Genomic DNA, 57671 nt, shown 5'->3' on the forward strand with positions numbered 1-57671 from the left:
CTTGTGCGCATTGAGATACTCTTGATTGAGCAGTAAATCATTGAGCATCCCTAAGTGATCAGCACTCACCAGTAAAAATTTGGCTTTGAGAAACAAGCCCAGATCGACAATCTTGTTTTTAGCGTCCAAAGGGGCCAGCAACCCACCCACCCCTTCTACCATGAGTAAATCGCACCGCTCTTGCAGGGCATCTAGCTTTTTTTTAATCTCTTTAAAATCTATCACAATATGGGGTTCAAAGCGCGTGGCTACAAAAGGGCTTGCCCCCAAGACAAAGCGGTAAAAACTGATGTCTTCCAACTTCAAATTGGATTCTACGCTCAAATTTTCCTCTAAAAACAATTGTGCATCGCTAGATTCTTGCGCGTTAATGCCCGTTTCAATGGGCTTGGCTAATAGTGTTTTGATCCCGCGCGCTTTGCATAGCCTAGCGATTTCTAAGGAAAGAGTAGTTTTGCCCACACCCGTATTGGTCGCGCTTACAAAAATGGGGGTATACATCCAAAGTCCTTTGCCTATTTTAGGCAATAGCTTAAGCTTATTTCTCTTATAATGGCTTTAACAATCTAGTATACGCATAAAGGTAGCGCATGTTGAGGGTGCTTTTTGGAATTAGCGACACACAGGAGTGTAGGAGTGGGCTGGATGCGACTCTTAAACTCTTCACTAAGCTTAAAGAGGTGCATTTTACTTTAGTGCATGTGAGTCCAGAGGTGCTGATCTATCCAGAGAGTGGGATTATGAATTACAGCCAAGCCGAAGTGATCGCGCACGAACAATCCAACCAACTCTTAGAAGAATTCACCCAGCTATTCACCCAAGAGGGGATCGCCTGCGAGGGCTTACTCAAGGTGGGTAATCCGGTGGATGTGATCTTAGAAATGGCACCCGGTTTTGATCTCTTGGTGATTGGGGCGAGCGAGTCCTCAGCTTTTTATAAAATCTTTGGATCGCACCAAAATAGTTTTATTGACAATTCCCCCATCCCCGTGTTGGTCGCCAAATGAATTTGCCAAAAAGGTAACTAATGCCCTCTATCACCATCCGCTTGCATCGTATCCTCAACGCCTCTGTCGCGCTCGCCTCTAAATTATCCCACCGCTTCACCACCGTAGAGCATGTTTTTCTAGTGATGCTCAACGACAAGGAAGTCCAAAGTTTCTTGCGCCAATTGGATGTGGATATTCTGGACGCTAGACAGATCATCCAAAGTTATCTAGTAGAGAGCGTGCCCATTTTTGCCAGCACCGAAGAGCACAAACGCCCCAAACATGATCAAGAGTTGTTAGACTTGTTCCAAGCCCTAGAAGATTATGTCAAAGACACGCACCACCGCGTCATTGATGTCCAAGATTTTCTCTTTATCATGCTACAAGAGAACAAGAGTTACAGCGCGCGGGTTTTGCACTCTTTCCATGTAGATAGCCTCAAAATCCTAGAACACCCCCCCCTCTCTTTTTCCAAAGAAAAAGTTTCAGCCCTGCAGAAATTCGCCAAGAATCTCAACGAATTAGCCAAACAGAATGCCATTGATCCGGTTTCGCACCGCGATGAAGAGTTAAAAAAGGTGATAGAAGTGTTGGGGCGGCGCAAGAAGAATAACCCTCTATTAGTGGGCGAGCCGGGAGTGGGTAAAACGGCGATCGCTGAGGGGTTAGCCCTAAAGATCGTGCGTCAAGAGGTTCCGGCGTTTTTACTCCAGCGCACGATTTACGCCCTAGACTTAAGCGCGATGGTGGCTGGGAGCAAATACCGGGGTGAGTTTGAAAAACGCCTGAAGAAAACCCTCAAGGAGTTGCAAAAGGACAAGGGGAGCATTCTTTTCATTGATGAAATCCACACGGTGCTAGGGGCAGGAGCTTCTAGCACGGGCGCGCTCGATGGTGCCAATATCTTAAAACCCATGCTCGCTGATGGATCTTTGAGTTGCATTGGGGCGACCACTTTTGAGGAGTTTCGATTGGTGCTAGAGAAAGACAAGGCGTTTTGCCGGCGTTTTAGCAAGATCGACATTTTAGAGCCCTCCAAGCAGGATTGCTACGCCATTTTAGACGATCTATCCGGACACTATGAACGCCACCACCATGTTAAATACAGCAAGGAAGCCCTCAAGGCATGCGTGGATCTCTCGATTCACTACCTCCATGAGAATTTTCTTCCCGATAAGGCGATCGATCTGATGGATTTAGCTGGATCGTTTAAAAAAATCTACTCCCCCCCCAAAGCCACCCCTCCTCTCATCTCTACCCACGACATTGAAAATGTGCTTTCTTCTAAAATTGACATTCCCAAGTCCCATATTAGTCTAGAGAAACAAAACCGCCTCAAGGGCTTAGAAGCCCAGCTTAAAAAAGAAGTGGTTGCTCAAGATGGTGCGATTCAACGCTTGGTAGAGGCGATCAAAATCCATGCCTCTGGACTTGTGGGCGCACAAAAGCCTATTGCCAGCTTTTTATTTGTGGGACCTAGTGGGGTGGGCAAGACAGAGTTAGCCAAAGCTCTAGCCAAGCACCTACACTTGCATTTAGAACGCTTTGACATGAGCGAATACAAAGAACCCCATAGCATTTCTAAACTCATTGGCGCGCCCTCTGGTTATATCGGTTTTGAGCAGGGCGGGCTGTTGGTGAACGCCATGCGCAAACACCCTCATTGTGTGCTTTTGCTCGATGAGATTGAAAAAGCCCACCCCGATGTTTACGATCTCTTATTGCAAATCATGGATAACGCTACACTCACGGACAACAATGGCAGAAAAGGCGACTTCAAGCATGCCATTTTGATTCTGACTTCTAATGCCGGGAGTGGGGCGTTGGGGCAAGTGGGCTTTTTGGATCACCACGCGCATAAATACCACCAAGCCCTCAAAGACTTACTGAGCACCGAATTGCGATCTAGATTAGACGCGGTTTTGACTTTCAACCCCTTGAGCTTGGAGCATTTAGAGCGCATCGCGCATAAGGAGTGCCAAAAACTTGAAGAACTCTTAGCTCCCAAAAATATTAGCCTGAGCTTAGATAAGAATGTGGGCGCGCACTTAGCCAGCCTTTGTTTCAAAGACCCCCTAGGGGCGCGCGTGATGGCTAAGTTGGTGCATGATCACATCAAGGTTAAACTCAGTGATGCGATTCTGTTTGGGGGGCTTAAAGAGGGGGGGAGTGTGCGCGTGGGGCTTAAAGATCAAGAAATCAAGGTGGTGTGTAAGCAAAAAGCGCGCCCCAAGTCCAAGAAGATGAGAAACCCTTAAGGATAGCCATGCCTGCTATACCCGTGCTTTATTCTAAGATTCACCGCGCGGTGGTTACGGATGCCAATTTGCATTATCAGGGTTCAATCACCATTGGCAAGACCCTAATGCAAGCGGCTAAATTACACCCGTGGATGCAAGTAGATGTGGTGAATATCCACAATGGAGCGCGCTTTAGCACCTATGCGATTGCCGGGGAGGATGAGCATGAAATCTGTGTCAATGGCGCGGCTAGTCGTTTGGTGCAAGTGGGGGATTTGTTGATTATCTTGGCTTACATGCACCTAGAACTAGCGCACATCCCCACCCACCAGCCTCATATTCTTTTGCTAGGGGATCATAACGCGATCTTAGAACAAGGAAATCCATGCTAGATTTGGGACAATTAGGCGGGTTATTATCCCAGCTCCAAGAGCAATTCAAGGACATAGAAGCCAAGCAAAAAGCCACTAAGTTTAGCGCTAAAAGTGGGGGGGGGCTGGTGCAAGTGTCCATCAATGGTGCGGGGGAACTCTTGGATATACAAATCGATGATAGCTTGCTAGAAGACAAAGAAGCCCTACAAATTTACTTGATGAGCGCGCTCAATGAAGCCTACAAAAGCGTAGAAGAAGGGCGCAAGAACTCCGCTTTTGGCATGTTGGGCGGTTTGAATCCCTTTGGTAAATAGGGCTTGTGTTGGTTTGGATCGGGCTGTTGCTAGCATTAGCTACCCCCCTTATAGCCTATGATTTTTCCCAATGTGCCCAATACCACCGCTTAGCTAGTCATGAGCATGGCGTGTCGCTATTTTGGGATCACAAACAAGTTAGCTTTTTGCACTCTAGAATCCCCCCTAAGGGGGTGAAAATTCTCAAAGCCGATCCCTTCATCGGGTTTTATCTTATCCAAGCCCCCAAAACCCGTTTTGCTTACCACCTGCTAGATATTGATGCGCAAGCCACCAAACGCCCCCTAGCCAGTGTCAGCGCGCAAGCTAGAGCAGGTTCTATTTTGCATCGCCAAACGGGGTTTTTACACTTTGCGCGCTTTTCTAAACCCATGCCCATTAATGCGGTGGTGAGCAATATCTGTTATCAAATCTATGGGGTGGGAGTGGGTGGGCATGATTTCATAGAAAGTAGGTATCTCAAACGCTTCTTAAAACAAAAAAGCCCTTATTATGGCGACATTGGGGTGCGCGTGCGCGCAGGGGCGGTCGTGCAGAGTGTGGACCCCTTTTTTAAGCACAACCCTTTTTTAGAGCGCGATGTGATCACCCGTATCAATAACCAACCCATCCGCAATGCCCAAGATTTTGAGTGGGTGGTGAGCAATTTAGCCTACCAAAGCCGCGCGCGCATCACCATCAAGAGGGGCAATGCTTTGAAAACCTTTGTGGTGCGCGTGGATAAAAGGCATGGGGGATTTTTATTGCCAGACACTTTTTTAGAACGCTTTGGGATTACTCTTAACCACAAACTCATCATCACCAAAGCCACCCACCTAGCTCCCCCCTTAAACCAGCTCCAAGTGGGGGATCAATTAGTGTGGATCAACAAGCACCCCATTGTCAAACCCGGGCAATCCCCACGCGTGGCTTTACAAAGGGCGTTGAGCGAGGCGTTTATGCAGGGGCGTATTGAAATGCTGATTCTAAGAAACGGGTTTGAATTCTATGTGCGCCTCTAAACTAGATTTTTACACAAATGTCTGTGAAGACTTCAACGCTTACATTCCCCAAGCCAAGCCAAAGATAGAAACTTTTCACCCCTTTTTTGAAGACGCTTTTTGGGAGATGCTCTTAAATGGGGGCAAACGCTTTAGACCTAAGCTCTTTTTGGCGGTGCTGTGCGCCTTTGAAAAGAATGTAGAAGTGGTGCGCGCAAGTTTTCCTGTCGCTCTAGCCTTAGAAGTCTTGCACACCTATTCGCTCATCCATGACGATTTGCCATGCATGGATAATGCCGATGAGCGCCGCCACCACCCCACCTTGCATAAAACCTATGATGTAACTACCGCCACTCTGGTGGGCGATGGGCTCAACACTTACGCCTTTTATTGCATTGCCCAAGCCCCCCTAAAAAGCGCTTTAAAAGTGCAACTCATCGCGTTATTAGCCCAATGTGGGGGCATTGAGGGCATGCTCTTAGGACAGGCACTAGATTGTTATTTTGAAGGTCAAGCCCTAAAAAGAGCGCAATTAGAGGAGTTGCACACCTTAAAGACGGCAAAACTCATCGCCGCTAGCCTAAAAATGGGTGCTCTCATCGCCCAGGTCTATGGGCACACACCTGAAGGGCTACCGGACACGCTTTTTAGTTGGGGGCTCAAACTGGGGTTGTTTTTTCAGGTGCGAGACGACATCATCGATCGCACCCAAAGCCCTCAAGAATCGGGCAAAAGCACCCAACTAGACACCCTAAAAAATAACTATGTCAATCTCTTAGGTCTCTCCCAAGCCCAAGCCTATTTACAAGAGCTTAAAGCGCATTTGTTAAAAACGCTCGCGGCATTCCCTCCGACTCTAGGGCTTTATCTGCAGACTTTGCTAAAGGAACTTGCATGAAACCGCATATCTTGCTCACCAATGACGATGGTTATGAAGCCAGAGGGTTATTAGCACTAAGAGATACGCTAAAGAGTGTCGCCGATGTGATGGTGGTTGCGCCCAAGAACGAACGATCAGCCTGCGGGCATGGAATCACCATTAGGGTGCCCCTACGCCTAGAGGAGATTGAGGCGGGGTATTTCCGTGTGGACGATGGCACACCTAGCGACTGCGTGTCTTTAGCTATCTCGATAAGCCAAAGACCTTTTGATTTGATGATCTCTGGGATTAACCATGGCTCTAATATGGGTGAAGATGTGCTTTATTCAGGCACGGTGGCTGGAGCCATTGAGGGCACTTTGCAAAAAATCCCCTCCATTGCGATCTCACAAAGTATCCAAGATCGCGCCAAATTTGCCCAACACGATTTTAGCCTAGCCACCCAAATCGCCTTGCGCCTTGTGCAACAATGCCTCAAACATGGCTTCCCTTTTACCCCCAGTGCGCGCAAGTTTTTAAATGTCAATATCCCCCAACGCGCCCCCAAAGGCATTAAGATCACCCAACAAGGGGTGCGTCTTTATGCTAACAATATCCATTTGAAAACCGATCCCAAGGGCAAGCAATATTGCTGGCTAGGACTCAACCCGCTAAAGTGGGAGGAGCGTCCCGGGGGGTTGAATGATTTTGAAGCCATCGCGCATGGCTATGTGTCTATCACACCCATCACTCTCAACATGACCAGTTACACAGATTTGCAAATTCTGCAAGAGTGGGTCTAAATGCCTCAACTTTGTAGTAAAATGCGGAGATGGAAAGGAACGCGAGAATGCGCCGTGCTATTTTGGGCTTGTTAGTGCCATTGGTGTTTGTGCTGGGTGGTTGCCATCGCTTGAACATGGGATATTTCTCTGAGGTGCGCGGGGATTATGCCTTCAACTACAACGCGCCCATTGTGGTGGTGCATGACAAAGAGGACATGGTGAGCTCTTATTATCTACAATTCATCATCTACCAATTGCAACAGCTAGGCTTTTACAATGTCTTTAAGCCCCAAGATTACCCCATCTCTCAAGCCAAGAACACCATTTATGTCCAGGTTGTGCGCAATATCATGGCTCAGCCGGTTTATACTTATGACTACACCTTGATCGAGCGCACCAAAAGGCATCGTTGCTATTGGCATGAGGGGCAGTTTTACTGCGCCAAAGTGCCCACGAATTATTATGCCATTAGCGGGTTTTCTGCCTCTAGCCAAATGTTAGCCGGTTCGCACTTTATCATGGACTGGTGGGACAATGTGCGCAATAAACGCGTGCTTTACATTGATGGGAGTGTGAGTGGCAAGACTTGTGGGTATAATAGACTCTATGAAGATCTAATTGGGGACACCATTAAACGCATTGATTTCACTAGGTCTGAACACTACCGTTATTACCAACGACTCCCCGTTTACATGCCATGTTACAAGCGTTAGATCATGCAAATTAGAAGAACTTTCCACTTTTGCGCTAGCCATGTTGTGCGCAACTGCACCTCTAAACGGTGCGCTACCAGTATCCATGGGCATAATTACACCCTAGAGGTGTTTGTAGAGGCACATAAATTAGATCGAGCCGGGATGCTCTTGGATTTTGGGCTGTTTAAAAATGAGATCGCCAGCTTTATTGACGCTTTTGATCATGCGCACCACTTTTGGGATCGCGAAGAGGCGCATTTTCAGGAGTGTATCACTAGCACTTGTGCGCGCTATGTCAAGTTGGGCTTTAACCCTAGTGCAGAGGGGTATGCGCTGATGTTCCATCTCTTCTTAGACGCGATTATGGGCGCTACACAGTTTCACAATGGTGAAGCCCCCTTGAGTGTGTGTTCTGTGCGTGTGCATGAAACTGATTATGGCTACGCGCAAAGTTTTAAAGAGGATTTGCAAAATCCGGATTTGATGGAGCATATCTCTTTACACAGTGTGGATTTTTCCCCGGGCATTCTAGAAGAGATGCGCGATCCCGCCCTTGTAGATAAACTCAGGGCTTATTACGCCATGTTAGCCTGCGCGCTTTTGCCCCCCAAAAAGCCCTTTATAAGCCCCTTACCCCTGATACGCGTATGAAACTGCCCTTAGTAGAGGCTTTTTATAGCCTACAAGGGGAGGGGGCGCATGTGGGCACGCCTAGCATTTTTGTGCGCTTGGGGGGGTGTAATCTACGCTGTCGGGGTTTTGGGGTGGTAAGTTTCAAGCAGGGGCGCAAGATTGTAGGCTGTGATAGCGCGTATGCTGTGCACCCTATGTATGCTAGGCAGTGGCGCGCTTTGCAAACCTCCCAAGCGTTATTAGACACCATCGATGCCCTAACACCTCCCACCCCCAACCTCCCCCATATTGTGCTCACCGGGGGCGAGCCTACCTTGCATTTTAATAACCCCTTGCTCTTGGACGCGCTAGAAAAACTCTTAGCACGGGGGTATTTTATCAGTGTGGAGAGCAATGGGAGTGTGGATTTTGAGTTTTACCCCTGTTTGCAGGCTTTGCATTTTAGCCTAAGCGTCAAGCTCAGTTTTAGTTTGGAGAGCGCGTCCAAACGACTCAATTACCCAATTTTACGCGCCATTTTAAGCCATGCGCGCGCGGTGTTTAAGTTCGTGGTGCGCCCTGAGGCTTTGGATCAAGACTTGGCTGAGATCGACTCTATTTTAGAAGATCTAGCCTGTGCGCCCCCACCAATCTATCTTATGCCCTTAGGCACGCATGGCATAGAAATGCATGCCAAAGCTCTAGCTCCAGTGTGTTTGCAAAGAGGGTATCGCTTAAGCGATCGTCTGCATATCCGCCTTTGGGGCGATGTGCGGGGGCGTTGATGTTAGAGGCGTTTGCTACCTATATTGAAAACATCGCTAAAGACGATGGGAAGCATAAATTCAGCCTAGATAGTGTGTTAGAAATGGGCGCGGTTTGCCAAGCCTTAAGCCTCTTGCACGAAGCTATCAAAGCCCAACGCCCCATCATCATCGGGGGGGATTACGATTGCGATGGGATGAGCGGGACGGCGTTAGCATGTTTCTTTCTCAAAGAGGTCTTAGCTTACCCCTTTGTCAATTACATTATCCCGCGCCGCAACACCGACAGCTATGGCATGAGTGTAGAACTCTTACAAGCTTATGCCACCAAAGAGCGTCTAGTGCAAGAAACCTACACCCCACAAGGGATTATCCACGCCAAACCCCTAGATTTACACAATGCCCTATTTCTCACCATTGACAATGGCGCAACCATTCCTGATGAGGTGTATGCCTTTCTACGCGCCTGCAACACGCCTTTAATCTTGAGTGATCACCACGAATTTTTAGAGGGGCGTATCCCCGCTTGCGATGCTTTTGTGCACCCCCTTTTAAGCGATAACCACCCTTTTAAGGGCATTAGTGGGGCGTGTGTGGGCTATTTACTCATGTTAGCCTACGCCAAGCGCTACCACATCAAAATGCGCCCTCAAGATTGGACTTACATGCAAGTTTTAGCCGGTCTTAGCACCATTGGGGATATGATGGACTTAAGCCAGCCCTATAACCGCCACCTAGTCAAGCGCATGGATCAAACCTTACAAACCTCCATGCCCGCCAATCTAGCCCAAATTTACCAGCTTAAAAACCGCCTTTATCCCCAAACTTACAAACTTGGCATGCTCAGTTGGGACATCATCGCTCCGATCAACGCTGTAGGGCGTATGGACGGCATTGAAGGGTGTGTGCATTGTAGCGTGGTGGTGGATTTGCTCTCTAAACCCACGGCTAATCCCTATTACGCACATCTCTTACTCCAAGCCCACCAACAACGCAAAAACCTGATCGCCCAAGCCAAAGAGAATTTAGAAGTGGTGGTGTGCGGGGTGGTGGTGCATGCAGGTGGGGCGATCGCGCGCGGGCTCATGGGTTTGATTGCTAACCAACTCTTAGAACAACACGCTAGTAGCTTGAGTTTGTGCTGGCGTTACCAACAAGAGAGCATCGAAGCTTCCTTGCGCTCCAAAGAGATCGATCTCATCGCCCTCTTGGGGCATTTACAAAATAATGGGATTGGTGTAGTGGGGGGCGGGCACAAGCGCGCTTGTGGCATGGTGTTTGAAAGCCAGCAGGATTTCCAAAACGCCCTGCTCTATCTAGAAAGACACCATGCTTTTTGAAGTGGATCGCATCGCCACTTTGCACTCCAGTGTGTTTTTAGCCTTACTCAAACAAGGCGAGCCCTATGGAGTGGGCAACCCAACACCCCAATTTGCTGTGTGTGCGCGTTTGAAAAACTATAATTTCATGGGGCGCAATCGAGCGCACGCGCGTTTGGAGTTGGAGGATGGGAGCGGATCGCTTAAAGTCCTGTGGTGGTTTCACAAGCTCCCTGCCTTGCAAGAGGGGGATTTAGTGCGCGTGGTGGGCACTTACGATTATGTGGATCGCGAGTTGCTCTGTATGGATTTTGCGCTCCTGTAACAGGCGCGCATGGGGGGATTAGTTGGACTTGGCGTGCTTGAAGTTTTCCACTAAGTGTTTGAAGGGCTTGAGGTTTTGGGGCATGAGGTCTTGGGAGAGTTTAGCCATGCTTCTAGCATACACCTTAGATAAGACTTGATCGATGTGTTTGTCAAAGTTTTTATCGCGCACGGACACGCTTTGGCTAACGGGCATGAATCCCCCTGAGCTGGTGCGTTGCCTGCGGATCACCGTGTGGGTTTTAACCTTGAAACTAGGAAGCTCTATGCTAGCCATGTGGAAAGCGTTGTTGCTCTTGGGTTCTACCAATTTGAGGCGCAAAAAGCCCGCAGAGATGTCTGTGAAGTCTTCTTCAATGCCCTGGTTGTTTTGGGTGAGTTTCATGTCCGTGTCTTCTAAAATATTGATAAAAGCACTCACATGCACCACGGCAAAGGTTTCATCTTGCTGTTGAGGGCTGAGTTTGACAGAGGTCAGCACAGAAAAACCCCGATTTTTTAGCATTTGGACTAATTGCTCCTGCAGGGATTTTGTGAACTTATCTTGCAGGGCTGTAGACACATTCTTGCTAAAATCCAAGGACAAGGGAGCTAGTGCCAAAGTGTAGTGGTTTTGCGGTTGGGTTTTTTCATGCAATTCGTAGACATACTTTTCCGTGCTTGCATGGTGTTCTGTAGCGTAGGCTAGCCCCGCCATTCCTAAAAAAGCGCATAAAACTACCTTCTTATACATACCAATCCTTTTTTTAAAAAATTTTTGCCATGCTAGCTTAAAATGGTTAATAAGCTTAGCGTTTTTTTAAAAAGCGCATGGCTAATTTTAACATGCGCACCATTAGGTTGAACTTCTTGGCACTATCCCAAAAAGACGCGCCCCTTCTGCGCCTAGCCATTAGCACGAGTAGGTGGTTTCAAACTCAAAAGGATGAGGCTTGCTCTCCCAAGGAAACACCTCGGATTTGAATTTGAAACTCTGGTAAGCTTGGATAAACTCTTCGGTAAAAACCTCGCCCTTTTTTAAGTAGTCCTTATGGGCTAACATCTCTTCTAAAGCACTACGCAGGGTGTGGGGCAATTGTTTGATGCCTTGATCCCTAATTTCATCTAAAGTGAGCTTGAAGAGATTTATGTCCATGGGTGCGCCCGGATCGCTCTTAGTGTGAATCCCATCTAAACCGGCCATCAAGATCGCCGCAAAGGCTAAGTAGGGGTTAGAAGAGTTATCTGGAAAACGCAACTCAAAGCGGGTTGCCTTGCCACTCACTCCATAGGGGATACGCACACTCGCGCTGCGATTTTGCGCTGAATAGGTCAGAATAGAGGGAGCTTCATACCCGGGGATCAAGCGTTTATAGGAGTTGCTAGAGGCATTGGTAAAGGCGGCTAGACTTCTAGCGTATTGCAACACCCCGCCCAAAAAGTGCAACGCCATTTGACTTAAATTCTTATATACATCTCCACAAAAGAGATTCTCTCCCCCTTTCCAAATACTCACATGGGTGTGCATTCCGCTCCCATTGTCTCCATGCAAGGGCTTAGGCATGAAAGTGGCGGTTTTACCATTGAGATGGGCGACCATTTTCACCACATATTTGAGCTTTTGCACATTGTCAGCCGCCTCTACCAAATTGCCAAAACGCACCCCGATCTCCCCTTGTGCTTGGGCTAATTCGTGGTGCACGACATAGGTTTCTAGCCCCACTTGGTTTAACACCTTGACGATCTCCGCGCGTAAGTCCATCATAGTATCTGTAGGAGGAGTGGGCAAATACCCACCCTTGCGCCCGGTGCGATGCCCAAAATTCACCCCCCCCTCAAAACTGCGCGCTCTATTCCACTCCCCCTCTTCGCTATCAATTTCGTAGTATTGGCAATTCACATCCCCTTTCATCTTAATGGAGTCAAAGATAAAAAATTCATTTTCTGCCCCAAAGTAAGCCATATCTCCCAGCCCGCTCTCTTGAAGGTGTTTTAGGGCGCGCTTGGCAATCACCCTAGGGCATTTCTCATACTCTTGTTGCTTGTAAATGTCCCACACATCGCAAAACACAACCGCCGTAATATCCGCACTGAAGGGATCGATGAAGTAGCGCACCAAATCGGGCTGTAAAATCATGTCAGACTTGTCAATGCTCTGCCATGCCTTAAAACAACTCGCATCAAAGGGGATGCCTTGTTGCAATAAATCCTCATCCACACTGCTAAAAGAATACCCGATGTGATTCCAAGTGCCCTTGACATCGGTAAACCTAAAGTCTACAAACTCTACCTCCTTTTCTTTGCAAAATTCCAAGAATTTTCGCACATCCGCATCACTATTATGAAGATCCATGCCAAGCCTTTCTTTTATTTTTATTCTAACATAACCAAAGTTAAGGCACAGCTACAAAGGGGGCTTCAGCCAAAGGTGGGCTTATATGCCCCCTATAAGCCCGGTAACAAATACGCACACTCGCTATAAGCACCATGAAAGCCACTAACATGAAAAACACGCACAAAAGCGCGTCTATGGTGTGGTTGGCGATGGTGTGTTTAAGCAGACTAATTTGCTTAGGATCGTTGGTAGTCGCTAATTTTTCAACAAGGGTTTGGATAGTGGCGACATGAGAAACATGGTTTAACACGCTATCACTCCCCCTAGGCAACACCTTTAGCACCCCGCTATAAAGGGTGATCCCCAAAATCAAGGCGGCCGGAATTGCCGTTACTAGCGCGTATTTAAAGCGTTGCATTTTAAAAAGAATAGTGGTGCCTAGCAAAAGAGCCATGCCAGCTAACATTTGGTTACTCACCCCAAAGAGGGGCCAAAGCGTGTAAATACCCCCCTTGGGATCGATAGTGGCTTGGTGCACAAAATGCCCCCAGAGAGCTACACACACCAAAGTCGCAAAAATCCCCGCGCTATAGGACTTGGTGTTGCCTAAGGGCTTGTAGAGATGCCCTAAGATGTCTTGAATCATAAAGCGTGCCGTGCGCGTGCCCGCATCTACAGCTGTGAGGATAAACAAGGCTTCAAAGAGAATAGCAAAGTGGTACCAAAAAGCCATCACACTAGGATCACCCACAAGCTCATAAACCACCATACTAAGCCCAATAGCAAAGGTAGGCGCGCCCCCTGTGCGGCTCAAAATACTCTGTTCACCGATGTTGTGCGCGATCTGGGCGATCTCTTGGGGGGTGATAGAAAAGCCCCAAGAGCTAATCACCTTAGCGGCTTGGGCGATGTCATGACCTATGGTACTAGCGGGTGCGTTGATTGCAAAATACAACCCGGGGTGCAAAATCGCAGCCATCAATAAAGCCATGATCGCCACAATGGACTCCATAAGCATAGCGCCATAGCCTACAAAGCGCGCATGGCTTTCTTTGGCGATCATCTTGGGCGTGGTGCCTGAGGCGATCAAAGAGTGAAAACCACTAATCGTCCCGCAGGCGATTGTGATAAAGAGAAAGGGGAAAAGCGCGCCGGCAAACACGGGTCCGCTCCCATCTACAAAATGCGTGATCTTGGGGATTTGCAAGGGTGGGGCGACGATGATGATCGCCCCAGCTAAGATCAAGATCACCCCGATCTTTAAAAAAGTGCTCAAATAATCCCTAGGGGCAAGCAAGAACCACACGGGTAAAATAGCCGCCACAAAACCATAGGCAATAATGAGCCATGCCAAACTGCCCTCTGTTAGGGTGAAATAAGAAGCCAGCACGGGGTCATTGGCTACTATTTTGCCATAGTAGATTGCCAAGAGTAAGAACACAAAGCCCAAGAGTGAACTCTCTAGCACCTTGCCCGGGCGCAAAAAGCGCATGTAAAGCCCCATTAAAATAGCGATGGGAATGGTGCAAGCGATGGTAAAAAGCCCCCAAGGGGAGTGGGCTAAGGCTTTGACAACCACCATCGCCAAGACCGCGATGAGAATAACCATGATCCCCAAAATCCCCAACATGGCAAACCAGCCCACCACCGCTCCCATTTCTTCTTTGATCATTTCGCCCAAAGACTTCCCATCGCGCCGCACAGAACAAAACAACGCCACAAAATCGTGCACACAGCCCCCTAAAACACTCCCAATTAAAATCCACAGCACAGAGGGCAGGTAACCCATTTGCGCGGCTAAAATGGGTCCCACTAAGGGTCCTGCCCCTGCAATGGCTGCAAAGTGATGTCCAAACATCACGACCGGATTAGTGGGGACATAGTCGCGCCCGTCATTGCGCACACAGGCGGGTGTAGCGCGCGTATCATCTAAGCCTAGCACCTTATAGGCGACAAAATGGCTATAAAAGCGATAGCCTAGAGAGTAAATGCAGATCGCCGCACACACCAGCCACAGCGTGTTAATGCTCTCGCCCCTGTGCAAGGCTAATACCCCCAAACACACCGCCCCCAAAAGAGCCACCAACCCCCACAACAAACGCCCCACAGATTTCCACATCAAAGACTCCTCATGCCCTAGATCAGAAATTATAAATGTAGTTGGCAAACAAGACTAATTTGCGTTGTAGGGTGATATGCGCTGATCCCCCCCTTCCATAATTCCCCCACTTATTCTTATCCACCTCCTTATAATAGGGGTGGGGGATAAAGGGGTAGCGCACCCCCACCTCAAAGCCTTGGTGTTTGGTCAAATGCACCCTCAAGCCCGCTTGAATCGCCACTTGGAAGCTGGGTATTTTATAATACTTGGCTTGATTGCCCCTAGATTCCATCATGGTCGCCTGATTTTCCCACACCGCGTCTGCGCTCACGCATTGGCGCGCTTGGAGGGGTAGCTGGGTTTGGCAGGTTTTATTGCTAGCGTAACTCTTGCCCAGTAGCCAACTCTCCCCTCCTAAAATCCCCCCCACAAACATGCCAAAACTCTGATCATTCTTATCATAGAAATTAGCCAGCAAATCCATCCCCGCTCCATAGAAGAAAACCGCCGCGCTTTGGGTGGCGTTGATACTCTGGGCTTTGGCATTGAAAGTGAGGTAGGAATAATTCCCCCCTTGCGCGCTTGCAAAAGCGAAGTAGCGTAACCCAAAGAGTTTTGGCTTGCCAAAGAATTGTTTATAACCCACCTGTAAATTGCCCCCATAAAGCGCGCCCGTGTGCGAATTGCCCCCGGTAATGGTAGCACCCACCTTAGGAACGGGCGCAAAAGGCTCGTAAATATTCTCCATCACCATTTTAAAATCCCATACCCGTGTGAAGTGTGAATAGACAAATCCGCCCCCCACAAACACCCCATTTTTCTCCGCGCCCAAAGCACCCGCAAGGCACACCAATAACCCCACAAAACGCCTTAATCTAAATAACAACATGGTAATCCTAGTGTCAATATTGCCCATGGTGGCATAAAAGTATGGGAGTGTCAAGATGCTATTAACATTTAGTTAACCATCACACCCAACACTTCAGTATCATAAAGTTGGGGCTTTGATGCAACGCGCAAGACAGATAGAGAACCTACAAGAGAGCAAATGGGATTTGATCATCATTGGAGGGGGGGCAAGTGGCTTGGGGCTAGCCCTAGATGGAGCAACGCGGGGGTATAAGACCCTCCTATTAGAAGCGCGCGATTTCACTCAGGGCACTTCGAGCCGTTCTACCAAACTCTTGCATGGGGGGGTGCGCTACCTAGCCCAGGGGGATTTTAGCCTAGTGTATGAAGCCCTGCACGAACGAGGAGCTTTGATCGAAAACGCCCCACATTTGTGCGCGTGGCAGGGCTTTGTGATCCCGTGCGCCCACTGGGGGCACACACTTTTTTATGGGCTAGGCTTAAAACTCTACGCTTTAATGGCGGGCAAGTGGCAGGCGCATGGCACGGATGTCATTTTTAAGCCCGATGGCTTGTTGCCCGGGGTGCGTCCTCAAGCATGCCAGCACGCCGTGCGCTATTATGATGGGCAATTTGATGACGCTAGATTGGGGATCACTTTGGCGTTGAGCGCGCATGCGCATGGGGCTAGCTTACTCAATTACATGCCAGCAGATCGCCTCCTCTTTGACGCGGATCAAAAGATTTGTGGGGTGGGTGCGCAGGATCGCTTAGGGGAGCAAACTTTTACCTTGCACGCCCCATGCGTGATCAACGCCACAGGGGTATTTAGCCAAGCTATCAACCAAATGGACCCCAGCACCACGCAAAACCAGATCACCCCCAGTCAAGGTATCCACCTTGTGCTAGATTCTAAATTCCTGCCCTCCAAGCACGCGTTGATGATTCCTAAGACCCCTGATGGGCGCGTGTTATTTGCCATTCCTTGGCATGGTAAATTGCTGGTGGGCACAACAGACACCCCCATCCAAGAAGTCAGCTACAACCCCCTCCCCCTAGAAGAAGAAGTTGACTTTCTTCTAGACACTCTAGCCCAGTATTTAGAACAGCCCCCTAAAAGACAAGATGTGCTCTCTGTCTTTGTGGGGCTTAGACCCTTGATTTCTTCCAACCACGCGCGCGCGACCAAACAGATTTCTAGGAGTCATAAAATTTACATCGCCCCTAGTGGCTTGGTGCATTTGAACGGGGGCAAGTGGACAACCTATAGGCGTATGGCACAAGAAACCCTAGATGCGTGCATCAAACAGGGTTTACTCCCCCCTAAAACTTGCCAAACCCAAACTTTAAAGCTATATGCCTACACCACAGATGCGCTAGATTCACGCTTAAAAGTCTATGGTAGCCAAGCCCAAGCCCTCTTAGAGTTGGAGCGCACCAACCCCGCTCTTGCGCGCCCCATCCACCCTAATTACCCCTATAGTTATGCGCAAGTGTTTTGGGCACTAGAACATGAGATGGCTTATAGTTTAGAAGATGTGCTCTCAAGGCGTATACGCCTCTTGCTCTTGGACGCGCGTGCCGCTTATGGTTGCGCCATGTCTGTGGGGCAGTTCATAGGCGAGTATTGGGGCTGGAGTGTGGAGAAGACCACCCAAGAGATCGCAGACTTCCAAGCTCTTGCGCGCGCCTACATCTTGGAATAAGGAGAATTATGCCAGCCTATTTAATGGCCCTAGATCAGGGCACCACTTCCTCGCGCACCTTGATTTTTGACAAGCAGGGGCGTGTTGTTTCTATGGCGCAAAAGCCTTTCAAACAGATTTTTCCCAAGCCCGGTTGGGTGGAACACGACCCTAAAGAAATTTGGGCTAGCCAGATTGCCACGCTCACAGAGGCTTTAGCCCAAGCCAATTTAGATGCCAAGCATATCGCTGCCATTGGGATCACCAACCAACGCGAAACGACTGTTATTTGGGATCGCGCCAGCGCGCAACCCATTTACAACGCCATCGTGTGGCAAGATCACCGCACCGCCGATGTGTGCGAAGCCTTAAAAAAGACGCGAAAACAATGGATTTATGACAAGACCGGTCTAGTGGTGGACGCGTATTTTTCGGCGACTAAAATCCAGTGGTTGTTAGAACATGTGCCCGGGGCGCGCGCCAAAGCCCAAGCGGGCGATCTGTGTTTTGGGACTATTGATTCGTGGTTACTCTACAATCTCACCCGCCACCAAGTGCACGCCACTGATCCTAGCAATGCTAGCCGCACCATGCTTTATAATATCCACACCTTGCAATGGGACACAGAACTTCTAGAATTCTTTGATATCCCTGCTGCGCTTTTACCAGAAGTCAAATCCTCTAGTGAAGTCTATGGGCACACCGCCACGCGCTGGGTGGAGTGCGCCATCCCCATTGCCGGAATGGCTGGAGATCAACAAGCTGCCTTATTTGGGCAGATGTGCACGGAGCCCGGACTTATCAAAAGCACCTATGGCACGGGTTGTTTTTTGCTCATGCACACTGGGGATAAGCCCGTAAGCAGCCAAAACAATTTACTAAGCACCATCGCTTGGCAAGTGGGAGGGAAAACCAGCTACGCTCTAGAGGGGGGGGTATTTGTGGGCGGGGCGGCTATCCAGTGGTTGCGTGATGGGGTGCGCATGATTGATAGCGCTGCAGACATTAATAACCTAGCTACTAAGGTGCAAGACAATGGGGGGGTGTATATCGTGCCCGCTTTTACGGGTTTAGGCGCGCCTTACTGGGATCAATACGCTAGGGGAAGTATTTTTGGGATCACGCGTGGCACGACAGATGGGCACATTGCGCGCGCGATCCTAGAGGGGATCGCCTTTCAGGTGCGTGATATTATCCAAGAAATGCAAAAGGACGCGCGCACGCAAGCTAAGCAGATCCGCGTAGATGGGGGGGCTAGCGCAAGCGATTGTTTGATGCAAATCCAAGCGGATATTTGCGATGCGCAAATCGTGCGCCCCCAAAATATTGAAACCACCGCGCTGGGTGCGGGCTATTTGGCTGGGCTAGCCGTGGGTTTTTACCGGAATTTAGAAGAAATTCAGTCCCTATGGGCAATCCAGCAAATCTTTAACCCCCAGCTAGACAGGGAGAAGATCAAGGAGATGTTGCGTTTTTGGGATAAGGCAGTGCAAGCCTCTAGGCATTGGTTGGCTTAAGGGGTGGAGCATGGAGATTTTTCTTTACGAACTCTTGGGGACGGCTTTAATGATCTTGCTGGGTAATGGGGTGGTGGCTGCATGCTGTTTGGAGGGCACAAAGTGCGGGGGGGCAGGGGCTGCCCAGTGGATGGTGATCACCACGGCATGGGGTTTTGCTGTCTTTGTGGGGGTGGTGGTGGCTGGACCTCATAGCGGGGCGCATTTAAACCCGGTGGTAACACTCAGTTTAGTTTTGCTGGGTAAAGTGAGTTGGGCGCATTTGCCCCTATACCTCAGTGGGGAATTTTTAGGCGCGATGTTAGGAGCCTTGCTGGTGTATGCGCTTTATTACGAACATTTTAAGATCACCAAGGACGCTTCGGCTAAACGGGCGTGCTTTTGCACGGAGCCAGCCCTTAGAAACCCCATGTCTAATTTTTTGAGTGAGTTAATCGGAGCCTTTGTGCTGATCTTTGTGATCTTGCATTTTAGCGACCCCTCCATCCACACCCAAGACCCCAGCGCTAAGATCGGCTTGGGGAGTTTGGGGGCACTACCTGTAGCGCTATTGGTGTGGGCGATTGGGTTGTCTTTGGGTTCTACCACCGGGTATGCGATCAACCCGGCTAGGGACATGGGACCTAGGATTGTGCTAGCCCTCCTGCCCTTGAAAGTGTCCCCCGATTTTGCTTACAGCTACATCCCCTTTATCGCCCCCCTAGTGGGTGGGGCGTTGGCTGTAGGTTTGCATAGTTGCTTGATGGCTACCTTCTAGCGTCCTCCACTTCCGCATCGATCACATCCTCATCTTTTTTCTTGCTTTGCTGGGCGTTTTGATCCTTCTTCATCATCGCCTCGGTGAGTTTGGCTGAAACCTCGCCCAAGCGCTTCATCTTAGCCTCCAACATCTCTTTGGTGGCGTTTTCATCCTTGAGCGCGCTCTCTAAGTCGTCCAAAGCGGCTTGGATTTTCTCCACCTCGCTAGATTCTAGATTGGCTTTGTGCTCCTCTAGGCTTTTTTTGGTTTGGTGCGCCAAGCTTTCGGCTTGGTTTTTAGCCTCTACCACCGCTTTACGGCGCGCATCCTCCTCTTTGTGCAACTCCGCGTCTTTGACCATTTTTTCGATCTCACTCTCGCTCAAACCACTTGAGCCAGAGATTTTGATCTCTTGGGATTTGCCGGTATTTTTGTCTTTGGCTGAAACGGTCAAAATCCCATTGGCATCAATGTCAAAGGTAACCTCAATTTGGGGCACACCACGGGGGGCTGGGGCAATCCCGGTCAAGTCAAATTTGCCCAAAGATTTGTTGTCTTTGGCAAATTCTCTCTCACCCTGCAAGACTAGAATAGAGACGGCGGGTTGGTTGTCCTCAGCCGTGGAGAAAACTTGGGCTTTTTTAGCCGGGATGGTAGTGCCCTTTTCAATGACCTTTGTCATCACGCCCCCCAAGGTTTCAATGCCAAGACTAAGTGGGATCACATCTAAGAGCAAGACATCTTTGACATCGCCTTTGAGCACGCCTGCTTGGATGCTCGCTCCTACCGCCACAACTTCATCGGGATTGACGGACTTATTGAGCTCTTTGTTGATGAAGCTTTTGACCCTCTCTTGGACTTTGGGGATACGCGTAGAACCGCCCACCAACACCACCTCAGCGATGTCTGCCTTGCTCAAGCCGGCATCTTCGATCACGCTATCAATCTTGCTAATGGTCTCCTCAATGAGATCCTCAATGAGACTTTCAAATTTAGCGCGGCTGAGTTTTTTCACCAAGTGTTTAGGTCCGCTGGCATCTGCGGTGATGAAGGGCAAATTGATTTCGGTTTCGTTAGCCGAACTGAGCTCCTTTTTGGCGTTTTCGCTCGCTTCTTTCAAGCGTTGCAAAGCCATGATGTCCTTTTTGATGTCGATCCCGCTTTCGCTTTGAAATTCTTTGGCGATGAAGTCAATGATGCGGTTGTCAAAGTCATCCCCGCCCAAAAACGCATCCCCGCCTGTGGCAAGCACTTCTACCACATTGTCCCCGGTTTCTAACACGGTCACATCAAAAGTGCCCCCGCCCAAATCATAGACCATGATTTTTTCAGACTCTTTTTTGTCCAAGCCATAAGCCAAAGCCGCAGAAGTGGGCTCGTTGATGATGCGCAAGACATTTAGCCCAGCGATTGTGCCTGCCTCTTTGGTGGCTTTTCTTTGGCTGTCATTGAAATAGGCGGGCACGGTGATCACCGCTTCATTGACCTCTTCGCCCAAGTAGCTTTGCGCATCCTCTTTGAGCTTCATCAAAATTTTGGCAGAAATCTCCTGGGGGGTGTAGATCTTGCCGGCGATCTCAATGGCGCATGCCCCATTGCGATCCACAATCTTATAGGGCAGGCGTTTTTTTGCCTCTTGGGCTTTGTCCTCATTGCTCATCAAGCCCATGATGCGCTTGATAGAGTAGATTGTTTTTTCAGGGTTGGTGATGGCTTGGCGCTTGGCGCTCTCGCCCACTAAAATCTCTCCCTTGTCTGTGAAAGCCACAATAGAGGGGGTGGTGTTTTTGCCCTCTTTATTGGCGATGATTTTTGCCTCATTGCCCTCATAAACCGCCATCGCGGAGTTGGTTGTGCCTAGATCAATGCCGATCACTTTTGCCATGTTGTATCCTTTGTGTTAAGATTAAGTATTTTTAGCGATGCTCACCATCGCAGGGCGCAACAAACGCTCTTTATATTTGTAGCCTTTTTGAAACACCTCCACAATCTCCCCCTCTTGCTTGTGTTCTGCGCTCACATGCATGACCGCATTGTGCACGCTGGGGTCAAATTCCGCCGCGCACTCCACGCACTCAATGCCATGTTTAGCCAACACTTCGTGCATTTTATGCAAGGTGAGTTCTAAGCCCTTAGAGATGGGCTGTGCCTCTCTGCTTTCCTCTTCTTTTTGCGCGCTCTGCAAGGCGGCATGCAACGCGTCAATCACGGGCAAGAGATCGCTAGCGATCTTTTCATAGGCGTATTCTAAAGCCATCGCCTTGTCTCTCTCTAGCCTTTTCTTGGCGTTTTCAAAATCCGCATGGGTGCGCACATACAAATCCTGCGCCTCTTTGAATTTGGCTTGGTAGTCAATGCCCAGCGGGGGTGCCTCCTCTTGAGGGGTGCTCTCTAGTTGCTGTGTTTCTTCTGGTTGTTCTTCCATGTTCTCCCTTTATTAAGATGCATGCGCGATGGCGTGGTAGAAGCCCTCAAAATTCTGCTCCAACCCCCCCACGCATAGCATTTTTGTCTCCTCCCCTTGGGTTTTAATGGGTTGCAGCACCCCTAAAAAACCAAGGGCAATAGACTTTCAAAATACAAGCCCTCTTTTAAATACCTAAAAATGCGCCCCCCCAACATCTCTAGCAAAAGCCCTTGATCCCCTTGAGCGCTCAAGGGGATCAAAAACCCCAACCCAAAATAAAGCCGCTTTTGGTAGAAATGCTCGATCTGCCTAGCCAAGCGCATGGCGCACACAGAGAGGGCGATCTGGCGAATCGCTTGGCATTCTAGTCCAATTAGCGCGCTGATAAAGCCCTCTAATTTCCTGTGGTAGTCCAAAGAGATTTGCAACGCCCCAAAATCCAAGATCAACCACTTGTGCGCGTGGTTGTGCACGGCTTGCAAGCGCGCCTTTTCATAGAGTTCCACAATGCTACAAATCCCATAACGCGCGCTGGCTTGTTCTAAACGGCTCAAATCCACCTCTAGGGGGGTATAGGGGTTGAGTTTGGCGCGCCAATAATCTTTGAGTGCTTGATTTGTGGGGATGCGCCCCGCACTGCTATGGCTTTGGCACAACACCCCTTGTTTGGTGAGCCGTTTGAAGTGGTTGCGGATGGTCGCTGAGGAGATGTGCTTATTTTGGTGGGCGCGTAAAAAAAGGCGCAAACTCTCTGAGCCAATGGGCGTGTGGCTATTCAAATACGCTCTAATGCACGCTTCTAAGAGCCACTCTTTTTTAGCACCCATTCACTAACCTTTCTTGCCATGTTTTAAACCAAGCGCATTATAGCATGAAATTTGCAAAATTTAGCATTACTTTTCAAATATTGCTAAAATTTAGGGATTTTTATCCCATAACTTTATATATATAGACTAAACTTTAATAAAGTAATATATTTAAAATACTTTCTAGTTTATAAGTAGATTTGAAATTTGTCTGCTTTAGTTATAATGCGCGCAAAAAGGACGCATTGTGTTCAAAGGGGTGTTGTGGGCGTTGTGGGTGTTTTTAAGTGTAGGGTGGGCTAAATCTAGCCCAACATCCTATGAATACATGATGAAAGATGGTTGGATCGCCTTTGACAATAAGGAGTATAAAAAAGCGCTGAGGATATACCACAAGCTCAATCAAGCGGGCAGCGCGATGGGGGCAGAGTTTTTAGCAGATCGCTATTTAGCTGGGGATGGGGGGATAAAGCGTAATTATGCCAAAGCCAAATTTTACTACCAGAAGGCTATCTTAAATTTTATAGGTCCCATTCCACAAGGTTACACAGTGGGGGATGGTTCTTATGAGTATGAGGCCGCAATACGCGCGGGCTTTAAATTAGCGGGCATGTATGCTAAGGGTTTAGGGACACCCAAAAACCCTAAAAAAGCCTTTGATCTCTACCAAAGAGTATTGGTCTATAAGGCTGATAATGCCTGCTATCCTATCTCTAAAGATTGGCGCTTTGGACACAAGCGGTGTCTTAAGTTACTTGGCTCCTACTCCTCTTATGACTATGGGTGGAATCGCTTTGAGGACATTCCTCAATTAAGCGATGCGCTTTACTATGTAGGCAAGGCTTATAAAAAGGGCAAAATCGTGCCCAAAAACCCTAAAAAAGCCCAGCAATTTTTAGCAAGTGCCGTGGATTTGCAAAACCAAGACGCGCTTAAAGATATGGATCGCTTACTAGAACTAGCCAAGCAAGCCAAGAAGCGCCAAGATTACAAAAGGGCTGCTAGGCTGTATAGCCAAGCTAGCAATTTGCACAGCATTATGGGAACCTTTCTCTTGGCTGATTTATATTTTGAGGGCAAGGGAGTGAAGCAGGACTTTAACCAAGCAGGTCTTTACTACGGCTTGGGTTTTGATCGTTTTTTAGGATTGCGCTATGTGTTGAGTGGTTATTATCGCATGCCAATGTGGAATGGTGAGATTCTCTGGACAGTGGATCGCTCTGTGGCTGATAATTATGCGCACCAAACTTTCAATGATTTAGCCAATCGCGCTTTTTATGCGTTTTCCAGCTCGCTTTTTTGATCAACACCCACGCGTTAAAAGCACGCCATGTTATCGAGCAGGGCGATCCCTCCGCCCCTAAATTCAAGTTGTATCAAAATATCTTGTTATTTGCCAAAGGGTGCATGCCCGCTTCGCGAACAAAATTTGAACACGACACGAGCGATAAGTGGCAACTGAGCTTGAACATTGATTCGCATTATAAAGTGTGTGATCTTAAACTCTTACACCCTAGCGACTTTGACTATAAGCGCGCTAAACAATCTAAAATAGATACCCAAACTCTAGGCAAAACTCTTTATGCTCTAGCTCAAGCCTACTTAGAGGGCTTGGGCACAGCCAAAGATGAAAAACTGGGTTTAGGGTATTTGAAAAAAGCGGTAGAATTTGAGAACAAGGATGCGACTTTAGCGTTAGAAAAATGGCAGAAATTACATTGATGCTAACCGGCAGGTTATTTGTCTAATTGCCACAAGAGATACACGGGTATTTTAATTATCATTAATTTTTTATCCAACCGCTCGCGCTCGATCGCTTTTCTCTTAACAAGACTTAAGGACAAAGGAGTAGCCAACACCACCAAAGCCCTAGAAGCCAACCCCGCTAAAAACGCCACGCCCATGCCCATGCAAAGGGCAGATTATTAAAAAAGCAGGTGAGATCCGCGTTTTCATGGTAGATAAATCTTGTGCGCCATATTAACATGCAAATGTTAGAATCGTATCCAATAGCTTGCTAAGGAGAGATTGTGCCCTTTGTCAATATTAAAATCACCAAAGAAGATGGTCCCACTAAAGAGCAAAAAGAGGCGTTGATCGCCGGGGTTACAGATGTATTAGTCCAAGTCCTCAATAAAAACAAGGCTTCCACCGTGGTGATCATTGAAGAGATCGACACGGATAATTATGGCTTGGGGGGGCAAAGTATTACGCGGGTGCGCCAAGGGCAGTGATGTCCATCCACCACCAACAAGCCCGTGTTCATCCACGGGAGAGTCTACTTTTTAATGATGGCTCAAAGGTCGCTTAGTGTTACTACGCTATCTACTCTCTACCTTCATCTACGCGCTAGGGGGTTCTATCTTTAGCGTAGGGCTGATGTTGTGGGTCTATGAAAGCTCGGGCTCCATTGCCCAATTCGCCAGCTGGGCTTTTTTATGATGCTATCTTCCCTGATTGCCCTGCCCTTTGCCCAAAGTGGGCGCGCTCATGGAGCGTTATAACCCCAAATTCAGCGTGCAAATATTTCGTCTCTGTTTGATCGCCTTAAGCGTCATGCAATATTTCATTTTAAAAGCGCAGATGAATTTTTATTTTCTAATTCTGATCCTTGTGATTCATGGTGTAGGGGGGCGTTGCTAGGACCTACGAGTAAGAGTATACAAATGTCCTTTGCCACATCTAAGAATTACGAGCGCGTCAATGGTTTGATCAAAGCCTCCTATTTTAGCGCCACTCTCATCGCCCCCATTCTAGCGGGGTTCTTATTAAAACCTTTGGGCATCGCTAATCTAGCTTTGATCCAACTAGGGTGCGCCCTGCTTGCGTTTTTGTGTTGTATAGATTGGCTATGGGCTAAGAATAGTAACTCAAGCCCAGTAGCCACAACCCCCAGTGTCTCCTTTCTAGGGGGGTTTAAGATTTTGCGATCCCACCCCATTTTTGCTTATGCTATTTTTGCTTTAATCGCCAATATCTTTGCTGGGATCGCTAATAAAATCATCTTGCCCGTGAGCATCGATCTCTTTTCTTCTGAGATTACGGGGCTTTTAATAGGCTTGCTGACAGCGGGGTCTTTAGGGGGGAGTTTCATCATCTCGGCTATTGGCAATGTAAAGCGCAAAGTTCGCGCCGTGCTTTTGCTAACTCTCTCTCAAGGCTTTGTGCTCATCATTGCTTTTGTGCTGGTGCTCACTAAAATTTTACCCATCAATTTTTGGGCGATTGTCCCCTTTTTAATACTTTGCAGTATCCTAGAAGTGATTGTTGATGCCATTGATCTAGCCTATTGGCAGGCTTGCGCTCCTGAAGCTCAAAAGACTACCTTCCTATCCTGGCATAGCATGAGTGCTTTGCTCTCTGGGTTTCTGGCATGGATTTTGATCACTCCCATTGTGGATGGTGCAAAGACCTTAGGCAAGCATTTTTACCCAGATATGTCTGCTAACCACGACTACATTCTATTTTTTGCCATTATCTTTCTGGCTGTGGCTAATGTGGTGGCGGTATTGGTATTTTGGGGCTTTAAGCACAAAACCCCGCATTGAGAGGTTTGGTAAAGCAGAGATCCTTTACTCCTGTATTGCCCTTTGAAGTTGTGCGTATCCCTCCGTATTTTATCTTTGCGCGCTTATAAGATTTCTATAACGACTTTCTAGCTAAAATTCTCAAAAGTAAAATCATTTTAGGAGGCTAGCATGGGTTTTTTCAATGTGGGGCACCAGCAACAACACAGCGCAGAACAAGAACAGCTCATCGTTGCGCTGCGCACAAAGAACGCCGATTTAGAGGGCATTTTTACAGCTATCCATAAATCCATGGCCGTGATCGCATTTGACCCCTCTGGGGTGGTGCTCGAAGCCAATGATAACTTTTTAAGGCTCATGGGCTATAGCTTGGAAGAAGTGAGGGGCAAGCACCACAGCATGTTTTGCGATCCTGAATCTGTGCGTTCCCCTAAATACGCGCATGCTTGGCAAGATTTAGCCAATGGGCTTTTCAAAATAGGCACTTTCAAACGCCTCACTAAAGAGAAAAAACCCCTTTACTTAGAAGCCACCTATAACCCCATTTTAGACGCGCAAGGCAAGGTTATCAAGGTGGTGAAATTCGCCACAGATGTAACCAGTAAAATTCTCGAGCTCAATGACTTGAAATCCATCTACAACGCCGCTTTGGTGAGCATGGCTCTAATTGAGTTTGACACAGAACGCCAAGTCCTCATGGCTAATGACAACTTTTTAGACCTCATGGGCTATAGTCTAGAGGAAATCAAGGGGAAGAAGCATGCCATGTTTTGTGAATCTGAGTATGTGAAAAGCCCGGAATACGAAGCCTTTTGGGATCGCTTAATCGCTGGGGACTTTACCCGTGGCACCTTTGTGCGCCTCAATAAAAAGGGGAAAAAGGTGTATTTAGAAGCCAGTTATAACCCGGTTTTTAACACTGAGGGCAAGATTTACAAGATTATCAAATTTGCTTGGGATGTAACCCCCAAAGAGGAAAAGATTCTAATGACCTTAGATTTGATCAAAGAAAATCAAGACTTGACCGACCATGGAGTCGCGGTGATCGAAAAAACCACGCAGAGTATCCAAGGCGTAGCAGAGACCATGAAAAACAGCGCGGACCTAGTGAGCACGCTCAAAAGCCAATCTGAATCCATTTCTAGCATCACCCAGACCATTAAGGACATCGCCGATCAAACCAATTTATTAGCCCTCAATGCCGCCATTGAAGCCGCCCGGGCAGGTGAGCATGGCAGAGGTTTTGCGGTGGTGGCTGATGAAGTGCGCAAATTAGCCGAGCGCACAGGCAAATCGGTAGCAGAAATTGGGGGCATTATTAGCGCGATTTTTGAAATCACCGCGCAAGTGGTGGTTAACATCGATGCGGGGACACAGGAGGCAGACAAAACAGTCGCGCTCTCTTGTGAGAGCAAAGACTCTATGGAAAAAATTAAAGTCGCTGGCTCTAAGGTGGCTAAGGGCATGGGGATTTGAGTAATTCCACCTCTTTTAGTGCCCAAAAGCGCGCTAAAAGGGCTTATGATCCTTGCTGCTGACTCCTTATTTTGGTGTGTGTAGTCAAGTTTGTAGGATTTAGGGGGCGCGCTTAGTAAGTGCGCTTTAAGCAAGGGCGCATTAGCATGGCTTACTTGGCTAAAGGAGGCACTTGTGATTACAATGAAAACAGAGCAAAAGAGTGTCTTGGAGCATCTCTCTAAAAATAAGTTTGTGATTCCCCCCTACCAAAGACCCTATGTCTGGGAAGAAGAGCAGTGCGAACAGCTTTGGGAAGATATTTTGGCGTTCTTTTTAGATGGCAAAGAAAACAGCCCTCATCTTTTTGAGGAAAACCCTTATTTTCTAGGTTCTATGGTGATGTATCCGCTCAATAGAGAACAGCACATCGTCGATGGGCAACAGCGCACCACGACCTTAATGTTACTCCTCAAGGCGATGCATACCAAGCTGGTTAGTGGCAATAACGCTAAGAGTAAAAGACTTATCGATGACATCGCTTCTTGTTTATGGGATATTGATAAAATCACGGGCAACCCCCATTATAACACCCCTAATTTACGCAGTGAGGCATTGGGCGATGTGGGGGGGAGAATATTGCAGGACATTTTACAAAACAAGGGGTTGGTGCAGGAGGAGGAGGGGGAGATTATCTCTAATTATGAGAAGAATTACCACTATTTTTGCCAACAATTAGATGAATTCGCTAAAGAATATCCCGATGATTTTTGCGATCTTTGCGTGTGTGTGTTGCATGGTTGCATTGTGCTTCCTGTGGAATGCGAGGGGCATGATGAAGAGAGGCGTTTTGAATACGCTTTGCGTGTCTTCAACACCTTAAATGATCGCGGGCTTCCCTTGAGGGATGTAGACATTTTTAGGAGCGTGATTTTCGCCCACAAAAAAGATCAAGAACGCCAAGAGTTTCTCCAACAATGGAAAGAGTTGGAGTATAAAACTAATATGGAATTTCTATTTAGACTCTGCATGCATGTGGTGCGCGCCCAACATAAAGATAAAAGCCGTGAAATTAGCTTGCGATCTTTTTTTCTTGATAAACACAGGGGGATTTTAAAAGATGGCGTTGTCATGCAAAACATTACCAAGATCAAGCAGTATTGGTATGCAGGAAGTCGCTATACTCTTCGATCGAAGCAGTTTTATAGTGTCCTAGGACTTATCGATAACGAACATTGGAAATATTTAGATTGCGCTTACTACATGTATTGCCTAGATAGGGGTAAGGATTATCTCAAAAACCATGAGGAACTTTTAATGCGTCTGTGCGCACATTTCTTGCTCTATACGATCAGCAAAAACACCATTAAGCTCAAGACTTTGATTCACAACGCCTACACTTCCTTATACCAAAGTGGCACTATGGATTTCCAAGCCCAAAGTCAGGATATTTTGGCGGGTAAACTTCTCTGCACAAAGAACAAGCGCACTTTCCGCGCCCAATTTGATGGCGCGCAATCCAGCAAAAAACTCACCAAAGCCCTGCTAGCCCTCAATTTATATTTAAAATACCCACAGCAAATACTAGAGGGGTGCGAGAAACGCGAGATCGAGCACATCTTCCCCCAAACCACGCAGTGGCGCAAAAATTACACCGGCTGGGACAAGATCAAAGCCAAGCCCTTTATCGAATCCATTGGCAATAAAATATTGCTAGAAAAACCCCTTAATATCAAAGCCAGCAATGGGTATTTTGATGATAAAAAAGCCCAATACGCTAAATCCAAATTCCTAGAAGCCCAAGATTTAGCCAAACTCCCCCAAAGCGATTGGCTACAAACCGACATAGAGGCGCGCACAGAGGAGATTTACACGCGCTTGCACGCCTTTTTCAAGCAATATGCGATCTAGACCCCGCTTTATTAAGCATGGTAGTAAAAATCCAGCGCGCCAATTTTTCTCAAGCGCACCTTTCCCTCTTGTAATAGGGTGTTTAAATCTTTGTCTGAGAGGTAGTTGCGCGCCTCTGGTGTGCTTAAAGGGCGGCGTTCTAGCAACGCTAAAAAGGCGCATGGGTCTAGCATTTGCAAAGCAAGAGTGCTAGGGGAGTGTGCGCGCAGGGCTAAACTGACCGGCAAACCCTCAAAATGCGCTGCGATGGCTAATAACGCCTCTGGGCTTAAAGGTTTAGCATTATGGGAGGGGGGGCGATCGATGGTGCTCAAATCCACGCGCGCAATTCTAATTTGGCGCAAAAAGCGCGCGATAGCTTGGATATTTTCCAAGCTATCATTAACCCCCTTGACTAATAACACCTCAGCTACTAACATGCCCTCATAGCGCGCGCTAAAATCTGCAATCCCCTCTAAGAGATGTTCTAGGCAAATGCTTGCGCTGGGTTTATCCACCTTAGCAAACGCCTTAGGCACAGCCGCATCCAAAGAGAATTTCACGATGTCATAGCGCAACAAGGCTTTTTGCACCTCAGGATCGCCAAAGCGCGATCCATTGCTCAAAATCAAAGTCTTAAGTCCGGGAGGGGTTTGAAGTTGGGTGATAAACTCATAGAGATGAGGGTAGAGTGTGGGTTCGCCATTGGCAGTTGTGGTGAGCACATCTAGGGGGGTGTTTTTGTGAATCTGTAAGGCGTTATGCACCGCTTCTAAGAGGGCAGGCAGGGGGATCACATGCGCCATTTTATCTACAGGCTTGTGCGCCTTGAGTTCGCAGTAAACGCAATTAAAATTACATTGTTTCACCTCTCCGCTTACATCGATCCCCAAAGACCACCCAAAACGCCGGGATTGCAAAGGACCAAAGACAATTCCCATTCATGCCTCCTCATTTGGGATTATCTCTTGGGCATGGCATTTTAGACACTCTGACACGCTGGGTTTTTTCTTATAGATTTTGAGCACACGCAAGCCCCCACACTCCTCACATGGCTGAGAGTCAGGTTTGTAATTAGAAATGAATTTACAGCTAGGGTAATTATCACAACCATAAAACATCCCCTTTCTACCTCTTTTGGCGCGCACATCGCCCCCACATTGCGGGCACTTGGCAAGAGGGGGGGTGTTTTTAGTTTCTGTGTTGCGGATATTTTTACAAGTGGGATAAGCGCTGCACGCCACAAACGCCCCAAAACGCCCCTTCTTGCTCACCATGGGCGCGCCGCACTTCTCACACACGCCCAAATCTGCGTTTTCTTCATACTTGATATATTTGCATTTAGGATAGCCACTGCATGCCACAAACTCCCCATACCTCCCCACTCTTTGCACCAAATCCGCGCCACACTGCGGGCATGCCTCTCCTGTGGGGACACTCACTTTTTGAGAGACAATATTGAGCTTGCCCTCCTCAATTTGCGCCATAAAGGGGGTGTAGAAGTCTAAAAGCATTTGTTGCCAACCTAGTTGGTGGCTAGCAATCGCGTCTAATTTGTCTTCTAACCCGGCACTAAAGGTGGTATTCACAATCTGGCTAAAGTGTGTTTCTAAAATCTCAATCACGCTAAAGGCACTGGGGGTGGGGGTGAGCTGTTTTTGTTGCAAGGACACATAGTCGCGGCTAAGTAGTAGGGCGATGGTGGGCGCGTAGGTGCTAGGTCGCCCAATGCCCAAACTCTCTAAAGTTTTGATCAAAGAAGCCTCTGAGTAGCGCGCGGGGGGCTGGGTGGTGCACTCTTTAGCCTCTAAAGCCTCTGTGCGCACTATTTGGTGGAGCTTGAAAGCGGGCAAGAGCATGTCCTTATCCACCTCGCCTAAAACTTTGTAAAAACCCTCAAAGAGCAACTTGCGCCCACTGGCTTTAAAGATCGCCCCTAGCTTTTCATTAGCAAAATACACGCTTTGGTTTTCAAAACGCGCATCGCTCATTTGGGAGGCTAAAAAGCGTTGGTAAATCAAGGTATAGACCTTATGCTCTTCAGGCTTGAGATAGGCTTTAGCCACGCTGGGGGTGAAGTCTAAATTAGTGGGGCGAATCGCCTCATGGGCTTCTTGAGCGCTCTTGTTTTTGGAGGTGTAAGTTTTGGGCTTTTTGGGTAAAAAGGGCGCGCCATAAGTTTTTTCAATAAAGGCGCGCGCGCCCTCTATAGCCTCTTTGGCGATGTTGAGGCTATCTGTGCGCATATAGGTGATCACCCCGCTAGCCCCCTGCGGGGTCATTACCCCCTCATAGAGTTTTTGGGCAATGCTCATGGTTTTTGAGGGGCTATAGCCCAGTTGGCTGGAGGCGCTTTGTTGCAGGGTTGAGGTCATAAAGGGAGGGGGCGTGGGGGTGTTTTTCTCTTTGGTATCGATGTTGCTAACTTGGTAGCTTTGATCGCGCAATTTAGCCACCATTTCTAAGGCTTTTTGCAAATCCCTAAGAGCTTGTTTTTTGAGCTTTTCGTGCTGGTAGCTTTGCAACTCCACCTTAACCCCCCCCATGACCCCCTCAATTTGGTAATAAGTAATGGGTTTAAAAGCTTGTATCTCGCGTTCGCGATCCACGATGAGTTTGAGCGCAGCGCTTTGCACCCGCCCAGCGCTCAAGCCCCTAGAAATTTTAGAGGCTAGTAGAGAACTCAAACTAAAGCCCACAATGCGATCTAGAAGTCTGCGGGCTAGTTGGGCGTTAATTTTATGTATATCTAGGGTTTTAGGGTGCTTGAGCGCGTGTAAAATAGCCGATTTGGTGATTTCATGAAAAACAATGCGCGGGAAGGCAAAGATGGGGTTATGGGGGGCTTTGGGCTGGATTTGGGCTTGCAAAGCGCGCATTTCCTCCAGGGGGTCTTGGGATTTGTGCCCGGCTTGGTTGATGAGGTAGGCAATGTGGTAGCCAATCGCCTCGCCCTCTCTGTCCTCATCTGTGGCGATGTAAACTTCTTTGGCGGCTTTAGAGCGTTGTAAAATCTGGGCGACAATCTCTTTATGGTCTTTATCCACCGCGTATTTGGGGATAAATTGGTTATCTTGCACGCTAATGCCCATCGCGTATTTTCTCAAATCGCGCACATGCCCCTTAGAGGCGATGATCTCATAACTACTGTCCAAGAAATGCGCGATTGTCTTGGCTTTGGTGGGGGATTCTACAATGATGAGTTTGGTGTGTTTAGCCATAAATACCTCGTTTTTGCCGCATTATAAACTATTTTGGTGCATGGATGATCTGCAAAACATGGAATAGCTATTGCTTTGCGTGGGCATATTATCGCAAAGGATGCAAAGATGAGTTTTAGAATCAATACGAATGTCGCCGCATTGAACGCGCACACTATCGGGGTGCGCAACAACCGCGATCTCTCTACTTCTTTAGAAAAATTGAGTTCGGGCTTGCGCATCAATAAAGCTGCCGATGATGCCTCAGGGATGGCAATCGCGGATAGCTTGAGAAGCCAAAGCGCGAGCTTAGGGCAGGCGGTTAAAAACGCTAACGATGCGATTGGGGTGGTGCAAACCGCGGATAAGGCAATGGACGAACAGATCAAAATCTTAGACACGGTGAAAACTAAAGCCGTGCAGGCTGCCCAAGATGGGCAAACCGCTGAAACCAGAAAGGCGTTGCAAAGCGATATTTTACGCCTCTTAGAAGAGTTGGACAATATCGCCAACACCACGAGTTTTAATGGGCAACAACTCTTAGCCGGGAGTTTTTCTAACAAAGAGTTCCAAATTGGGGCTTACTCAAACACTACGATCAAGGCTTCTATTGGTCCTACGGGCTCAGATAAGATCGGGCATGTGCGCTTTGAAACCTCCGCGATGGATCGCGGTGGGATGGAGGTGAGTGCGGGCGCGCACAATCTCCAAGAAGTTACCCTTAGATTCAAGCAGACCAATGGGGTTAACGACTTCAAATTGGAGTCGGTGAAGATCTCCACGAGTGCTGGCACGGGATTGGGCGCGCTGGTGAATGTGATCAACAAAAATTCTGTGGCTTTGGGCGTGCGCGCTTCGGCGGTGGTGATGGGCACGGGGCAGAATTCTGTGGAGTCGGGCACTGTGGTGGGCTTAACCATTAATGGGGTGTTGATCGGGAATGTGAATGATGTCCAACACAATGACCGCGATGGGAGATTGACCAACGCGATCAACTCTGTTAAGGAGCGCACGGGGGTAGAAGCCTATACAGATATTGAGGGGCGCATCAACTTGCGATCCACGGATGGACGGGCGATCTCCGTGCACACCCAAGGCAATTCTGGGCATGTCTTTGGGGGGGGGAATTTCAAGGGCATTTCAGGCGATGGGCATGCCATTGTGGGGCGCTTGACTCTCACTAGGGAGGACGCGCGCGACATCATCGTCAGCGGGGTGAATTTCAGCCATATCGGCTTGCACTCCTCCCAAGGGGTCGCCCAATACACGGTGAATTTGCAAGACATCCGTGGGGTTTTTGATGCCAACGCGGCGAGCGCGAGCGGAGGGAACGCCAATGCCGCCCAAGCGGCGTTCAATCTCAAAGGGATTGGGGCAGGGGTAACCAGTTTGCGCGGGGCGATGATGGTGATGGACATGGCAGAGAGCGCGCGTATCCAGCTAGATAAGATTCGCTCCGATCTAGGTTCTGTGCAGATGGAATTGGTTACCACGATCAACAACATCTCTGTAACCCAAGTGAATGTGAAAGCCGCCGAGTCGCAAATCCGCGATGTGGATTTTGCTGAGGAGAGCGCAAGCTTCTCCAAGTATAACATCTTGGCTCAGAGTGGGAGTTTTGCGATGGCACAGGCTAACGCGGTGCAACAAAATGTCTTGAGACTCTTGCAATAGAGGGGGTGGACTGGGTTTGAGTATTTATGAGAAAAATCTAGGGGTGTTGCAAGCTAAAGACCCCCTACTTGCCCTAGAGTTGAGCAAGCTTAAGAGTAATCTCAAATACGAGGTCTTTGTGCAACAAGACGCGTTCAATATCGTGGACATCTCTACCAATACGCCTCTATTTGCCCATAAACCCTTAGAAGAGAATTTAAATCGTTTTGAAGAACTAAAGGCTTATGCCTACATTCCCTATCTTTATTTTTATGGCGCAGGCAATGGAATGCTTATGCGCTTGTTTTTGGGCTTGGAGCAACTCAAACGCCTTGTAGTGATCGAACCAGAATTAGAAATTCTTTTCATCATTTTGAATTTACTAGACTTCAGCGAGGAGATACAAAGCGATCGACTCATTTTGCTCCACTCTAGCGCGTGCAATTACCCTTTGATCGCCTCGCTATTTTTAATGGACAAACACGCCAAAATTTACGCTAAAGTCTATGAACTCATCATCACCCACCCCTATTACGAACGCTACGCCCCAGATTTCACACAAATTAACCAGCACTTCATTAAAGCCCTTGAAAACGCTGTGATTGGCGTGGGCAATGACGCTAGGGATGCCATTGTGGGGATCAAACACCATGTGCAAAATCTACCCTTTGTGGTGCAAACCCCCACGCTGATTAACCTTGTGCAAGCCCTCAAAGCGCGCAACGCGCGCTATAACACCGCTATTATTGTCTCTACCGGACCTAGTTTGAATAAACAACTCCCCTTGCTCAAAGAAATTGCCCCTTATGCGACGCTTTTTTGCATTGATGCGTCCTTTCCCATTTTGCACGCGCATGGAATCAAACCCGATCTAGTCTTTTCTTTGGAGCGCGTGGAGGCTAGTGCCAAATTTTACCAAGACACCCCCAAAGAGGCGCAAGAGGGCGTGATCTTTGCGATCACCTCCATTGTGCACCCAAGCTTACGCCAAGCTATTAGCAAGGGCACGATTCAATTTAGTTTGCGCCCCTTTGGCTACACCTCTTTGTTTAATTTGCACGACTATGGCTATTTGGGCATTGGCATGAGTGCGGCTAACATGGCTTATGAGCTTGTGGTGCATGCGCGTTTCAAACGGTGTATTTTTATCGGGCAGGATTTGAGCTTTGCGCCCAGCGGAGAGAGTCATGCGCACGGGGCAATTTATGGCGCACAAGAAATCAAGCCCAAAGATGAGGGAGAGAAGATTTTCATTGAAGCCTATGGCGGGGAGGGGCAGGTAGAGAGCACACGCATTTGGAAACTCTTTTTAGATTTCTTTGAAAAGGACATTTACCACACGCCCTATAACTTAGAAGTGATCAACGCCACGCAAGGCGGAGCTAGAATTAGGGGCACTTTGGAATTGAGTTTTGAGCAGGCAATCGCGCGTATCAAAGCGGATTTACCCGCCCTAGAGCCTAAACCTCCCTTAAAACTCACCCCCCAAGTCCAGAGCGCAGCGCGCGCTGGCTGGAGGAAGCTAGAAACACTTGTTTAGATGCGATTGCCTACGCCCAAGAGTGTAAGGAAAAGATAGAGGCTTTGTTTTTGGAAGTGATGGCTTTTTTAGAGGAGATTGAGGGCTTGAACGCCAAGCAAGAATTGGAGAATTTGGATTTAAAACGCATCGAAGACCTGAGTGGCAAAATTGACGATCTCAAGGGCTTATTTGAAGAGGTCAAATTCAACCAGTGTTTTAATGACGCGATCCAGTCCTATATTTTTCACCAAGAATTAGACATCGCTAAGATTGTGGTCAAACCCACCCCAACCCAAGAGGATTTGCAAGCCAAACAGCTAGAATGGATTTACGCGCACAAATACTGGCTTTTTAGTCTAGCAGGGGGGATCACCTGTGTGAAGGACATTTTACAAGAAGCCCTAGATACATGGGAGGGTAGGGAATAATCTTTGCTTTTGGCATGGTAATTTTGATTAAAGGATCACCATGCTCCGTTCGCTATGGTCTGGCGTGAATGGGATGCAAGCCCACCAAATCGCCTTAGACATTGAGAGCAATAACATCGCCAATGTCAACACTACGGGCTTTAAATACTCCCGCGCCTCCTTTGTAGATATGCTCTCCCAAGTCAAACTCATCGCCACCGCCCCCTATAAAAATGGTCTTGCTGGGCAAAATGATTTTTCTGTGGGCTTGGGTGTGGGCGTGGACGCCACTACAAAAATCTTTTCTCAAGGCAATTTGCAAAACACCGATGTTAAAACCGACTTAGCCATCGAGGGCGATGGATTCTTCGTCATTAGCCCCGATCGCGGGGTTACGCGCAATTTTACACGCAGTGGGGAATTCTTGTTTGACGCAGAGGGGAGTTTAGTAACCACGGGGGGGTATGTGGTGCAAGGGTGGGTGCGCGATCCCAAAGACATGGGCTCTAAGGGCAGTGAAACCGACATGCTCAAAATTGACAACACCAAACCCTTGCAAAATATCCGTATCGATCCGGGCATGGTCATGCCCGCGCGCTCTAGCAGTAAAATCTCTATGCGCGCCAATTTGAATGCCGGTCGCCACGCCGATCAAACCGGCAATATCTTCATGCTTGATTCCTCTAGCAAAACCCCTGCTGATGGAGTCAAACCCCAATACGACTCTTCGACGAATTTGACTCAATTAGCCGAGGACATGGGGTGTTTATTCAATGAAGATGGGGATGCGTTCTTGCTCAATGAAGATCAAGGTATCTGGGTGAGCTATAAGAGTGCGAGCATGAACAAAGAGATCGATGTTTCTAAGAATAACAGCACCTTAGAGCTCAATGGCACGAAGATCTCTTTTACCAACGACTCCACGATTAGCAAAATCTCTAGCTTGAGCGCGGCTCAGGATGCGATCAACGCAGTGAAGGACAAAACGGGGGTAGAAGCCTATATTGACAATGGCACGCTACGCCTAGAGAACAAGAACAACATGGAGGGCGATGAGCATGTCAAAAACATCGTTATCACAGAGGCTGGCACGGGGGTGTTTGACAAATTCACTAAGGGAGAGGGGAGTGTTACGGCTTTTAGATACCGCTACACTAAGGGGGTGAAACCCGATCTTGCTACTGGGCAATTCAAAACCACAGAGGATTTACGCGAACTCATCCAGCGCGATGCCAATATTGTCAAAGATCCCAAACTCAAAGGTAATTACAAGGATTCAGCGGCTTCTGTGTCTGTGGTGGTGAACAAGAATGGCATGTTTGAGATAACCAATAAGGACAATGGCAACCCCACTAGGGAGGATTTGAGCATTTTTGTTACCAACTACGCCTCTAAAAAGGTAACTAAAAATGTCTTGTTTGGCAAAACTATGGGCGCGCTCAACACCGCTTCTCTCATTGAGGGAGGGGTGTCTACAGCCACCTCTAAAATCAGCCATGCCACGCATGCCACTAGCATCGACTTGGTGGATAGCTTGGGCACTAAGCACACCTTGCGCCTAGAGTTTTTCAAAAGCGGGGAATCTGAGTGGCATTTTAGAGCCATTGTGCCAGAGCCAGGCGAACTTGTGGGGAGCTCCCCCATACGCCCCAATGTCTTTGAAGAGGGGCGTTTGCACTTCAATAAAGATGGCTCTTTAGCGGGCATGAACCCCCCCATCTTGCAATTTGATCCTAAAAATGGTTCAGACGCGCCCCAACGCATCACGCTCAACATGGGCACAGCCGGGGGCTTTGATGGGATCACCAGCGTGGATAAAATTTCTGAAACCTACGCCATTGAGCAAAATGGCTACCAAGCCGGGGATTTGATGGATGTGCGCTTTGATAATAATGGCGCGCTTTTGGGGGCTTTTAGCAATGGCAAAACCCTAGCCCTAGCCCAAGTGGCTTTGGCAAATTTTGCTAACGATGCGGGTTTGCAAGCCATTGGGGGGAGCGTGTTCTCTGAAACGGGCAACTCGGGTAAAGCCTTGATTGGGGCGGCTAATACGGGGCGCAGGGGTGGGGTGTCTGGCTCTAAATTGGAGTCTAGCAATGTGGATTTGAGTCGGAGTTTGACTAATTTAATCGTGGTGCAACGCGGGTTTCAAGCCAACTCTAAAGCCGTAACCACTTCCGATCAAATCCTCAACACCTTGCTCAATCTCAAACAATAGGGCGATGCGTGCATGAGTATAGTGTGATCTCTTCTTTGATGGACTTGTGCCAAGCGCACGCCAAAGAACACCACGCCAGCAAGATCGAAAAGGTGGTGGTGAGCATCGGGGAGAGATGCGCGATGGACAAACAGCTTTTCATGAGCGCGTTTGAAACCTTTAAAGAGGAGCTAGACTTATGCAAGGACGCGTTACTAGAGATTGTAGAAGAAAAGGTAGAATTAACTTGTTTGGCATGCGGGCATGTCTTTGAGCCGACCAAGCTAGATTATAGCGCGTGTGAGAAATGCGGGGGGAGGGTGCGCCTTAGCAAGGGCACACAGATGACTCTCTTGTCGCTGGAGATGGTATGAAAGATTCGATCTTCCAAGAATTTATCCAAAAAGCCCCCGAAATCAAAGAAAAATGGGAACTGGTGCGCCTTTTTGAGGAGGAGCGCCAGAAATTCCAAGAAGAATTGCAGGTGTATGACAATGAGATCACCCAAGCTAGGGAGGTGCTAAAAGGTTTGCGCGCGGAATTGTTGGAAGCAAGGGCGCATCTAAAAGATCTGCAACAACGCCACCAGAGCAAAAAAGAAGAGATCAAGGCGATCCAACAAGAACTCTTGACCCACAAGGTGCAACGCGACTTGCTTGCCCAGCAGAATAATAAAGAAAAACTCCTAGAACAAGATGACGCGCAACTCTTGCCCCAGCCCTTGAGTTTTGTAGAGATCTATCTTAAAGATCGCTCTGTGGCTAAGGCGCGCCCAGCCAAACGCTTTTTTGGGGATCAGCTTTATCGCAAATACCGCGTGCTTTTGCGCGAAAACCGCGCGCTCAAAGATCGCATTTTTGAATTGGACTTAGAAAACAGCACCTTGAAGATCGAATTGAGGGACATCAAAACTAAGGACTTCTTAAAAGCCAATGGCTATTTAGAAGAGCCCAAGGAGGAACCCTGAAAGTGCTTGTGAGCGCGCTAGAAGTGAGCGCGAATACCCACTTCAAGGCGTTGCGCGCGCTCTTGCCCGGGGTGGAGTGGCTGGGTATTTATGACCCCCTAGAACCCCAGGACAAACCCCTATTTAGCTCTAAGGACTTTGCGGTGATGGGCTTTAAGGAGGTGATCTTAAAGCTGGGCTTTATCTATAAAGCCTTGCGCCAAATGGGCGCGCTATCCTGCCAAGCCGATGTGATCTTGCTGATGGACTCTAGCTCGTTTAACATCCCCCTAGCCAAGCGTATCAAAAAGCACAGCCCCAACAAGCCCATCATTTATTACATTTTGCCCCAAGTGTGGGCGTGGAAGAGTTACCGCGCGCCGATTATAGAACGCTATTGCGACCAACTTGGGGCGATCCTGCCCTTTGAGCTCTCCTATTACAAGAGCAAGGCGGAGTATGTGGGGCATCCCCTTTTAGATGAGATCAAGGACTTTAAAACCCGACCCCAGGGCAGGGGCGTGGTGTTTATGCCCGGGAGTCGCAAGCAAGAGATTGATGCGCTCTTTTCTATCTTCGCGCAGGTAGCCCAAAAAATCCCCCTAAGGCGTATTTTAGTTGTGCCCCCCAATTTACAAGGTAGCGATCTGAGCGCGCTCTATGGCAAGGACATTTCTCTCTTTGAAATTTCTTACAACGCGCCACAAAGCCTCTATGAAGCCGAATTTGCCTTTATTTGTAGTGGCACGGCGACTTTGCAAGCCGCTTTGATTGGCACGCCCTTTGTGCTAGCCTATAAAGCCAGAATCCTAGACTATTACATCGCCAAGAGTTTGGTCAAGCTCACTTGCATCGGGCTAGCTAATATCTTTTACAACGCCCTGCACCAAGAAAGCCCGGGGCGAGGCATGACCATGCTACACCCGGAGTTGATCCAAAAGGATGTGAACCCCACTAATTTACTACAAGCCTACGCCCAAATGGATCGCGCCCATTTTGTGCGCGAAGCCCAACGCTTAAGAGCCTATCTTAATACGGGTAGTGCCAAGCGTGTGTCAGAGTGGATTAAGTCAAAAGCTCTTGACAACACTTTTAGTTTTCTTTAGAATACAGAACTTATTTTATATCACTAGGAAGTGTTATGTTAATTTCTAAAGTCATACATAAAAAGTTTTTCGCACTGGGTTTGTGCTTGGGGCTAGCCCCTTTGGGCGCGGGGAATAATGGCGGGTATTTCGCGCTGGGGTTTCAGTATTCCAATATGGGCGCAGGAGGGAGCGCTAATAGCACCTTTTTGAGCAATGAATCAGACACCGCGACCACTAACGCCACTTCGGGGAATCTCTTTGGGGGCGATGTGCAACTGGGTTACAGACAATTCTTTGGCAAGAAAAAACGCTTTGGGATGCGCTATTACGCCATGTTTAGCGCGCAGGGAGGGCATTATAGCTACCCGCAAAACTACTTTGCCCCCGATGATAGCACGCATGTGTATGTGATTAGAAATGGCGCGCTGGCTAATCTCTTTTATGGCGCGGGTTGGGATATGTTGCTAGATTTCTACCAAAGCGACACGCGCTCTTTTGGGATTTTTGGGGGGGTGATGTTGGGGGGAACTTCATGGCTACTAGGGGGGAGCGATGGGGCGTGCCGGGCGGATCGCTACAATTTAGACACGGGGGATTTAGCATGTGGACCCACAGGGCAATCCTATGCCCAAATGGCTAAACAGTTGGGCAAGCTAGCCAGCTATTCTCCCAGTTATGTGCAATTTGCCTTCAATTTTGGGGTGCGCGCCAATGTGAGTAAGCATAATGGGCTTGAGGTGGGCGTGCGTGCCCCTGTGATCAACACGCCCTATTTCGTGCACAAGGGCGACCCCATTGCTAGTTTGCACTTTAGACGCATGATCGTCCTCTTTGCTAATTATGTGGTGAATTTCTAGATATCACCCCAAAGCCCAGCGCGCCTACCCGCGCTTGCTCTTAAATTTTTCCAATTTTTCGTCATAATCTTAGTGGTGTTAGTGATTCTGACTCAACCACTCTACTAACAAAACCCGGCAGATCGGGTGTTGTGCCATAACTTACTTAATTTTGCGCTTTAGCCCTTAGATTTTTCAAGTTTTGGTTACAATGCGGGCTTATGGCACGCATGGTGGTCTGCTTTGGGTTATTTGAAGAAACGGCTTAAGGGGTAACTTTTAAGTTTGTGGGTTGGGGGGATAGTGGGCGATCTCCCAGAAAGGAGGTAGCCACATGCAAAAAGTGCTGATAATCCTAGCGCTCATGATGCTCTTGACCTAAGTATCTGCGCTAAGGCGAACGCCCCCTTTGGGGGCAGTTGCGCTAGGATTATTGTGCCATAAGTTTGGTAATTTTGCGCTTACCTTGAATGCTTTTATAAACTTTGGTTATAATGCGACCTTATGGCACACATGGTGGTCTGCTTTGGGTCATTTGGAGAAACGGCTTAAACAATGATTTTTAGGTCTGTGGGTCGGGAGTCGTAGCGGGTGGCACTCCGGAAAGGAGACTACCATGCGCTTAATGCTAATCTTAGTGGTGTTAGTGGTTCTGACCCAACCACTCTACTAACAAAACCCGGGGGGCGATGCCCCCCTGGGCACCACTAGGATTATTGTGCCATAAGTTGCTTAATTTTGCGCTTAGGTAAGCTTTCAGTTCAAGCAAACTTTCAGTTTGCTTCCCACAACTCTTTTAACAACGCCACAAACTCGGGTTGTTTTTTTGCCAAGACTTTAAAAGATTCAAGCAGATGTAAAAACTCAGGGCGATTGAGGGCGTAAATATCCCGGGCGATCAAAATATCTAGCTTTGCGCGTTTGGTGTCTAGGAGCTTTTGGGTTTTGGGGACATCTAGGTCTTTAAAGAGAGTTTTAAGCGCACTAAAATGCCCCGCGTGGTCGTGGTAAAGCTGGCATTCTAGCGCACTCTTAGCGATAGCCACATAAAGGGGGTTGTTTGCGATCTCTTGCGGGCTAGGCTGGGGGAGGGGGAGATCATAGAGGTAAGTTTTACCCGCATGCATTTGTATTAAAGAGCGAAAATAAAAATTTACAACTAAAGAGTTGAACAAGCCCAAAACAAAGAGAAGTTTTAAGGGCGGGGTTTCTTTTATGCCCTCTTGGGTGTAAGCGTGGGACACACTAGAAAAAATAGTTTCGCTTACAGCGCAATGTTTGGGTAATAGGCTCGCAATTAAACTATATTCGTTAGTGTCGCTGGCTGTCTTTCTATACCCTAACCTAAAATATTGGGTTTCATAAACAATTTTGCCCGCATATCCACTACCTTTAATCCTGTGGTCTTCTCTACTTTTGAATTTTTGTTGTAACTCACTTTGATTGACTTTGTAGCGGGGCGGGCTAAACTGGGCGTTGAATTGGTGGATATGCTTGCCCTCTAATAGAGGTAAGGTTTTACCCTTCACTTCATTAGGCGGGATAAACAATTTTTTATCCGCTGTCATGTGTAGCCCGGCTCTAAAATCTAGCCATCCCTCATCCAATCGCCCAAAGCGTTTAGAACAATGCTCTAAAATTTGCAAATCTAGGGGGCTTCTCACCTCTTTTAGCGCCCTTTTGGGCGTGTTTAGCAGGGCTTTAGGGGAGATTAATAGGGGCTTTAGAAGGGCGATCTCTTTGGGGTCCTCTAAATAAAAAAGGGCTTTGATGAACGAAGGCGTAGCCTTCGCTGGCGTAGCTTTTGCTGGCGTAACCTTGCCTGAGCGCACGCCTAGTAAAGCGAATTTGTAACGGCTATCCACATCTTTAAAAATCCCTTGGCGGTTTTCAAAACTATAGAAAAACTCTAAATGGTGCTGCTCTAGGATCGTGCTTCTCAAATTTAAAGAACCCTCTTCTAACATGAGAGCGCTAGGGATCACTAAAGCTAATTTAGCTTGGGCGCAAAGTAGGCTCAAATTGCGCTCAATGAAAAATCTAAAGAGATTGCCATCCCCTGCCCCGCGGCTTAGAGGGTAATGGGCTTTGTAATAGGCGTTGGTGGTTTGGATGTGGGCTTTTTGTGTGTCGTATTCTTGTTGGATATAGGCTTTATCTAGGGTTTCTGTTTTAAAATCTGCCTTTTCTTGCAGGCTAAAGCTGCGGTAATGGCTCCTAAGGCTGGCAAAAAACTCGCTTTCATCAAATTTGCTTTTCTCCCAAGGGGGGTTACCAATGATGGCATTAAAGCCACTAAAGCGCGCTTGATCATCCACTAACTCGGGGAAGGCGATTTCGTAGTTGAAAAAGCGGTGTTGCTGGGCAAGCTTGATCACAGCTTCTTTGAGCTTGTAGGGGTCTTTGGGGTTGTTGAGCTCTTCTAAGCCCTCCTCAAGCCCACCTTCAAAGAGAGCGGCGCATTTTTCTCTCAAAGAGGGTTTGTCTTTATGGGTTTTGGTGTTGTCCAAAAAGTCCAGCGCGGTGCGGGTGTGTAACATCAGATTGAGTTCTTGCATGGCTGTTTGGGCTTGCACATAGAGGTCTTTGGATTGTGCGATCTCTTCGGGCTTGGTGTCTTTGAGATCGCTTAGGGCTTTAAATTGGGTTTTGAGTTGATCTAGGCGATCTTTGAAGGGTTTAGCAAATAAACTATTGGGGTCTAAATTTAAATCTTCAAAGCTTGAGCCCATCAAAGCGTTCCCGCATTTAATGTGGTGCTCAATAAAGCTCAAAGGCGTGCCAAAGATAAAGCTATCAATCCATAAAGAGAGCTTAGCTAGCTCTATGCTAAAGGGATTAATATCTATCCCATAGATCATTTTCTTTAAAAGCAGGCGTTTTAAAATCGCCGCTTCGTCTATTTCATACAAGAGGTTGTATTGTTCTACTTGTTTGGCAATGTCTTGAATCTCACTCTCTAGTAGGGGGGCTAGGCTTTTAAAATGCAACGCCTTTTGGCTCGCCTGATTTAGCGCTTCTATGAGAAACGCCCCACTCCCACAGGCATTATCTAAAATCTTAAAGCTTAAGACATTGTCATCATTCAAGCCCTCTAGGGCGTTTTGCACTAAAATTTTAGTGATGTCCTCATTAGTGTAAAAACTCCCGCTAGATTTTCTAGAATTAGAAGTGTTTTTTAAATAGATTTGCCCTTTTTTATAATCTTGGCTAGAGGTGATCTTTTCTTGTTTTTCTAGGCGCACCTTGTCATAACGATCGTAATAGCCCTCGCCTTTTGAGGTCTTGCAGTAGTGAATCTCTTCTTCAGCGATAGCAAAATAATAGGACATTAGCCCCTCGTAAATGCTGCCTAAATGCGCCACGCTCAAGGTCGCATACCCGCGCTTGGTGTCCTTTTCATAGTAAAGCAGGTGCTTTAAGATTGTTTTTAAAAGGGGATCGTTGATGATCTTGCCTGTTTTAAATAGGGCGGTTTTTTCAGGCTCAAAGAGTCCGCCATCAAAGAGGGGCATATTGTAGTTGGCATTGCCCTTGTTGTAGATGCTAAAAAGTTGTTCTAGCCCTCCCATGCCCACATAGCTATTATCTTTATTACTTAGACTTTCTAGCAGTTTGCGCACACTCAAATGGTCTTTAAAACAAATGTGCTTTTTTAAGCAATCCTCAAACTTGTCTTCAAAGTAGGCAATAAAAAGCAGTCTAAAGAGAAAGTAAAGGGTGTTTTCATAGATGTCTTTGAGGGGGGCTTGTGGGTGTTTGGCATACAAAGCCGCGCCGATGCTCTCAAACAAAGAGAAGTCATAGCCCTCTGTGCCATAGATGAGATTTTGTAAATCTTTTTCAATGTCTGTTTTGTTCTGTTCATTGGCTTGGAGTGTGGCGCTGATTTGGGGGTCTTGATCCTCTTGGGGCAAGAAGTTAGAGGCGTTAAAAAGGTGGTAAAAGTATAAAAAACTCTCTAAATCTTGCTCTTGTAAAATCTTCTCTAAATGCACTTCAAAAAAGACCTTGTTATAGCTGGGCTTACTTGCGTCATAAAAACGCCACACACGCCCATTGGTCAAAAAGCCATAATCATGGCGCAAGGCGTTGAGATAGCCTAAGAGCTGGTGATGAGGGTTGTTAGCTAGCTTTTTATTATCCACATCTACGCTATAAGCCTTGCTCTCACAGATCACACTAAAGGCATTGCTGGCGTAGCGATCTTGTTTGTCTAGGGCTTGGTATTCTTGCTTTAACTCTAAGTTAGCAAAAAGCAAAAATCGGGTTTTTCTAGTTTGCCCTGAATGCTCTTTTCTTCTTGGCGCAAATACTCCCAACCTAGAATCTCTAAGATTTTGGTAATAAAGCCATCTTCAAACTGGTGTTCGTTGCTCTGTTTGAGGCTGTGTAAGTCTAGCGCGCGCATTTGATCTAAAGCGTGCCTAGCTTGCTCTTTTGTGCTCTCAAAGTGGTAGAGTTTGGGAAGCTCTTGCTCTAGGGTGTAGGGGGTGAAGAGGGTGTTAACAAGGGGCATACAAAGCCTTTTAACTATGCTAGTAAAACTTGATTGTAGCACACTCTAGGATTAGGGGGTGCTCATCTACTTAAATAGTTTGCCACTAGGCGAATTTGAGGTCTTAGTGGTGGCTAAGTTTAGGGGGTAGATGAAAAAATCAAAAGAGGTGCCCTGCACTTTGGACACTTAAGGGGTGTATAGCTCATTCTAGCCACTAAAAAACCAGCGCAAAGACACCTTAGCAAATAATCTCCACCCGCATGTGGGTCTGTGAGTCTTGTGGGAATTGCAACTAGCCTTGCAGACTATAAATGCAAAGCCTTGGTTAGCTTAGAAACGCTGGTTTAGAGTTAGTTAGGAAGCTCCTCATTTAGGGAGGGGTGGTTCATGAATCCACCCCCTTGTTTTGGAACTCTCTTGAGTCTAGTGGGGGTCGAATGGCTATTTTCTAATTTAGTCTTCAAAGAGGAGCGCACACTAGAGGGTTAAAAGCAAAAGAGATGTTAGAAAATAGATTAGAAAAAGAGAGTGTATTCTACACGGACACAATGGAGGTACTCGAGATTAGCTTTTTTAATGATGGGGTTATGAAAAGCATTAAGGTCAATGATTGCAACGATCATTTTTTATCTCAAGGGTCATCGCTAGACTTGTAGATACGGATAAAGCATACACTGAGGCATCAGTCTAGCTTGGGTTAAAACAAGGGCAGATCCATGCTATTTGGGGCGCGCAAGCCTAGCAGTTTGAGCACACTGGCTGCCACATTGTTTAGCCCGCCATCTTTGATATGATCAATCCCATGCCCTAGCACAAAACAAGGCACTTCATAGGTAGTGTGGTTAGTGAGCATGTTTTCATTTTCATCGCGCATCTGTTCGCAGTTGCCATGATCGCTGGTGAGTAACATGGCATAGCCCAACTCCTTAGCCAGAGCTAAAATTGCGCCTAGTTCTTGATCCACCGCTTCGACCGCGCGCACCGCTGCTTCAAAATTGCCCGTATGCCCCACCATGTCCCCATTGGCAAAATTGACAATAATCAGATCTGTGCCCTTGCGCATGCACGCGCGCACCGCTTCTCCCACCTGAGACGCGCTCATCTGCGGGCAAAGATCGTAGGTGCTCACTTTGGGGCTGGGCACTAAAATGCGCTCCTCACCCACAAAGGGGGTTTCTAATCCTCCATTGATAAAAAAGCTCACATGGGCATATTTCTCTGTCTCGGCAATGTGGGCTTGGCTCAAACCAGCCTCTGAAACCACCTTAGCTAAGGTATTTTTCACCTCTTCTTTGGGGAAGAGCACGGGGTAGGGGAAAAGCGCGTTATAAGCGGTCATGGTGGCAATGAGCAATTCTGGCGCGCCCGCCCCGCACTCGTATAAACCCTCAAACACCTCCAAATCCCCCCCCAACACCTGCACGATCTGGCGCATGCGATCGTTGCGAAAATTGATCGCGATGAGTCCCTCCCCATCAAACATGCCCGCATACCCTCCAAAGCTAGCTGGTTGCAAGAACTCATCGCTAATGCCCTGGGCATACATGCTTGCGATGTAATCTTCTGGGCTTAGATCGCTAGGGTTTAACCCATGCGCGATACTCTCATAGGCTTTTAAGGTGCGCTCAAAGCGTTTATCGCGATCCATCGCATAAAAACGCCCCGCAATCGTGGCGATTTCAATATGTGTGTCGCAAATCCCGCGCACTAAAGCCAAATACTCTAGCGCGCTTTGGGGCAGAACATCGCGCCCATCTGTAATCAGGTGCAACCACACTTTCTTCCCCATTCTCTCTAAGAGTAAAGCTGTCCCCATGAGGTGGTTGATATGGGAGTGCACTCCCCCATCGCTCATCAAACCTAGCACATGCACCACATTGGCATGTTCTGCTACACTTTGAAAAGCGGGATTATCCTCAATGCTATCCTGCTCAAAGGCTTTAGAAATGCGCACCAAGTCTTGATCGAGCACGCGCCCTGCTCCAATGCACATGTGCCCCACTTCAGAATTGCCCATTTGCCCCTCAGGCAAGCCCACACTCAAGCCATGTGTTTTGAGTAAACTATGGGGCAAATTGGCAAACATCCAGTCGTAAGTGGGGGTTTTGGCGTGGTGAAAGGCGTTGGCATGGCTTGAGGGGTTGTGCCCGATGCCATCGGTGATAATCAGTAGAGTCTTTTGCATTAGAACACCGGAGCTTCTTGCATCAAGAAGATGGAATTGTCTTCAGCGCGCTTTTTATGTGGCATCTGGGGTGTGGGCTTGGGTTTGGCGTGGGCGGGGGGTTTTTTGTGCTGTCTTGTGGGGGTGTGGTGTTTTTTGGGTGTGGGCTTGGGTTTGGGTTTAGAGTGGATTTGAACGGGGTGGGTTTGGCTTTGTGCGTAGATAGTGCGCTTTTCAGAGGGCTTATTCTCATCTACGCTTTGTTGCAAGGCAGGCATCACACTTTGCAAAATTTTGATCTTAGCCAAGATGTCTTGATAATACTCATCTGCGCTTTGGTTGAGATAGTCGCTCTTTTGCCAGCGCAAACCCTTATGGTAAGACTTGATCATATTTTTAAGATCGCCCTTGTGGGTGCGCCGCCAGCTAATCAAAGTATCCAACGCCACTTTAGAAGCAAAAGCCTTATCGCGAATGAGCAAATCCCCATAGACATTTTGCATAAAACGCGTGTCGCGTTCGTTGTAAAGTTTCAACACATTAGGGATATAGGCATGGTAAATGCCCGCGCTTGGATCGCCAAAATTTATCCGATACATCCCTGCACAGGACTCTTTCCACGCGATAGCGGCTAATTCGTAGCCCAAATTCTGCTTAAAGCCGTAGCGGTAAGCATAGACAAGCACTTCCTTTTGTTGATCGTTGAACTTGAGTGGATCGTTGCATTCGGCTAGATCTGCTTTTTGGGCGTTTAGAACACCCAACACACCAAACACCCCTGCCAACACCACAAACCACAATCTCCCACGCGCTTTTTGCATATCTGAACCTTATTAGGCGACTTTTATCTATAACTTGTTATGATACTATAAGTCATCCTAGAGTTCCATTAGTTTACCCCAGGAGCGCGTTTGAACCAAGCTTTACTTGTAGAGATTTTGAGCGAAGAGATGCCCGCTAGACCCTTATTGCAAGAATTACCCCATATGCTAGACAAATGGGCGGGGATTCTAGCCCAATATAGCCTAGAGGGTGCCTTTGAGTTGTTCTACACCCCCACGCGTCTTGTGCTCTACTCCCCCCACTTCCCCACCTACACCCCGGCTAAAACTTGTGAACACTTTGGACCACCCCTTGAAATTGGCACAACGCAGGGCGCGCTCAATGCCATTGGAGAGAAGTTTTATGCCAAATTAGGGCTTCCCCCCCTCCTAGCCACCGCGATCAAGAATAATAAGCAGGTGCTCTATGCTACCACCACCACCCCACCCATTCCCACCGCCACCCTCCTAGACAAAATGGTGCTAGATTTTTTACACGCCCTAGATTTTGGCAAGAGCATGGCATGGGGTTTTATTCAGGGGCGTTTTATCCGCCCCATTCATAATATTTGTGCAATTTTAGGCACAACCCCCCTAGAGATGCCCGCTTGTGTGCGCGCCTATGCTTGCAACGCACAGGCTGGGACGAAATTGCATTTTGCGCGCAGTTTTGAATTTATCCCCACCCCCACGATCGCGCGTTACTTTGAGGTGTTGCAAAAAGGGGGGGTGATCTTAGATCCAGCTAAACGCGCGCCAAAATTTTAGAGGAGATCCACGCCTTAGAGCAAAAATACCAAGTGCGCGTAGAGATTAAGCAGGAGCTCCTAGATGAGATTGTCGCCATCACCGCCTACCCCACCGCGCTTTATGGGCACTTTGACTCTACATTTCTAAGCCTGCCCCCTGAGATCATCAGCACTTCTATGCAGGAGCACCAACGCTATTTTTCTGTATTCAAGGGCGAGTCCTTGCACAACGCCTTTGTGGTGGTGAGCAACATGCCCTTAGAACATGGGGATTTTAGCCAGATTGTAGAGGGTAATGAGAAGGTGCTCAAGGCGCGTTTGAGCGATGCGGTGTTCTTTTACCAAAATGATCTCAAACGATCTTTGCAATGGAGTGTGATCGCGCAGAATTTAGAAAATATCGCCTTTGTGCAAGGCTTGGGGAGTCTCAAAGATAAAGTGCAACGCGAACAAGACATTGGGGCATGGTTAGCGCGCCAATACGCCCCAAGCGCACAACCTACACTCCAAGAGGTGTTAGCTCTAGCTAAGGCGGATCTCTCTAGCGAGGTGGTGTATGAATTTCCCGAATTGCAAGGGGTGATGGGTTCTTACTACGCGCGCCACCACTCTAAAAGCGCGCAGGTGTGTAGCGCGATCAAAGAGCAATACCTCCCCCTAGGCGAGCACACACCCCTACCCTCTAGCTTGCTAGGCGCGCTTAGCGCGCTAGCGATCAAATTAGACACTCTATTAGCGCTCTTTAGTGTGGGCAAAATCCCCACCGGATCTAAAGACCCCTTTGCTCTGCGGCGCGCAGGCAATGGAGTCTTGCGAATCTGTTTGCATTATGACTTAGATTTCAATTTGCACACGCATTTGGAGGCGTTGGCGCGCCCTTACGCCCCCTTTGAGTTGCATCTTTTAAGAGATTTCATGTTAGAGCGCTTGACTCACATACTAGCCTCCCAGATTACTAATTTTGAACCCACTCTGTATAAAGCCGTGCTCAAAGGGCTTAGAGTGCTTGACAGCGATGCTTATGGGGTGTGCCAAATTGCGCGCAAAGTGCAGGCATTGCACGCCTTCTTCAAGCAAGATCGTGCTTTAGAACTGGTGGCAATTTTTAAGCGCGTGGCTAATATCACCCAAGATGCTCCTCCCTCCCAAGTCGACCCCACACTCTTCAAAGATTCCAGCGAACATGGGCTTTATGGGGCTTACCAACAGGTAGCGCGCTTGGAATTTGACGACTTTTTAGAGAAACTCAACGCGCTACACACACTCAAAGCTCCTCTAGAGGATTTCTTTGATCGCGTCTTGGTGAACGATTCTTGTTTGCAGACCCGGCACAACCGCCAAGCTTTGCTCCATCTCATCTACCATGAATTTTTGGGTGTGGCTGATATTAAAGAATTGTAAAATGTGGGCGCGCCTTGGGCTTGTATGCGCCTTGCTACTGGGCGTGTTACACGCGCGCACTTTTTCTTTAGAAGAATTTTTCAAGCGTGTGGAACACAATTCCCTAGAGCTCATCGCCAAAAAGGCTGATTTCATCAGCCTCTTAGAGGAGCAAAAATCCACTAACGCATGGGATTTTCCCTTTGTCGCGCAAGAAACTTCCATTGTGCGCAACTTCCAAGGGATCGCTGAAGCCCAACCCCGCACGGTGTTGATGATCAAGCCTAAATTGCCTTGGGTTAGCCGTTTGTTGGCGCGCTCACTCTCTATTAAAAATGTGCAATACCGCAAGAGCTACGAGTTGAGTCGTAATCTTGCCTTTATTGGGGCTAAACGACTCTATTTGAACTACATTCTCAATATCGAGAAACATAAAATCTACGCCCAGCGCGAACACATCTTTTTTGAGGAACTCAGCGCAGCCAAGAGCAAGGTAAGCGCGGGGAGTATGTCGGAAAAAGACTATATCAACTTCAAAAATTCGTATTTGGAGTCTAAGTTGGCTAAGATCAATATTGAAACCTTGATCATCAATCAAGAGAAAACCTTGCACACTTTGCTAGCCATTGTAGACCCACTAAAGGGTGATGTGCCCTTTAGTGCCTTTTTAGACCCCCTGCGTGTGATCAAAATCCCTGCGCTCAAATTTGACTATGTGCATATGGGTCCCTATGAGTTGGAACGCATTTTAAAGCGTTCGCTGTATGTGGAAGTGTTGGATTTGAGCGCAAGAGATTACCGCGTGAACGCTAATCTAGCTAACCGCGATGTGTTCCATAATTTTGAATTTGGGCTGGGCGCAGAGAGTTATAACTCCGCGACTAACTTGGCTATGGAGTTTAATATCCCCTTGCCTGTAACCCCTAAGAATATCCACTTGAAGCGCAAGTTTTTAGCCTTAGAAAATGGGGCGCGGGCGCAAAACGAGGTTACCAAGCGCAATATCCGCATTAACGCCAACGCCTATCTGCAACAGCTCAAAACCAAAGAACGCTACATGCGTATCCAAATTGAAGCCATTGACAATAAGCGCAATTTGATGGAAAAGGGGCGTATCGCCTATGAAGCCCAAAAGATCGGGCTGTTTGAGTATTTGATCTACCAAAATTCTTACATGGACGCGCTGATCGCTCTAGCCCAAGCCAAGATGGAGTATGTGGACATCACCGCGTTATTAGAAGAGAGTCTGGGCGAAACCCTCACCCAAGTAGGAGATGCGCGTTGAAATTTTGGCTGGTGTGTATCTTAGCTGTAGCTTTGCAAGCCTATGAAGAGATCAAACTATCTGCTAAACAGATCGCGAGTTTGGATCTCAAAGTGATCTCTTTGGATCAAAGTGTGGTTTCTAAGGGCTTGCCCTTCAACGCCTCGATTGATTTTGACAATTACAATCTTAAGCACTCTGTGGTGCAGAGTTTGAGTTTTGATGCGAGTGTGGTCGCCATTTACAAGAGTGAAGGAGAACATGTCAAAAAGGGCGATCTCATTTGTGAGATCACTTCTATTGATTTGAGCAACCTTTACTTTGAACTCCAAAACAACCAAAATAGGCTGAAAGTCGCCCTCGATGTGAGCAATAAGGACAAAATACTCTACAACAAGGGGGTGATCGCCAAACGCGAATACCAACAAAGCTATTTAGCCAGCCAAGAGATCAGCCTCAAAGTCCAAGAATTAGAAAATACCTTTAGAAATTTTGGCATCGATCCCAAACACCCTAGGGGGGAGTATGGTTTTCGAATTATCGCACGGCATGGGGGGGTTCTCTCCATCGCGCCTAAAGTGCTAGGGGAGCGTATTCTAGCCTTCACTACCTATATCCGCATTTCAGAAAAAAGCGATCTCATCGCGCGCATTAGAGTGCCGATGACTCTGTCTAAATACATCAAAGCGGGGTCTGTGGTCTTAGATGAGGGGGGCAATCCCATCGGGCGTATCCAAAGCGTGTCAGTGGTGCTAGATAAGAACTCCAACACCATCTTAGCCACTGCGCGCATCGAGCAGGGCAATTACCATGTAGGGGAGATGGTTAACCTCTTCATACAGGGAGCTAAACCTAAAAACGCGCTCATCGTGCCCTCGGATGCGGTGATTAAAAACGATCAAGATTACTTGATCTTTGTGCGCACTCCTAAAGGCTTTTTGCCCACCGCCGTGCAAATCTTAGAGGAGCGCAACCATGCCTTTGTGATCAAGCGCGGCTCTCTTAACCCCCATAGCAAAGTCGCTACCGGCGCGCTGGTGAGCTTAAAGGGTATTTTGAATCATTTTGGGGATGATTGATGCTAGCGCGTCTCTTGGAGTTTTGCCTAAGACAACGCTTGATTGTGCTCATCTGTGCAGGTTTACTCTTGGGGTTTGGACTCTATAGTTTTTTAAACACCCCTGTGGACGCTTTCCCAGACATGGCACCCACGCAGGTTAAGATCGTCTTAAAACTGCCCGGCTCCTCACCCGAAGAGATGGAGAACAATGTTGTGCGCCCCTTAGAGCTAGAACTCCTAGGGCTTAAGGGTGAAAAATCTCTGCGTAGCACTTCTAAGTATTCTGTGTGCGACATCACCATTGACTTTGAAGATGGCATGGATATTTATTTAGCCCGCAACATGGTCAATGAAAAACTAGCCCTAGTCCTACCAGATTTGCCCAAAGGGGTCGATGGGGGCATTGCGCCCATTGTAACCCCGCTTTCAGACATCTTTATGTTTACCATTGATGGGAATCTGCCCGATGTGAGCAAACGCCAACTCTTGGATTTTACGATCCGCCCGATGTTGCGCACTATTCCGGGCGTAGCCGATGTGAACGCGGTGGGAGGATTTGCGCGCGCCTTTGTGGTGATCCCAGATTTTAACGACATGGCGCGCTTGGGGATTTCTATTAGCGATTTAGAACACGCCCTTAAAGCCAATTTGAGCAATAGTGGGGCGGGGCGCATCGATCGCGATGGAGAGACCTTTTTAGTCAAAATCCAAACCATCGCGCTCACCCCTGAACAGATCGCCAACATCACCATCCCTACCAATCAAGGGCACTTGCACATTAAAGATTTTGCTAGAGTGATCACGCATTATCGCACCCGTCTGGGTTTTGTAACCAAAAACGGGGTAGATGAAACCACAGAGGGGCTGGTGCTTGCCCTAAGGGGGGCAAACTCTAAAGAGATCATCACCCAAGTGCGCGCCAAATTAGAACAGGATATTAAACCCCTCTTGCCTGCCGGGGTGCATATCCATGTCTTTTACGATCGCTCAGAATTTACCCACAAGGCTATTTCAGCGCTCAACAAGACTTTATTAGAAGCGATCACACTCATTATCCTCACCTTGTTTTTATTCTTGGGCAATTTCAGGGCAAGCGTGGCGGTGAGCGTGATCTTACCCTTGAGTTTATCTGTAGCGTTTATTGGGATCAAATTCAGCGGGATCACGCTCAATTTGATGAGTTTGGGTGGGCTCATCATCGCTATTGGCATGCTCATCGATTCGGCGGTGGTGGTGGTAGAAAACGCCTTTGAAAAATTAGGGCATCACAAAAACACCACCTCTCTACACATAATTTATCGCGCCTGTAAAGAGATCGCCCTCTCTGTGGTGAGCGGGATTGTGATCATCATCGTGTTCTTTGTGCCCATCTTGTCTTTGCAGGGCATAGAGGGCAAGATGTTTAAACCCCTAGCTTCTAGTATTGTCTTTGCGCTCTTGGGCACTCTGGTGCTCTCCATTACGCTCATCCCTGTGATCGCCTCCTTAGTGCTCAAAGCCCAGCCCCACACAGACACCCTGCTCACGCGCCTTTTTTACCGCATTTACACCCCTCTTTTGCGCTTTTCACTCAATAAGCCTAAGATCGTGATTTTGGGGGCGTTGGTGTTCTTGGGTGGTAGTCTTTCTCTCTTCCCTTTTGTGGGTAAGGCGTTCATGCCCAATTTAGATGAGGGGGATAGTGTGTTGAGTATTGAGAGCGTGCCCTCTATTTCTCTAAGCCAATCTAGAGATTTGATCTTGCACATTGAAAAAACTTTAAGGGAACGCGTTAAAGAAATCCAATCCATTGTGGCGCGCACGGGTTCAGACGAATTAGGCTTAGATTTGGGCGGACTTAACCAAACCGACATGTTCATCTCCTATATCCCCAAGGCTAAGTGGAGCGTGCCCACTAAAAAAGCCCTGCTAGACAAGATCGCCCAAGCTCTAGAGGATTTCAAGGGGATCAATTTCGCCTTCACGCAACCCATTGAAATGCGCATTTCTGAAATGCTCACCGGGGTGCGTGGGGATTTAGCCGTGAAAATTTTTGGAGATGATATTGCTAAACTCAATGCCTTGAGCGCGCAGATTGTAGAGATCATCAAAGGAGTAAAAGGCTCTGATGAGGTGCTAACCGAGCTCAACAAGGGGATTAATTATCTCTATGTAACCCCCAATCGCGATGCGATGGCTAATGTGGGGATCACCAGCGATGAATTTGCCAAATTCTTAAAATCCGCCCTAGAGGGGTTGGTGGTGGAATTTATCCCCACCGGGATTTCTAGGACCCCAGTTATCATCCGCCAATCCCAGGACATCGCCACTAATATCACGCTCATCAAAAGCCTAGAGATGACTTCTAATCGCGATGTGGCAGTGCCCATCACTTCTATTGCTACCTTAAAAGAAGTGGATGGTCCAGTTTCTATTGTGCGCGAAAACTCCAAGCGCATGAGTGTGGTGCGCTCCAATGTGGTGGGCAGGGATTTGGGGAGCTTTGTGGCTGAAATCAAAGCAAAGGTGAACGCGCAGGTGCGCCTGCCTCCTAATTATTACATCACCTACGGGGGGCAATTTGAAAACCAAGAGAGAGCCAACAAAAGACTAGCGACTATTATCCCTTTAAGTATTTTAGTGATCTTCTTCATTTTATTTTTCACCTTCAACAATGTGGCGTTAGCCTTGTTGATTTTGTGTAATATCCCCTTTGCGATCACAGGCGGACTGATCGCGCTTTTCATAAGCCATGAATACCTCTCTGTCCCTGCTAGCGTGGGTTTTATCGCGCTCTTTGGGATCGCGGTGCTCAATGGGGTGGTGATGGTGGGCTATTTTAGAGAACTTTTAGCGCAGGGCAAACGCGTAGAAGAGGTGGTGCTAGAGGGCGCGCTCAGACGGCTTAGACCCGTGTTGATGACCGCCTGCATTGCTGGACTTGGGCTTATCCCGCTTTTGCTTTCTAATGGTGTGGGGTCTGAAGTGCAAAAACCTCTAGCCATCGTGGTGTTGGGCGGGTTAGTAACCTCTAGTATTTTAACCCTGCTGCTCTTACCCCCCATGTTCATGCTATTGGCTAAAAAAATCAAGGTGATCTAGTGGTGTTCTTAGACATTTACGCCCCCGCGCGCCAAACAGAGATGCTTACAGACTATCTCTTGGAACAGGGCTATAGCGATTTTTATCTGAGCGCATGTTTTCAATACGGCGCAACAAACCTGCTTAAAAGCCCCAAAGAACAAGTGAGCGGGCGCAAAGATTACGCCCACTTGCGCCTATGTCTGCCAGAGGAAAACGCGCGCTCGCTCGCCCAAGAAATCAAAGCGCGTTGCGCCCCAAGCGCGATCTACTTAATTAGCGTTACTGCGCTTTAAAGCGCGTTGTGTTAGAATGCCTAGAAAGGACATGCATGAGTTTGGTGGTTTTTGGCGGGGGGGCGTGGGGGCGTGCGCTCGCCTTTGCCTTTGGACACCGCATCCCCACTAAAATTATCTCGCGCCAAGACTTGAGCGCAACACTTTTGCCCTTGAATAAAAGTTTAGTGCTCAAAGGACATGACCTCATCACCCAATGTAGCCTAGAAGAGGGCTTAAAAGCCTCTTTGGGCGTGGTAGCCATCAGTGTGCAACACCTACGCGCGTGGTTTGAACAAGCGCATTTGCCCTCTAGCATGCCAGTCTTGATGGCGTGTAAGGGGATTGAAGTGGGGGGTAAATTTGTCAGCCAGATCGCTCAAGAATTCATCGCCCCAGAAAATTTATGTTATTTAGCAGGACCTAGTTTTGCTAAGGATGTGAGCGCGAGTTTGCCCTGCGCGCTGGCTTTGCATTCTAGTAATCCCGATCTGGCGCAAATCTATGCCAAGTCCTTCCCTAGTTTTATGCGCGCCTATATCCAAGAGGACATTATCGGGGGGGAGATTGCCGGGGCATATAAAAATGTGATTGCCATCGCCGCTGGGGTGTGCGATGGGTTAGAATTAGGGCAGAGTGCTAAGGCTTCCTTGCTTTCGCGCGGTTTGGTGGAGATGTGTCGTTTTGGGACACATTTTGGGGGCAAAACCCAAACTTTCTTAGGGCTTAGTGGGGCGGGGGATCTCTTTTTGAGCGCAAACTCTACACTTTCGCGCAATTACCGCGTGGGGCTAGGGCTAGCCAAACACCAGCCCCTAGAAGAGATTTTAAGCGCGCTGGGTGAAGTTGCCGAAGGGGTGAAAACCACGCAAGCCATCCTCCAAATCGCCCAAAAAGAGCAGATTTATACCCCCATTGCTACAGAATTACAAGCCCTTTTAGAGGGCGAAAACCCCCTAGCAAGCATGGACGCGCTGTTGAAACGCTAAAGAAAGGCTTTTTA

The 57671-nt window shown here is 47.9% G+C and carries 50 protein-coding genes and 2 pseudogenes (1 of these 52 running past the window's edge); 38 read left to right on the forward strand and 14 right to left on the reverse strand.

All coding sequences use genetic code 11. The annotated features are described in order from the left end of the window. Positions 1-501, reverse strand: the 5' portion of a protein-coding gene (gene bioD, locus EAO37_RS02820) for a dethiobiotin synthase (protein WP_120951436.1). 159 nt of this gene lie to the left of the window's left edge; the window shows 501 of its 660 coding nt (coding positions 1-501); the start codon lies at positions 499-501; its stop codon lies off the left edge, out of view. Positions 502-590: 89 nt separating this feature from the next. Here bioD and EAO37_RS02825 point away from each other — a divergent pair, with 89 nt between their 5' ends. From EAO37_RS02825 to EAO37_RS02880, 12 genes are read left to right on the forward strand one after another with little or no spacing between them, the layout of a single operon-like run. Next, positions 591-1007 carry a universal stress protein gene (locus EAO37_RS02825; protein ID WP_120945357.1) on the forward strand — a complete coding sequence of 139 codons (417 nt, stop codon included), beginning with the start codon at positions 591-593 and terminating at the stop codon, positions 1005-1007. A gap of 20 nt (positions 1008-1027) precedes the next feature. After that, positions 1028-3247: an AAA family ATPase gene (locus EAO37_RS02830; protein ID WP_120945355.1), complete on the forward strand. Its 2220-nt coding sequence runs from the start codon at positions 1028-1030 to the stop codon at positions 3245-3247. An 8-nt stretch (positions 3248-3255) separates the two neighbouring features. After that, a complete protein-coding gene (panD, locus tag EAO37_RS02835) occupies positions 3256-3621 on the forward strand; it encodes an aspartate 1-decarboxylase (protein ID WP_120945353.1) in 366 nt (121 codons plus the stop codon). Further along, positions 3615-3917: a YbaB/EbfC family nucleoid-associated protein gene (locus tag EAO37_RS02840; RefSeq protein WP_120945351.1), complete on the forward strand. Its 303-nt coding sequence runs from the start codon at positions 3615-3617 to the stop codon at positions 3915-3917. The genes panD and EAO37_RS02840 overlap by 7 nt, the downstream gene beginning before the upstream one ends. Before the next feature lie 5 nt (positions 3918-3922). Then, positions 3923-4918, forward strand: coding sequence for a PDZ domain-containing protein (locus tag EAO37_RS02845; RefSeq protein ID WP_240451703.1), 996 nt, complete (start codon positions 3923-3925; stop codon positions 4916-4918). Next, the gene (locus tag EAO37_RS02850; RefSeq protein ID WP_120951500.1) at positions 4905-5795 is read left to right on the forward strand and encodes a polyprenyl synthetase family protein; all 891 of its coding nucleotides are present in this window, start codon (positions 4905-4907) and stop codon (positions 5793-5795) included. Before EAO37_RS02845 ends, EAO37_RS02850 begins: the two co-directional genes overlap by 14 nt. Continuing rightward, positions 5792-6559, forward strand: a complete 768-nt coding sequence (gene surE, locus EAO37_RS02855; RefSeq protein ID WP_120945349.1) for a 5'/3'-nucleotidase SurE — start codon at positions 5792-5794, stop codon at positions 6557-6559. The genes EAO37_RS02850 and surE overlap by 4 nt, the downstream gene beginning before the upstream one ends. A gap of 29 nt (positions 6560-6588) precedes the next feature. Next, positions 6589-7254 carry a hypothetical protein gene (locus EAO37_RS02860; RefSeq protein ID WP_120945347.1) on the forward strand — a complete coding sequence of 222 codons (666 nt, stop codon included), beginning with the start codon at positions 6589-6591 and terminating at the stop codon, positions 7252-7254. A 3-nt stretch (positions 7255-7257) separates the two neighbouring features. Then, positions 7258-7887, forward strand: a complete 630-nt coding sequence (locus EAO37_RS02865) for a 6-pyruvoyl tetrahydropterin synthase family protein (protein WP_120945346.1) — start codon at positions 7258-7260, stop codon at positions 7885-7887. Beyond that, on the forward strand, positions 7884-8633 hold the full coding sequence (locus EAO37_RS02870; protein ID WP_120945344.1) for a 7-carboxy-7-deazaguanine synthase QueE: 750 nt from the start codon (positions 7884-7886) through the stop codon (positions 8631-8633). The genes EAO37_RS02865 and EAO37_RS02870 overlap by 4 nt, the downstream gene beginning before the upstream one ends. Further along, a complete protein-coding gene (locus EAO37_RS02875; RefSeq protein WP_205589735.1) occupies positions 8633-9952 on the forward strand; it encodes a DHH family phosphoesterase in 1320 nt (439 codons plus the stop codon). Before EAO37_RS02870 ends, EAO37_RS02875 begins: the two co-directional genes overlap by 1 nt. Next, entirely contained in the window at positions 9942-10256 is a 315-nt protein-coding gene (locus EAO37_RS02880; protein WP_120945342.1) for a hypothetical protein, read from the forward strand. Before EAO37_RS02875 ends, EAO37_RS02880 begins: the two co-directional genes overlap by 11 nt. An 18-nt stretch (positions 10257-10274) precedes the next feature. On the opposite strand, the gene EAO37_RS02885 is transcribed toward EAO37_RS02880, so the two are convergent. The 4 genes from EAO37_RS02885 to EAO37_RS02900 form a co-directional block, all read right to left on the reverse strand. After that, positions 10275-10988 (reverse strand): HpaA family protein, encoded by a 714-nt coding sequence (locus tag EAO37_RS02885; RefSeq protein WP_120945340.1) that lies wholly within the window; start codon positions 10986-10988, stop codon positions 10275-10277. Between the two features lie 159 nt (positions 10989-11147). Continuing rightward, a complete protein-coding gene (gene glnA, locus EAO37_RS02890; RefSeq protein WP_120945338.1) occupies positions 11148-12587 on the reverse strand; it encodes a type I glutamate--ammonia ligase in 1440 nt (479 codons plus the stop codon). 40 nt (positions 12588-12627) lie between these two features. Further along, positions 12628-14688 carry a carbon starvation CstA family protein gene (locus EAO37_RS02895; RefSeq protein ID WP_120945336.1) on the reverse strand — a complete coding sequence of 687 codons (2061 nt, stop codon included), beginning with the start codon at positions 14686-14688 and terminating at the stop codon, positions 12628-12630. A 22-nt stretch (positions 14689-14710) separates the two neighbouring features. After that, positions 14711-15559 carry an outer membrane beta-barrel protein gene (locus EAO37_RS02900; protein ID WP_240451704.1) on the reverse strand — a complete coding sequence of 283 codons (849 nt, stop codon included), beginning with the start codon at positions 15557-15559 and terminating at the stop codon, positions 14711-14713. A 118-nt stretch (positions 15560-15677) separates the two neighbouring features. On the opposite strand from EAO37_RS02900, the gene EAO37_RS02905 reads away from it, so the two are divergent. Genes EAO37_RS02905 through EAO37_RS02915 form a run of 3 tightly spaced genes read left to right on the forward strand, consistent with a single transcriptional unit; the run spans position 15678 to position 19478 of the window. Further along, a complete protein-coding gene (locus EAO37_RS02905; RefSeq protein WP_120951438.1) occupies positions 15678-17225 on the forward strand; it encodes a glycerol-3-phosphate dehydrogenase/oxidase in 1548 nt (515 codons plus the stop codon). An 8-nt stretch (positions 17226-17233) separates the two neighbouring features. Continuing rightward, entirely contained in the window at positions 17234-18721 is a 1488-nt protein-coding gene (gene glpK, locus EAO37_RS02910; RefSeq protein ID WP_120945332.1) for a glycerol kinase GlpK, read from the forward strand. 10 nt (positions 18722-18731) lie between these two features. Next, positions 18732-19478: an MIP/aquaporin family protein gene (locus EAO37_RS02915; protein ID WP_120945330.1), complete on the forward strand. Its 747-nt coding sequence runs from the start codon at positions 18732-18734 to the stop codon at positions 19476-19478. On the opposite strand, the gene dnaK is transcribed toward EAO37_RS02915, so the two are convergent. The 3 genes from dnaK to EAO37_RS02930 all read right to left on the reverse strand — a co-directional run bounded on the left by dnaK (position 19468) and on the right by EAO37_RS02930 (position 22694). Continuing rightward, a complete protein-coding gene (dnaK, locus tag EAO37_RS02920; RefSeq protein WP_120945328.1) occupies positions 19468-21345 on the reverse strand; it encodes a molecular chaperone DnaK in 1878 nt (625 codons plus the stop codon). The genes EAO37_RS02915 and dnaK overlap by 11 nt on opposite strands. A 21-nt stretch (positions 21346-21366) precedes the next feature. Beyond that, positions 21367-21885, reverse strand: a complete 519-nt coding sequence (gene grpE, locus EAO37_RS02925; RefSeq protein ID WP_120951441.1) for a nucleotide exchange factor GrpE — start codon at positions 21883-21885, stop codon at positions 21367-21369. A 122-nt stretch (positions 21886-22007) separates the two neighbouring features. Next, the gene (locus tag EAO37_RS02930) at positions 22008-22694 is read right to left on the reverse strand and encodes an HrcA family transcriptional regulator (protein WP_240451705.1); all 687 of its coding nucleotides are present in this window, start codon (positions 22692-22694) and stop codon (positions 22008-22010) included. A gap of 226 nt (positions 22695-22920) precedes the next feature. On the opposite strand from EAO37_RS02930, the gene EAO37_RS02935 reads away from it, so the two are divergent. The 9 genes from EAO37_RS02935 (at position 22921) to EAO37_RS02970 (ending at position 29566) form a co-directional block, all read left to right on the forward strand. Further along, positions 22921-23976 (forward strand): tetratricopeptide repeat protein, encoded by a 1056-nt coding sequence (locus tag EAO37_RS02935; protein WP_120951443.1) that lies wholly within the window; start codon positions 22921-22923, stop codon positions 23974-23976. 104 nt (positions 23977-24080) lie between these two features. Further along, complete coding sequence (locus tag EAO37_RS02940; RefSeq protein ID WP_162982939.1) at positions 24081-24395, forward strand: SEL1-like repeat protein; 315 nt, start codon at positions 24081-24083, stop codon at positions 24393-24395. Positions 24396-24413: 18 nt separating this feature from the next. Then, on the forward strand, positions 24414-24602 hold the full coding sequence (locus EAO37_RS02945; RefSeq protein ID WP_120951447.1) for a hypothetical protein: 189 nt from the start codon (positions 24414-24416) through the stop codon (positions 24600-24602). 101 nt (positions 24603-24703) lie between these two features. After that, positions 24704-24907: a 4-oxalocrotonate tautomerase family protein gene (locus tag EAO37_RS02950; RefSeq protein WP_120945322.1), complete on the forward strand. Its 204-nt coding sequence runs from the start codon at positions 24704-24706 to the stop codon at positions 24905-24907. A gap of 76 nt (positions 24908-24983) precedes the next feature. Beyond that, on the forward strand, positions 24984-25115 hold the full coding sequence (locus tag EAO37_RS09805; protein WP_276206406.1) for a hypothetical protein: 132 nt from the start codon (positions 24984-24986) through the stop codon (positions 25113-25115). 48 nt (positions 25116-25163) lie between these two features. Continuing rightward, positions 25164-25316: a hypothetical protein gene (locus tag EAO37_RS02955; protein ID WP_162982940.1), complete on the forward strand. Its 153-nt coding sequence runs from the start codon at positions 25164-25166 to the stop codon at positions 25314-25316. Between the two features lie 23 nt (positions 25317-25339). Further along, on the forward strand, positions 25340-26221 hold the full coding sequence (locus EAO37_RS02960) for an MFS transporter (RefSeq protein WP_120951451.1): 882 nt from the start codon (positions 25340-25342) through the stop codon (positions 26219-26221). A 150-nt stretch (positions 26222-26371) separates the two neighbouring features. Further along, positions 26372-27676 carry a PAS domain-containing methyl-accepting chemotaxis protein gene (locus EAO37_RS02965; RefSeq protein WP_120945318.1) on the forward strand — a complete coding sequence of 435 codons (1305 nt, stop codon included), beginning with the start codon at positions 26372-26374 and terminating at the stop codon, positions 27674-27676. 183 nt (positions 27677-27859) lie between these two features. After that, positions 27860-29566, forward strand: a complete 1707-nt coding sequence (locus tag EAO37_RS02970; RefSeq protein WP_205589736.1) for a DUF262 domain-containing protein — start codon at positions 27860-27862, stop codon at positions 29564-29566. Between the two features lie 11 nt (positions 29567-29577). Here the strand turns inward: EAO37_RS02970 and EAO37_RS02975 are convergent, their stop codons facing one another. Further along, on the reverse strand, positions 29578-30486 hold the full coding sequence (locus tag EAO37_RS02975) for a radical SAM protein (protein ID WP_120951455.1): 909 nt from the start codon (positions 30484-30486) through the stop codon (positions 29578-29580). Continuing rightward, positions 30487-32766, reverse strand: coding sequence for a type I DNA topoisomerase (topA, locus tag EAO37_RS02980; protein WP_120951457.1), 2280 nt, complete (start codon positions 32764-32766; stop codon positions 30487-30489). A gap of 108 nt (positions 32767-32874) precedes the next feature. Here topA and EAO37_RS02985 point away from each other — a divergent pair, with 108 nt between their 5' ends. The 7 genes and pseudogenes from EAO37_RS02985 (at position 32875) to EAO37_RS03015 (ending at position 41415) form a co-directional block, all read left to right on the forward strand. Next, positions 32875-34419 carry a flagellin B gene (locus tag EAO37_RS02985; RefSeq protein WP_120945310.1) on the forward strand — a complete coding sequence of 515 codons (1545 nt, stop codon included), beginning with the start codon at positions 32875-32877 and terminating at the stop codon, positions 34417-34419. Positions 34420-34435: 16 nt separating this feature from the next. Then, positions 34436-36348: pseudogene (locus EAO37_RS02990) on the forward strand (motility associated factor glycosyltransferase family protein). 40 nt (positions 36349-36388) lie between these two features. Further along, positions 36389-38545 (forward strand): flagellar hook protein FlgE, encoded by a 2157-nt coding sequence (flgE, locus tag EAO37_RS02995; RefSeq protein ID WP_120945308.1) that lies wholly within the window; start codon positions 36389-36391, stop codon positions 38543-38545. 8 nt (positions 38546-38553) lie between these two features. Then, the gene (hypA, locus tag EAO37_RS03000; RefSeq protein ID WP_120945306.1) at positions 38554-38898 is read left to right on the forward strand and encodes a hydrogenase/urease nickel incorporation protein HypA; all 345 of its coding nucleotides are present in this window, start codon (positions 38554-38556) and stop codon (positions 38896-38898) included. Next, positions 38895-39491 (forward strand): nickel-binding protein Mua, encoded by a 597-nt coding sequence (mua, locus tag EAO37_RS03005; RefSeq protein ID WP_205589497.1) that lies wholly within the window; start codon positions 38895-38897, stop codon positions 39489-39491. The genes hypA and mua overlap by 4 nt, the downstream gene beginning before the upstream one ends. Further along, positions 39488-40576 (forward strand): lipid-A-disaccharide synthase, encoded by a 1089-nt coding sequence (lpxB, locus tag EAO37_RS03010; RefSeq protein ID WP_120951459.1) that lies wholly within the window; start codon positions 39488-39490, stop codon positions 40574-40576. The genes mua and lpxB overlap by 4 nt, the downstream gene beginning before the upstream one ends. A 35-nt stretch (positions 40577-40611) precedes the next feature. Next, positions 40612-41415 (forward strand): outer membrane protein, encoded by an 804-nt coding sequence (locus tag EAO37_RS03015; protein WP_120945302.1) that lies wholly within the window; start codon positions 40612-40614, stop codon positions 41413-41415. A gap of 752 nt (positions 41416-42167) precedes the next feature. Here EAO37_RS03015 and EAO37_RS03020 read toward each other — a convergent pair. Together EAO37_RS03020 and EAO37_RS09535 are read right to left on the reverse strand one after the other, a co-directional pair. Continuing rightward, positions 42168-45656, reverse strand: coding sequence for an N-6 DNA methylase (locus EAO37_RS03020; protein ID WP_240451706.1), 3489 nt, complete (start codon positions 45654-45656; stop codon positions 42168-42170). After that, the gene (locus tag EAO37_RS09535; RefSeq protein WP_240451707.1) at positions 45638-45913 is read right to left on the reverse strand and encodes a hypothetical protein; all 276 of its coding nucleotides are present in this window, start codon (positions 45911-45913) and stop codon (positions 45638-45640) included. Before EAO37_RS09535 ends, EAO37_RS03020 begins: the two co-directional genes overlap by 19 nt. Positions 45914-46395: 482 nt before the next feature. Between EAO37_RS09535 and EAO37_RS09215 the strand changes: the two genes are divergently transcribed. Then, a complete protein-coding gene (locus EAO37_RS09215; protein WP_162982941.1) occupies positions 46396-46551 on the forward strand; it encodes a hypothetical protein in 156 nt (51 codons plus the stop codon). A 41-nt stretch (positions 46552-46592) separates the two neighbouring features. On the opposite strand, the gene gpmI is transcribed toward EAO37_RS09215, so the two are convergent. Both gpmI and EAO37_RS03030 read right to left on the reverse strand, forming a co-directional pair. Continuing rightward, positions 46593-48080, reverse strand: a complete 1488-nt coding sequence (gene gpmI, locus EAO37_RS03025; RefSeq protein ID WP_120951461.1) for a 2,3-bisphosphoglycerate-independent phosphoglycerate mutase — start codon at positions 48078-48080, stop codon at positions 46593-46595. Then, on the reverse strand, positions 48080-48880 hold the full coding sequence (locus tag EAO37_RS03030) for a hypothetical protein (RefSeq protein ID WP_120946055.1): 801 nt from the start codon (positions 48878-48880) through the stop codon (positions 48080-48082). The genes gpmI and EAO37_RS03030 overlap by 1 nt, the downstream gene beginning before the upstream one ends. Positions 48881-49009: 129 nt before the next feature. Between EAO37_RS03030 and glyS the strand changes: the two are divergent. The 6 genes and pseudogenes from glyS (at position 49010) to EAO37_RS03060 (ending at position 57657) form a co-directional block, all read left to right on the forward strand. After that, a pseudogene (gene glyS / locus EAO37_RS03035) lies at positions 49010-51030 on the forward strand (glycine--tRNA ligase subunit beta). Between the two features lies 1 nt (position 51031). Beyond that, on the forward strand, positions 51032-52294 hold the full coding sequence (locus EAO37_RS03040; RefSeq protein ID WP_120946054.1) for a TolC family protein: 1263 nt from the start codon (positions 51032-51034) through the stop codon (positions 52292-52294). Then, the gene (locus tag EAO37_RS03045) at positions 52291-53352 is read left to right on the forward strand and encodes a sodium:proton antiporter (protein ID WP_120951463.1); all 1062 of its coding nucleotides are present in this window, start codon (positions 52291-52293) and stop codon (positions 53350-53352) included. The genes EAO37_RS03040 and EAO37_RS03045 overlap by 4 nt, the downstream gene beginning before the upstream one ends. Continuing rightward, entirely contained in the window at positions 53352-56414 is a 3063-nt protein-coding gene (locus tag EAO37_RS03050; protein ID WP_162982942.1) for an efflux RND transporter permease subunit, read from the forward strand. Before EAO37_RS03045 ends, EAO37_RS03050 begins: the two co-directional genes overlap by 1 nt. Next, positions 56414-56689: a DUF3240 family protein gene (locus tag EAO37_RS03055; RefSeq protein WP_240451708.1), complete on the forward strand. Its 276-nt coding sequence runs from the start codon at positions 56414-56416 to the stop codon at positions 56687-56689. The genes EAO37_RS03050 and EAO37_RS03055 overlap by 1 nt, the downstream gene beginning before the upstream one ends. A 35-nt stretch (positions 56690-56724) precedes the next feature. Continuing rightward, positions 56725-57657: an NAD(P)H-dependent glycerol-3-phosphate dehydrogenase gene (locus tag EAO37_RS03060; protein ID WP_120951467.1), complete on the forward strand. Its 933-nt coding sequence runs from the start codon at positions 56725-56727 to the stop codon at positions 57655-57657. Positions 57658-57671 lie beyond the last annotated feature (14 nt).

This window comes from Helicobacter sp. L8 (assembly GCF_003660355.1).
In the GTDB taxonomy this organism is placed as follows: domain Bacteria; phylum Campylobacterota; class Campylobacteria; order Campylobacterales; family Helicobacteraceae; genus Helicobacter; species Helicobacter labacensis.

What these genes read in the sequence shown, in the direction of transcription:
- EAO37_RS02840 (WP_120945351.1), top strand. Translation starts at nt 3,615, where the DNA reads ATGCTAGATTTGGGACAATTAGGCGGGTTATTATCCCAGCTCCAAGAG.
- EAO37_RS02885 (WP_120945340.1), bottom strand. Translation starts at nt 10,988, where the DNA reads ATGTATAAGAAGGTAGTTTTATGCGCTTTTTTAGGAATGGCGGGGCTA.
- grpE (WP_120951441.1), bottom strand. Translation starts at nt 21,885, where the DNA reads ATGGAAGAACAACCAGAAGAAACACAGCAACTAGAGAGCACCCCTCAA.
- EAO37_RS02975 (WP_120951455.1), bottom strand. Translation starts at nt 30,486, where the DNA reads ATGGGAATTGTCTTTGGTCCTTTGCAATCCCGGCGTTTTGGGTGGTCT.
- EAO37_RS03030 (WP_120946055.1), bottom strand. Translation starts at nt 48,880, where the DNA reads ATGCAAAAAGCGCGTGGGAGATTGTGGTTTGTGGTGTTGGCAGGGGTG.
- EAO37_RS03060 (WP_120951467.1), top strand. Translation starts at nt 56,725, where the DNA reads ATGAGTTTGGTGGTTTTTGGCGGGGGGGCGTGGGGGCGTGCGCTCGCC.
- mua (WP_205589497.1), top strand. Translation starts at nt 38,895, where the DNA reads ATGAAAGATTCGATCTTCCAAGAATTTATCCAAAAAGCCCCCGAAATC.
- gpmI (WP_120951461.1), bottom strand. Translation starts at nt 48,080, where the DNA reads ATGCAAAAGACTCTACTGATTATCACCGATGGCATCGGGCACAACCCC.
- dnaK (WP_120945328.1), bottom strand. Translation starts at nt 21,345, where the DNA reads ATGGCAAAAGTGATCGGCATTGATCTAGGCACAACCAACTCCGCGATG.
- EAO37_RS02860 (WP_120945347.1), top strand. Translation starts at nt 6,589, where the DNA reads ATGGAAAGGAACGCGAGAATGCGCCGTGCTATTTTGGGCTTGTTAGTG.
- EAO37_RS02985 (WP_120945310.1), top strand. Translation starts at nt 32,875, where the DNA reads ATGAGTTTTAGAATCAATACGAATGTCGCCGCATTGAACGCGCACACT.
- EAO37_RS02875 (WP_205589735.1), top strand. Translation starts at nt 8,633, where the DNA reads ATGTTAGAGGCGTTTGCTACCTATATTGAAAACATCGCTAAAGACGAT.
- EAO37_RS02850 (WP_120951500.1), top strand. Translation starts at nt 4,905, where the DNA reads ATGTGCGCCTCTAAACTAGATTTTTACACAAATGTCTGTGAAGACTTC.
- EAO37_RS02970 (WP_205589736.1), top strand. Translation starts at nt 27,860, where the DNA reads ATGAAAACAGAGCAAAAGAGTGTCTTGGAGCATCTCTCTAAAAATAAG.
- flgE (WP_120945308.1), top strand. Translation starts at nt 36,389, where the DNA reads ATGCTCCGTTCGCTATGGTCTGGCGTGAATGGGATGCAAGCCCACCAA.
- EAO37_RS02915 (WP_120945330.1), top strand. Translation starts at nt 18,732, where the DNA reads ATGGAGATTTTTCTTTACGAACTCTTGGGGACGGCTTTAATGATCTTG.
- EAO37_RS02955 (WP_162982940.1), top strand. Translation starts at nt 25,164, where the DNA reads ATGGAGCGTTATAACCCCAAATTCAGCGTGCAAATATTTCGTCTCTGT.
- EAO37_RS02865 (WP_120945346.1), top strand. Translation starts at nt 7,258, where the DNA reads ATGCAAATTAGAAGAACTTTCCACTTTTGCGCTAGCCATGTTGTGCGC.
- EAO37_RS03050 (WP_162982942.1), top strand. Translation starts at nt 53,352, where the DNA reads ATGCTAGCGCGTCTCTTGGAGTTTTGCCTAAGACAACGCTTGATTGTG.
- glpK (WP_120945332.1), top strand. Translation starts at nt 17,234, where the DNA reads ATGCCAGCCTATTTAATGGCCCTAGATCAGGGCACCACTTCCTCGCGC.
- EAO37_RS02905 (WP_120951438.1), top strand. Translation starts at nt 15,678, where the DNA reads ATGCAACGCGCAAGACAGATAGAGAACCTACAAGAGAGCAAATGGGAT.
- EAO37_RS02895 (WP_120945336.1), bottom strand. Translation starts at nt 14,688, where the DNA reads ATGTGGAAATCTGTGGGGCGTTTGTTGTGGGGGTTGGTGGCTCTTTTG.
- EAO37_RS02880 (WP_120945342.1), top strand. Translation starts at nt 9,942, where the DNA reads ATGCTTTTTGAAGTGGATCGCATCGCCACTTTGCACTCCAGTGTGTTT.
- EAO37_RS02830 (WP_120945355.1), top strand. Translation starts at nt 1,028, where the DNA reads ATGCCCTCTATCACCATCCGCTTGCATCGTATCCTCAACGCCTCTGTC.
- EAO37_RS02960 (WP_120951451.1), top strand. Translation starts at nt 25,340, where the DNA reads ATGTCCTTTGCCACATCTAAGAATTACGAGCGCGTCAATGGTTTGATC.
- panD (WP_120945353.1), top strand. Translation starts at nt 3,256, where the DNA reads ATGCCTGCTATACCCGTGCTTTATTCTAAGATTCACCGCGCGGTGGTT.
- EAO37_RS03040 (WP_120946054.1), top strand. Translation starts at nt 51,032, where the DNA reads ATGTGGGCGCGCCTTGGGCTTGTATGCGCCTTGCTACTGGGCGTGTTA.
- EAO37_RS09535 (WP_240451707.1), bottom strand. Translation starts at nt 45,913, where the DNA reads ATGCCCCTTGTTAACACCCTCTTCACCCCCTACACCCTAGAGCAAGAG.
- EAO37_RS02900 (WP_240451704.1), bottom strand. Translation starts at nt 15,559, where the DNA reads ATGTTGTTATTTAGATTAAGGCGTTTTGTGGGGTTATTGGTGTGCCTT.
- EAO37_RS02940 (WP_162982939.1), top strand. Translation starts at nt 24,081, where the DNA reads ATGCCCGCTTCGCGAACAAAATTTGAACACGACACGAGCGATAAGTGG.
- topA (WP_120951457.1), bottom strand. Translation starts at nt 32,766, where the DNA reads ATGGCTAAACACACCAAACTCATCATTGTAGAATCCCCCACCAAAGCC.
- surE (WP_120945349.1), top strand. Translation starts at nt 5,792, where the DNA reads ATGAAACCGCATATCTTGCTCACCAATGACGATGGTTATGAAGCCAGA.
- EAO37_RS02930 (WP_240451705.1), bottom strand. Translation starts at nt 22,694, where the DNA reads ATGGGTGCTAAAAAAGAGTGGCTCTTAGAAGCGTGCATTAGAGCGTAT.
- EAO37_RS02825 (WP_120945357.1), top strand. Translation starts at nt 591, where the DNA reads ATGTTGAGGGTGCTTTTTGGAATTAGCGACACACAGGAGTGTAGGAGT.
- glnA (WP_120945338.1), bottom strand. Translation starts at nt 12,587, where the DNA reads ATGGATCTTCATAATAGTGATGCGGATGTGCGAAAATTCTTGGAATTT.
- EAO37_RS02870 (WP_120945344.1), top strand. Translation starts at nt 7,884, where the DNA reads ATGAAACTGCCCTTAGTAGAGGCTTTTTATAGCCTACAAGGGGAGGGG.
- EAO37_RS09215 (WP_162982941.1), top strand. Translation starts at nt 46,396, where the DNA reads ATGTTAGAAAATAGATTAGAAAAAGAGAGTGTATTCTACACGGACACA.
- EAO37_RS03015 (WP_120945302.1), top strand. Translation starts at nt 40,612, where the DNA reads ATGTTAATTTCTAAAGTCATACATAAAAAGTTTTTCGCACTGGGTTTG.
- EAO37_RS02965 (WP_120945318.1), top strand. Translation starts at nt 26,372, where the DNA reads ATGGGTTTTTTCAATGTGGGGCACCAGCAACAACACAGCGCAGAACAA.